General features: G+C 71.5%; 35 protein-coding genes and 1 pseudogene (1 of these 36 only partly in view). 16 read left to right on the forward strand and 20 right to left on the reverse strand.

Annotated features, from left to right (window positions below):
- Window positions 1-37 precede the first annotated feature (37 nt).
- Window positions 38-784 carry a serine protease gene (locus NWFMUON74_RS17655; RefSeq protein WP_187682985.1) on the forward strand — a complete coding sequence of 249 codons (747 nt, stop codon included), beginning with the start codon at window positions 38-40 and terminating at the stop codon, window positions 782-784.
- A gap of 223 nt (window positions 785-1,007) precedes the next feature.
- Entirely contained in the window at window positions 1,008-1,862 is an 855-nt protein-coding gene (locus NWFMUON74_RS17660; RefSeq protein ID WP_197986857.1) for an alpha/beta fold hydrolase, read from the forward strand.
- A 41-nt stretch (window positions 1,863-1,903) separates the two neighbouring features.
- Here NWFMUON74_RS17660 and NWFMUON74_RS17665 read toward each other — a convergent pair whose 3' ends face one another.
- From NWFMUON74_RS17665 to NWFMUON74_RS17700, 8 genes are all read right to left on the reverse strand, one after another.
- Complete coding sequence (locus NWFMUON74_RS17665; RefSeq protein WP_187682986.1) at window positions 1,904-2,950, reverse strand: ferrochelatase; 1,047 nt, start codon at window positions 2,948-2,950, stop codon at window positions 1,904-1,906.
- Between the two features lie 50 nt (window positions 2,951-3,000).
- Window positions 3,001-3,837 carry an NADH-dependent enoyl-ACP reductase InhA gene (gene inhA, locus NWFMUON74_RS17670; RefSeq protein ID WP_187682987.1) on the reverse strand — a complete coding sequence of 279 codons (837 nt, stop codon included), beginning with the start codon at window positions 3,835-3,837 and terminating at the stop codon, window positions 3,001-3,003.
- A gap of 55 nt (window positions 3,838-3,892) precedes the next feature.
- Entirely contained in the window at window positions 3,893-4,612 is a 720-nt protein-coding gene (fabG1, locus tag NWFMUON74_RS17675) for a 3-oxoacyl-ACP reductase FabG1 (protein ID WP_187682988.1), read from the reverse strand.
- Between the two features lie 134 nt (window positions 4,613-4,746).
- Window positions 4,747-5,748, reverse strand: a complete 1,002-nt coding sequence (locus NWFMUON74_RS17680) for a VWA domain-containing protein (RefSeq protein WP_187682989.1) — start codon at window positions 5,746-5,748, stop codon at window positions 4,747-4,749.
- Complete coding sequence (locus NWFMUON74_RS17685) at window positions 5,745-6,725, reverse strand: DUF58 domain-containing protein (protein WP_187682990.1); 981 nt, start codon at window positions 6,723-6,725, stop codon at window positions 5,745-5,747. Before NWFMUON74_RS17685 ends, NWFMUON74_RS17680 begins: the two co-directional genes overlap by 4 nt.
- Before the next feature lie 26 nt (window positions 6,726-6,751).
- Window positions 6,752-7,924 carry a chaperone MoxR1 gene (moxR1, locus tag NWFMUON74_RS17690; protein WP_187682991.1) on the reverse strand — a complete coding sequence of 391 codons (1,173 nt, stop codon included), beginning with the start codon at window positions 7,922-7,924 and terminating at the stop codon, window positions 6,752-6,754.
- A gap of 249 nt (window positions 7,925-8,173) precedes the next feature.
- Window positions 8,174-9,583, reverse strand: coding sequence for an NlpC/P60 family protein (locus NWFMUON74_RS17695; protein ID WP_342213626.1), 1,410 nt, complete (start codon window positions 9,581-9,583; stop codon window positions 8,174-8,176).
- A gap of 388 nt (window positions 9,584-9,971) precedes the next feature.
- Window positions 9,972-10,544 (reverse strand): Rv1476 family membrane protein, encoded by a 573-nt coding sequence (locus NWFMUON74_RS17700; RefSeq protein WP_187682992.1) that lies wholly within the window; start codon window positions 10,542-10,544, stop codon window positions 9,972-9,974.
- Window positions 10,545-10,913: 369 nt separating this feature from the next.
- Between NWFMUON74_RS17700 and NWFMUON74_RS17705 the strand changes: the two genes are divergently transcribed.
- From NWFMUON74_RS17705 to NWFMUON74_RS17725, 5 genes are all read left to right on the forward strand, one after another.
- Window positions 10,914-13,730, forward strand: a complete 2,817-nt coding sequence (locus NWFMUON74_RS17705) for an aconitate hydratase (protein ID WP_187682993.1) — start codon at window positions 10,914-10,916, stop codon at window positions 13,728-13,730.
- Between the two features lie 98 nt (window positions 13,731-13,828).
- On the forward strand, window positions 13,829-14,395 hold the full coding sequence (locus NWFMUON74_RS17710) for a TetR/AcrR family transcriptional regulator (protein WP_187682994.1): 567 nt from the start codon (window positions 13,829-13,831) through the stop codon (window positions 14,393-14,395).
- A gap of 95 nt (window positions 14,396-14,490) precedes the next feature.
- The gene (locus tag NWFMUON74_RS17715) at window positions 14,491-14,934 is read left to right on the forward strand and encodes an acyl-CoA thioesterase (protein WP_187682995.1); all 444 of its coding nucleotides are present in this window, start codon (window positions 14,491-14,493) and stop codon (window positions 14,932-14,934) included.
- A gap of 168 nt (window positions 14,935-15,102) precedes the next feature.
- Entirely contained in the window at window positions 15,103-15,579 is a 477-nt protein-coding gene (locus NWFMUON74_RS17720) for a hypothetical protein (RefSeq protein WP_187682996.1), read from the forward strand.
- A gap of 9 nt (window positions 15,580-15,588) precedes the next feature.
- A complete protein-coding gene (locus NWFMUON74_RS17725; protein WP_187682997.1) occupies window positions 15,589-16,551 on the forward strand; it encodes an MvdC/MvdD family ATP grasp protein in 963 nt (320 codons plus the stop codon).
- 5 nt (window positions 16,552-16,556) lie between these two features.
- On the opposite strand, the gene NWFMUON74_RS17730 is transcribed toward NWFMUON74_RS17725, so the two are convergent.
- Window positions 16,557-17,060: a MarR family winged helix-turn-helix transcriptional regulator gene (locus NWFMUON74_RS17730; RefSeq protein ID WP_187682998.1), complete on the reverse strand. Its 504-nt coding sequence runs from the start codon at window positions 17,058-17,060 to the stop codon at window positions 16,557-16,559.
- Window positions 17,061-17,132: 72 nt separating this feature from the next.
- Between NWFMUON74_RS17730 and NWFMUON74_RS17735 the strand changes: the two genes are divergently transcribed.
- A complete protein-coding gene (locus NWFMUON74_RS17735) occupies window positions 17,133-17,636 on the forward strand; it encodes a cupin domain-containing protein (RefSeq protein WP_187682999.1) in 504 nt (167 codons plus the stop codon).
- Window positions 17,637-17,648: 12 nt separating this feature from the next.
- Here the strand turns inward: NWFMUON74_RS17735 and NWFMUON74_RS17740 are convergent, their stop codons facing one another.
- The gene (locus tag NWFMUON74_RS17740) at window positions 17,649-18,068 is read right to left on the reverse strand and encodes a DUF4440 domain-containing protein (protein WP_197986858.1); all 420 of its coding nucleotides are present in this window, start codon (window positions 18,066-18,068) and stop codon (window positions 17,649-17,651) included.
- Between the two features lie 33 nt (window positions 18,069-18,101).
- The gene (locus NWFMUON74_RS17745) at window positions 18,102-18,341 is read right to left on the reverse strand and encodes a helix-turn-helix domain-containing protein (protein WP_187683000.1); all 240 of its coding nucleotides are present in this window, start codon (window positions 18,339-18,341) and stop codon (window positions 18,102-18,104) included.
- A 182-nt stretch (window positions 18,342-18,523) separates the two neighbouring features.
- On the opposite strand from NWFMUON74_RS17745, the gene NWFMUON74_RS17750 reads away from it, so the two are divergent.
- Window positions 18,524-19,132: a dihydrofolate reductase family protein gene (locus tag NWFMUON74_RS17750; RefSeq protein ID WP_187683001.1), complete on the forward strand. Its 609-nt coding sequence runs from the start codon at window positions 18,524-18,526 to the stop codon at window positions 19,130-19,132.
- A 275-nt stretch (window positions 19,133-19,407) separates the two neighbouring features.
- On the opposite strand, the gene NWFMUON74_RS17755 is transcribed toward NWFMUON74_RS17750, so the two are convergent.
- Window positions 19,408-21,039, reverse strand: coding sequence for an ABC-F family ATP-binding cassette domain-containing protein (locus NWFMUON74_RS17755; protein WP_187689245.1), 1,632 nt, complete (start codon window positions 21,037-21,039; stop codon window positions 19,408-19,410).
- A gap of 145 nt (window positions 21,040-21,184) precedes the next feature.
- On the opposite strand from NWFMUON74_RS17755, the gene NWFMUON74_RS17760 reads away from it, so the two are divergent.
- Window positions 21,185-21,946, forward strand: coding sequence for an SDR family oxidoreductase (locus NWFMUON74_RS17760; protein ID WP_187683002.1), 762 nt, complete (start codon window positions 21,185-21,187; stop codon window positions 21,944-21,946).
- 76 nt (window positions 21,947-22,022) lie between these two features.
- Entirely contained in the window at window positions 22,023-23,105 is a 1,083-nt protein-coding gene (locus NWFMUON74_RS17765; protein WP_232110417.1) for a lycopene cyclase family protein, read from the forward strand.
- A 27-nt stretch (window positions 23,106-23,132) separates the two neighbouring features.
- On the opposite strand, the gene NWFMUON74_RS17770 is transcribed toward NWFMUON74_RS17765, so the two are convergent.
- Window positions 23,133-23,870, reverse strand: coding sequence for a PP2C family protein-serine/threonine phosphatase (locus tag NWFMUON74_RS17770; RefSeq protein ID WP_187683003.1), 738 nt, complete (start codon window positions 23,868-23,870; stop codon window positions 23,133-23,135).
- Between the two features lie 416 nt (window positions 23,871-24,286).
- Between NWFMUON74_RS17770 and sigK the strand changes: the two genes are divergently transcribed.
- Together sigK and NWFMUON74_RS17780 are read left to right on the forward strand one after the other, a co-directional pair.
- On the forward strand, window positions 24,287-24,892 hold the full coding sequence (sigK, locus tag NWFMUON74_RS17775) for an ECF RNA polymerase sigma factor SigK (RefSeq protein ID WP_187683004.1): 606 nt from the start codon (window positions 24,287-24,289) through the stop codon (window positions 24,890-24,892).
- A gap of 14 nt (window positions 24,893-24,906) precedes the next feature.
- Window positions 24,907-25,191: an RskA family anti-sigma factor gene (locus NWFMUON74_RS17780; RefSeq protein ID WP_187683005.1), complete on the forward strand. Its 285-nt coding sequence runs from the start codon at window positions 24,907-24,909 to the stop codon at window positions 25,189-25,191.
- Here the strand turns inward: NWFMUON74_RS17780 and NWFMUON74_RS17785 are convergent.
- The 6 genes from NWFMUON74_RS17785 to NWFMUON74_RS17815 form a co-directional block, all read right to left on the reverse strand.
- Complete coding sequence (locus NWFMUON74_RS17785; RefSeq protein ID WP_187683006.1) at window positions 25,140-25,361, reverse strand: zf-HC2 domain-containing protein; 222 nt, start codon at window positions 25,359-25,361, stop codon at window positions 25,140-25,142. The genes NWFMUON74_RS17780 and NWFMUON74_RS17785 overlap by 52 nt on opposite strands.
- A gap of 137 nt (window positions 25,362-25,498) precedes the next feature.
- On the reverse strand, window positions 25,499-48,730 hold the full coding sequence (locus NWFMUON74_RS17790) for a non-ribosomal peptide synthetase (RefSeq protein ID WP_187683007.1): 23,232 nt from the start codon (window positions 48,728-48,730) through the stop codon (window positions 25,499-25,501).
- Window positions 48,731-49,362: 632 nt separating this feature from the next.
- The gene (locus tag NWFMUON74_RS17795) at window positions 49,363-49,806 is read right to left on the reverse strand and encodes an SRPBCC family protein (RefSeq protein ID WP_187683008.1); all 444 of its coding nucleotides are present in this window, start codon (window positions 49,804-49,806) and stop codon (window positions 49,363-49,365) included.
- Window positions 49,807-49,931: 125 nt separating this feature from the next.
- Window positions 49,932-51,308 carry an NAD-dependent epimerase/dehydratase family protein gene (locus NWFMUON74_RS17800; protein ID WP_232110418.1) on the reverse strand — a complete coding sequence of 459 codons (1,377 nt, stop codon included), beginning with the start codon at window positions 51,306-51,308 and terminating at the stop codon, window positions 49,932-49,934.
- A gap of 28 nt (window positions 51,309-51,336) precedes the next feature.
- Entirely contained in the window at window positions 51,337-52,680 is a 1,344-nt protein-coding gene (locus tag NWFMUON74_RS17810; protein WP_187683009.1) for an aldehyde dehydrogenase family protein, read from the reverse strand.
- Between the two features lie 49 nt (window positions 52,681-52,729).
- Window positions 52,730-53,749 carry a DNA topoisomerase IB gene (locus NWFMUON74_RS17815; protein WP_187683010.1) on the reverse strand — a complete coding sequence of 340 codons (1,020 nt, stop codon included), beginning with the start codon at window positions 53,747-53,749 and terminating at the stop codon, window positions 52,730-52,732.
- 104 nt (window positions 53,750-53,853) lie between these two features.
- On the opposite strand from NWFMUON74_RS17815, the pseudogene NWFMUON74_RS36730 reads away from it, so the two are divergent.
- A pseudogene (locus NWFMUON74_RS36730) lies at window positions 53,854-54,494 on the forward strand (TIGR03085 family metal-binding protein).
- Here the strand turns inward: NWFMUON74_RS36730 and NWFMUON74_RS17825 are convergent.
- A complete protein-coding gene (locus tag NWFMUON74_RS17825) occupies window positions 54,401-55,990 on the reverse strand; it encodes an SDR family oxidoreductase (RefSeq protein WP_187683011.1) in 1,590 nt (529 codons plus the stop codon). The pseudogene NWFMUON74_RS36730 and the gene NWFMUON74_RS17825 sit on opposite strands and share 94 nt — an antisense overlap.
- 261 nt (window positions 55,991-56,251) lie before the next feature.
- Between NWFMUON74_RS17825 and NWFMUON74_RS17830 the strand changes: the two genes are divergently transcribed.
- Window positions 56,252-57,274, forward strand: a complete 1,023-nt coding sequence (locus tag NWFMUON74_RS17830; RefSeq protein ID WP_232111181.1) for a polyprenyl synthetase family protein — start codon at window positions 56,252-56,254, stop codon at window positions 57,272-57,274.
- A 15-nt stretch (window positions 57,275-57,289) separates the two neighbouring features.
- A protein-coding gene (gene crtI / locus NWFMUON74_RS17835) for a phytoene desaturase family protein (protein ID WP_187683012.1) crosses the window boundary here: on the forward strand, window positions 57,290-57,671 show its 5' portion. 1,115 nt of this gene lie beyond the right edge of the window; 382 of the gene's 1,497 nt are visible here — the first part of the coding sequence; its start codon is at window positions 57,290-57,292; the stop codon falls past the right edge of the window.

Genomic DNA, 57,671 nt, shown 5'->3' on the forward strand with positions numbered 1-57,671 from the left:
CTGGATCCGGGCGGGCCGCATGCGGCAGACTCGGCGCATGCAGATCTCGCGCGGCGGCGCCGCGGCCCTCACCGCGGCGTTCCTGGCGCTCGGCCTGTCCGCGGCGCCCCCGGCAGGCGCTGTGGTGGGCGGCACCGCGGCCGAGGCGTCGGCGTACCCCTGGCTCGCCGCCCTCGGCACGCCGATCTACGCGACCCGCGCGGGTGGCCAGTTCTGCGCGGGCGCGCTCGTCGCGCCCGATCGGGTGGTCACGGCCGGGCACTGCGGCGCCGTCGCGAAGATCCTGCCCGGCACGACGGTGACGTTCGGGCGCACCAATATGGCCGGTCCGGGCGGACTCACCGTGGCTATCAAGGAGGTTCGGCTGCATCCGGACTTCCGAGTGTCGGTGTTCGGCGACGATCTCGCCTTCCACAACGACATCGCGATGCTGACCCTGGCCGAGCCGGTAGCGCTGCCGACCCTGGCGGTCGGGCCCGCGCACGGCGATTCCGCCGAGGTGGTCGGCTGGGGCGTCACCGCCGACGACGATATGTCGAACAGCCGTCTGCACAGCGCACGCATCCCGTTGCTCGCGGACGACGCCTGCGCCGCCTACGGTGCCGAGTTCGACCCCCGTGAGGCCGTGTGCGCGGGTTCCACTCTCGCCGACAGCGCCCAATTCGACAGCGGCGGACCGCTTCTCGTCGACGGCGCCCTGGCCGGTATCGTCTCCTGGGGCAAGGGCAGCGCCGAGCCCGGTTATCCCGGCGTCTACGCGCGCGTCCCCACCCTCGACTTCTGAACCGAGCGGTATGAATCCGCTTGGGTGACTTGGTCACCGGCGACCGAACGCGATCCTATCCACATTTGCTGCCGGAATGCCGACACCCGATGCCGCGCCGACGCACCGGATGTGCGAAGTGTCGCCGAACCCGCCCGGACCGTCCCGTTCCGGACGTACCCTGACCACATCCACTCCGGCCGCGAAGACGCGGGATGTGCGCGGCCGCGGGGAGCATCGATCAGTGACGAGGAAGCTGATGACCGCGCCGGACCCGAACCTGCCGTACTCGACTGTCGTCTCCGCCGATGGCACCACCATCGCCTACCTCACCGTCGGCGACGGACCCGCGGTGATCGTCGTCCCCGGCGTATTGTCGGTTGCCAGCGGGTATCTGGCCTTCGCCCGGGCACTGGGCGCGCACTACACCGTGCATGTCATGCAGCGCCGCGGACGCGACGGGAGCGGACCGCAGGGCGCCGATTACAGCATCGGCAAGGAATGCGCGGACCTGCTCGCCCTGCGCGCCGAGACGGGGGCCGAACTGCTTGTCGGCCACAGTTACGGCGGTTTGGTGGCCCTGGAGTCCGCGCGCGGGTGTCCCGGCATCCGCAAGGTCGCGGTGTACGAACCGGGGCTGTCCATCGACGGTTCGATGCCCAGCGACTGGATGCTGGTGTACGAACGGAAACTCGCACAGCACAAGCCGTTCGACGCGTTCGTGGAATTCGTGCGGGCGCTGGGCCCGGAGTCGGTTCGCCGCACCCCGCGCTGGGTGATGCGCCGGATGATGCCGCTGGTCATGGCGGCGCCGGAGCGCGAACTGGTCACCGGGCTGCTGGCGGAGAATCTGCGCGAGCACCGCGAGATCGTGCGGCTGGACAACACCTACCCCTGCTACCGCGAGATCGAGGCCGAGGTGCTCTTCCTGCAGGGCGGCAAGGACCACGCGCCGCAGGCCGATATCGACCGGGCCACACTGGAATACGTCATACCCCGCTGCACGGGGCATCTGTTTCCGGATCTGGATCACTTCGGGCTGGACAAACACGCCCCGGAGCGGGTGGCCGGAGTCATCGGGACCTTCTTCTCCGGCTGACCCACCGGCGCGCGGAAAGGCCGAGTTCTCTTCGCCCCGGGTCAGGCCCGGCGGCGGACCGGTTCGCAGCAACCGGGGGCACAGGGCGCGCCGTTGGTGGTGCAGCCGTAGCCCGGTACTTCGCCGAGGCGACGGGGCGCGAGCCCCGCGAGGTGTTCGCGCACGAGTTCGGTGACCAGCTCGGCGAATCGGGGGTCGGGCCCCGGCGTGCCCGCGCGGGCGAAGGCCATGTCCAGCTCGGCGGCCTTCGCCCGCGCCTCGTTGTCCAGGTCCCAGATCACCTCGAGGTGGTCGGAGACGAACCCGACCGGGCACACCACGACGGCGTCGATTCCCTTGGCCGACAAAGCTTCCAGATGATCGACGATGTCGGGTTCCAGCCACGGCACCTGCGGCGGGCCGGAACGGGACTGCCACACCACGTCGAAATCCTCGAAACCGGTTGCGGCGGCGCACAATCGGGCCGCGTCGACCACCTGGCGGCTGTAGAGGTGGCCGCCGTCCGCGGGCGGCCCCGCGGCCACGTCGGCCGACACCGGGATCGAATGCGCCGTGAAGACCAGGCGCGCCCGGTCCCGGCGGTCGCCGGGCAGGTCGCGCACCGCCGCGCGGATGGCGTCGGCGAACGCCTCGACCAGCAGCGGATGGTCGAAGTACTGGCGCAGCTTCACCAACTCCGGCGCCCGCTCCCCGGCCGCGGCGCGCGCCCGCGCGATGTCCTCGTCGTACTGCCGGCACCCCGAGTAGCCGCCCCACGCGGAGGTGGGAAACACCAGGGCCGAACCGATTCCGTCGTCGCGCATCCGGGTGACGGTGTCCTCCACCATCGGATGCCAGTTGCGGTTGCCGAAATAGATCGGCAATTCGATACCGGCACGGGCGAATTCGGCCTCGACCGCCGCGATGATGTCGCGGTTGAGCGCGTTGATCGGCGAGACGCCACCGAAATGCAGGTAGTGCTCGGCGACCTCGGCGAGCCGCTCCGGCGGCACGCCACGCCCACGGGTGACGTTCTCCAGGAACGGCAGCACGTCCTCCGGCCGTTCCGGACCGCCGAAGGACAGGACGAGCAGTGCGTCGTATTCCATGCCCACCTCAGTTCACGTCGATGTCGCGACGGTCCGGAAGCCGGAAACGCTCAGTTTGCCGACCAGTTCTCCGGGAACCAGGTGTTGTGACTGGCCCCGCCGTCCACGTAGATGATCGAACCCGTGGTGCCGGGCAGCCAATCCGACAGCAGGGTGACGATCGACTTCGCCACCACGGTCGGGTCGTCGACGTCCCAGCCGATCGGGGAGGCGCCGTCCCAGTAGGTGTTCAGCATGGTCAGCTGCTTGGCGTCGTCGGTGGCGGTGCCCGCGATGGCCTTGGCGGCGAGGGTCTTGATCGGGCCGGCGGCGATGAGGTTGGAGCGAATGCGCTTGGCCTCGCCCACTTCTCGCGCCACGTACCGGTTCACCGACTCCAGCGCGGCCTTGGCCACACCCATCCAGTTGTAGTAGGGCAGCGCGGTGCGCGGATCGAAATCCATGCCGACGATCGAGCCGCCCTCGTTCATCACCGGCAGCACGGCCCGCGCCAGCGAAGCGTAGCTCCACGCGGAGATCTCGAAGGACTTGGCGGCATCCGGGCCGGGACCCTCCAGGAACGGCTTGGCGTCGGGGCCCATCAGGGTGCGCGGCGCGAAGGCGATCGAGTGCAGCACGCCGTCGACACCCTCGGGGGCGAGTTCGCGCACCTTGTCCGGCAGCGCGGCCAGGTCGTCCTCGCTGGTGACGTCGAGGCCGATGGCCGGGGCGATCTCCTGCGGCAGCCGCTTGGCGATCCGGTCGATCAGCCGCAGCCGCTCCGGGATGCCGGTGATGATCACCTTGCCGCCCTGTTCCTGCGCCACCTTCGCGGCGTGGAAGGCGATCGAGGAATCGGTGATGATGCCGGTGATGAGGACGGTCTTGCCTGCGAGCAATCCGCTCATGAGTCGTCGGGTCTCCTGTTCGAGGTCTGCGGGGCCGGGAACGAGATCGAAATGCTCAGTGGCCCATGCCCAGGCCGCCGTCGACCGGGATGATCGCGCCGCTGATGTACTGGGCCTGGTCGGAGGCGAGGAAGCTGATGGCGGCCGCGACGTCCTCGGCCTGGCCCATGCGGCCCGCCGGGATCGCCTTGAGCGCGACCTCGCGCATCTCCTCGGTCATCTCCTCGCGGGTCATGTCGGTGTCGATGAAGCCGGGCGCGACCACGTTGGCCGTGATGTTGCGCGAACCGATCTCGCGGGTGATGGCCCGCGCCATGCCGATCAGACCGGCCTTGGCGGCGGCGTAGTTCACCTGTCCGGGCACGCCCATCGTGCCGACGACCGAGCCGAGGAAGATCATCCGGCCGAAGCGGGCCCGCAGCATCGCGCGGTTGGCCCGCTTGGCGCAGCGCCACGCGCCGGTGAGGTTGGCGTCGATGACGCGGGTGAACTGCTCCTCGCTCATCCGCATCAGCAGTGTGTTGTCCACGATGCCGGCATTGGCCACCAGCACCTCGACCGGACCCTGCGCGGCCTCCACCTCGGAGAACGCCTCGTCGATCGAATCATTGTCGGTCACATCGCATTTCACGCCGAACAACCCGTCCGGCACCCCCGAACCCCGATGCGTGACAGCGACCTTGTGTCCGTCGGCGGCGAGCCGCTGGGCGACCGCGAGACCGATGCCGCGGTTGCCGCCCGTCACCAGCACCGACCGGGATGTGAAGTTCGACATGGGGGTAAACCTACCCTCTCGCGGCAGCGGCAATCGACCGGGGCACTCCGTCCTGGGATATCGCACAACGGTGATCGCCGACCGCGACTCCGAATATCCCGGCAGTGGTCGAGTTCGCCGCGCACCTGTCCGGATTACGGGAGTCGTTGCCGGTATGCCAGGCCGGCTACGGCGCCTGCGGCGGTCAGCAGGAGGCCCAGGAGCAGCCAGGGGCGGCTCGCGTCACCCATTTCGGTTTCGTAGCCGATCTGGCCTTGCAGGGTGTCGTAGACGTCCGTCAGCTGCTGCAAGGTGGACGCGCGGTAGAACTGCCCGCCGGAGATCTTGGCGATCTCCTGCATCGCCTCGTCGTCGACATCCACGCGCACTTGCTCTTTCGTCCCGTCCGAGCGGGGGATTTCCACGTACGAGCCCTTGGTGCCGAACGAGATGGTGGAGACCGGGACGTTCTTCTCCTTGGCCACCCGGGCCGCCACGTATTCGTGGCGAGGGTTGTCGTAGTCCTCGAAGGAGGGGACGGTCTGCTTGCCGTCGGACATCAGCACGATGCGGGCCGGGGGCGGTGATTCGACGCCGCCGAGGACCGAGCCGAGTGTCTCGATCGCTTGCAGCGCCGAGAAGATGCCCTCGCCGGTGGCGGTGCGTTCGGACAGCTTCAGGTTGTCGATGGCGGCCTTGGCCGCTTCGTGATTCGCGGTGGGCGACACCAGAACCGACGCGGTGCCCGCGAAGGCCACCAGACCGAGATTGATGCCGCTGGGCAGTTCGTCGACGAAATCCTTGCCCGCCTTCTGGGCGACCTGCAGCCGGGTGGGCGGTACGTCGGTCGCCTCCATCGACAGCGACACATCGATCACCAGCATGACGGTGGCGCGGTTGCGCGGCACCTTCTTCGCTGCCTGCGGGCCCGCCGCGGCGATCGTCAGCAGCACCAGGCCGACCAGGATCAGCGCCACCGGCACGTGCCGCCAGCCGCTGGGCCGCTTCGGGGCGACCTGCTCGAGGGTCTCCATGTTGGCGAACCGCAGCAGATGACGCTGACGACGCCGCTGCACCACCACGTACAGCAGCGCGATGGCGGCGACGACCAGCAGGAAGGCCAGCCAGACGGCGGCCGTGAAATGCGAAATGCTCACTGTCGGGGGACCTGTCCGGTCGGGGCGCCGAACGTGTGGCGCCGGGTGGACACGAACCGGACGACGTCGGCGATCCAATCCCGATCGGTGCGCAGGGTCAGCACCGGGGCGCCGCAGCCGCGCAGCGCCTGCTCGACCTGGCCGCGGTGCCGCTGCGCCGCGCGCGCGAAATCGCCGCGCAGCGTGGGCGTTACGGAGAACTCGCGGGTGCGGCCGGTCTCGGGATCGTGCAGCACCACGTCGCCCACGTCGGGCAGTTCCAGATCCAGCGGATCCAGCACCTCCACCCCGAGCAGATCGTGGCGGCCGGAGATGGCGCGCAGCGACCGTTGCCAGTCGATGTCGCCGAGGAAGTCCGAAATCACCACGGCCAGACCGCGTTTGCGCTGCGGCCGGCGCAGCGACTCGATCGCGCCGCGCAGGTCGCCGCGCACGCCGTCGGCCGCGTGCGGGGTGGTGGCGATGCTGCGCAGCATCGCCTGGGCGTGCACGCGCCCGGCCCGCGCGGGGATGCGGAACAGCCGCTCGCCGTTGGCGACGACCGCGCCGATCCGGTTGCCGCCGCCGCTGGTCAGGTGGGTGACCGCGGCCGCGGCGGCGACCACCAGATCGCGCTTCTGGCACAGCGCGGTGCCGAAGTCGAGGCTGGCGGACAGGTCGACCACGAGCCAGGTCTCGAGCTCGCGGTCGGCGATCATCTGCCGCACGTGCGGGTGCGTGGTGCGCGCGGTGACCGACCAATCCATCTGCCGCACATCGTCACCGGGCTGATACTCGCGCGCGTCGCCGGGTTCGGAGCCCGGGCCCGGGATGAGGCCCAGGTGATCGCCGTGCAGCACGCCGTCGAGGCGGCGCCGCACGGTCAGCTCGAGCGTCTTCAGCGCCGCCGACAGCCGCGGATCGTTCAACTGGCCGGAACGGAACGAAGGGGGTGCGGCACTTCCTCGGGTGGGTGGGGTCTTCGCTGGATTCGTCACTGGGGCAACCGGATCCGATGCTCCGTTCACGGACGCTGCGGCTGCTGCTGACCGACGGCCTGCTGACCGTTCGGGACGGGCGGCTGCGGCACGCCCTGCTGCGGGCCCACCGCGGGCGCGGGCATCGGCGCGACCGGCTGCTGGTTCGGCGCGGGCGCGTTCGCCTGCGGCGCCACCTGCGGCAGGCCGACGGTCTGCAGCACGCGGCGGATCACGTCGTCGGGGCTGACCTCGTCGGCCAGCGCGTCGTAGGACAGCACCAGGCGGTGGCGCAGCACATCGGGCACCACCTCGACCACGTCCTGCGGGACCACGTAGTCGCGGCCGCGGATGAGCGCGACGGCGCGGGCGGCGGCGATGATGCCGAGGCTGGCGCGCGGCGAGGCGCCGTAGGCGATCCAGCCCGCGACGTCCTCGAGGCCGAACTCGGCCGGGTTGCGGGTCGCGGAGATCACCCGCACCACATAGTCGACCAGGGCGTGGTGGACGAAGGTGTTCGACGCCAGGCGCTGCAGCCGGATCAGCTCACCGGGCTCGAGGATCTGCTTGGGTTCCGGCGGGGTGACCCCCATCCGGTAGATGATCTCGCGCTCCTCCTCGATGGAGGGGTAGTCGACGACGACCTTGAACAGGAAGCGGTCGCGCTGCGCCTCGGGCAGCGGGTACACGCCCTCGCTCTCGATCGGGTTCTGGGTGGCCATCACCAGGAACGGGTCGGGCATCGGGAAGGTCTTGCCGCCGATCGACACGTGCCGCTCGGCCATCACCTCGAGCAGTGCCGACTGCACCTTGGCCGGCGCGCGGTTGATCTCGTCGGCGAGCACGAAGTTGGCCACCACCGGGCCCAGCTCGGTGTCGAACTCCTCGCGGCCCTGCCGGTAGATGCGGGTACCGACGAGGTCGGTCGGCACCAGGTCGGGGGTGAACTGCACGCGGGAGAAGGTGCCGCCGACGACCCGTGCGAAGGTCTCGACCGCGAGCGTCTTGGCGATGCCCGGCACGCCCTCGAGCAGCACGTGGCCGCGCGCGAGCACACCGACGAGCAACCGCTCGACCAGACGATCCTGGCCGACGATGACCCGCTTGACTTCGTAGATCGCCTTCTCCAGGGTCTGGACATCGCGCTCGAGGGTGGCGGGCGCCGGCGCGTCTTTCGCCGAATTCACCGTGCTCACACCATCAGTCGAAGTCACAAACATCCCCGCTTTCGCCTAGTCCGGCCCCGTGAGGCTCGCCGCTGCATCTGTGGTTCACCAGCCGGTGCGTCGTGTCGGCCGCGGCGGCCGTCCGACGTCACCCGGCGTGTTCCCCACCACTATTCCAGGTTCGACATCCTCCCCCAACGCAGCCAGGGGATTCCGACACGCCAACTCGCCGCGCGCCACGCGCGGCATTGTGAACCCTAACGCAAATCCCGCCGCGCGCGCCTGAGAGGACACTGGGAGTCCTCAGGTGAGCAGTCGCACCGCGTACGGCATGATGCCCCCCTCGCGGACCGGCGAAACCTTCACCACGTCGCCGGATTCGGGCGCTTCGACCATTTTGCCGTCGCCGAGGTACAGCGCCACGTGCTCGCTGCCGTTGGCGCCCCAGAACAGCATGTCGCCGCGTTCGCGTTCGGCGACCGGCACCCGGGTGCCCATCGTGTACTGGTAGCCGCTGTAGTGCGGCAGGGCGATCCCGACTCCGGCGAAGGCGTAGATCATCAGGCCCGAACAGTCGAAACCGACCTTGTCGTAGTCGCCGTAGCTGTCGGCGACGCCGCCGTCGCGGATGCCGAGCGTGGGGCCGTTCTCGTCGCCGCCGCCCCAGGAATAGGTGACGCCCAATTGCGACATCGCGCGGTCGACCACGGTTTCGATCAGCTCCGACCGGCTGCCGGAGGGACGCGCCGGACGGTCGGGCAGCGAGGCATGCGGCGGGGGTGCGTTGTCGAGCTGGGTGTGCGGCCGCTTGCCCGTGCCCACCTGCGCGGCGCGGTCGTGGGCGGCCCGGTCGGCGGCCGCGCGGGTGGCGGCAGCGGCCGCGGCGGCCTGGGCGGCGGCCGCCTCGGCCTGGCGCTGGCGGTCCCAGGCCAGGAACGCCTCGCGCTGCCCCTGGAGCCCGGCCACTCGCTCGCGTGCCGCGTCGAGCCGCTGCTGGGCCGAATCTCGTTGGCCCAGTAGCGCGGTGCGTTGCGCGGCCTGTTGCTGCTGGGCGGCCTGGGCGGCGACGACGGCCTGCTGGGCGTCCAGTTTCTTCTGTTCGGCCGCGGCCGCGGCGGCGTCGGCGGTCTGCTTCGCCCGGCGCGCCGCCGAGTCCCGGTTGGCCTGCTCCAGCTGGGCCCGGCGCAGCAGCTGCAGGGCGTCCTGCCTGCTCTTGGAGGCCACACCGAGTAGTTGCGCCCGGTCGAGGGCTTCGGCCGGATCCGCGCCCGCGAGCACGTTCACCATCGATCCGGTCGCCGGTTGCGTGTAGGCCTCGATGGCGAACCGATCGAATTCGGTACGGGCCCTTGCCACTTGGGCACCGGCGGCGGCGAGGTCGCGGCTGCTGGCCTCGGCCGCCGCGTTCGCGGCATCGGCCGCCGCCCGTGCGGCCTGCAGGTCGACCAGGGCCTTGTTCACCGCCTCGCGGCGCAGCGCGACCTCGGTGTCGAGGCGGCGCAATTGCTGCTCGGCGGCGGCGACCTCGTTGATCAGCCCGCTGACCTCGGCCACGCCGGCATCCACCTGCCCGCCCGCGTCGGCGATGTCGCCGTCGCTCGGATTGGGCGGCGGCGCGGGCACCGCACCGGCCGCGCCGACCGACACCGACAACGCGACCGCGCACACCAGCAACCCCAGCGCGACTCTGATCGAGGCCCCGTGCCGCCCCACTCGCACACCTCCCTGGATCCCGCTCCGGTTCCCGGGGAACGAGGTTCACCGGGACTGCGCTGGGCGACCAGTTACCGGCATCGCCTCATGAGCCCCGACCGCACCGGACACCCCGGATACCCCAACGGTTGCTGTGGGCTCATATGACACTCTTTCCACTTCCGTGCCAATCGAAACCGTACGACACTTCTTGCACGGAGAAAACATCTGTCACAGAATGACAGGCTTGTAGTTCGACGGTAGCCGTGCAATAGCTGTTCTTGCGCGCGGATTTATGCGCGCAAAACGGACCGCACGTTCGGTAAAGCGCCCTGAAGAGACGCGAATGCCCCCGGTGACTCCTGGGAGTCGCCGGGGGCACATGCAGAGCAATCCGCCTCGGGTCTCGCTATTCAGCGCCTTTCCCGGCCGCCGCGCTGCCGGCGGCGGACTCGGGTCCGGGAGTGGTGTTCGCGCTGCGGCGCAGCTTCACGCGGTAGAGGACCACGACGACCACGGCGATGGCGGCGATGAAGATGCTCGCGGCGACCGTGGACGAGACCGTCTCGGGGGCTTCCAGGCTGCCGACGAAAGCCTGGGCGGCCTCCGCGCTGTGACCGCCGTGCCGGTTCTTGGCCACGTCTTCCGCGCGCTCCAGGCGATAGCGGCTGATGGATTCGCTGTAGGTGCCGGCCCAGTCGTCGCTGAGCACCACGACGGTGCCGTGCTCGGTCTTGCCCACCTTGGTGGCCAGGTCACGCAGACTCGAGTCCGGCGCCGGGTTGCCCTCGACCACGACGATGCTCAACGGGATGCCGTTGTCGCGGGCGTCCTGGACGATCGCCGCCAGCTCACCCTGCTTCTGCCCCTTCGGAGTGGCGACGTGGTTGTCCGCGAGATCGGCCAGGACCGCGTTCAAATCCGTGTCGTGCGGTAGCTCCGCGGTCTTGGGGGTGAGAACCGAGGTGTCAAAGACGGTCATCTTCCATCCGGTTTGTCGAGTCGCGGGCGCGACGGGCATCCAACACTCTGCAGGCGATCAGCATGCTGACGGTGGTCGCCGGAACCGACTACCTCCGGCGGACTCGTGAGCACAGTACGCGACAGGAGGATGATGGTTGCTGGCACGGCGCGCGTGACGCGCCCCCCGCGTTTCACAGGACAAGCGTACTGTTAGGGTTGTCCGTACGAGGCGCACAGCCCAGACTGCGCCCTCGACCCGGGTCGCCGGCACAGCCCCGCCGGCGGCCGACCCCCGTGGGGGCCTGCGGGCAGGACCCGGCGGAGGAAGCTTGCATAACCACGTAGGGCCCCCGCGGCCCCATCAGACACGACGAGTGGAGCTGAACGTATGACGAGCATCGATACATTCGGCGCCAAGGGCACCCTCGAGGTAGGAGATCAGTCGTATGAGATCTTCCGCCTCTCGGCCGTGCCCGGCACCGAGAAGCTGCCCTACGCCCTGAAGGTGCTGGCGGAGAATTTGCTGCGCACCGAGGACGGCGCCAACATCACCGCCGACCACATCCGTGCCATCGCGCAGTGGGATCCCTCCGCCGAGCCGAACACCGAAATCCAGTTCACCCCCGCGCGTGTCATCATGCAGGACTTCACCGGCGTGCCCTGCATCGTCGACCTGGCCACCATGCGCGAGGCCGTCGCCACCCTCGGCGGCGACCCGGACAAGGTGAACCCCCTCGCTCCCGCCGAGATGGTCATCGACCACTCCGTCATCATCGACGTGTTCGGCCGCGAGGACGCCTTCGAGCGCAACGTCGACATCGAGTACCAGCGCAACGGCGAGCGCTACCAGTTCCTGCGCTGGGGCCAGACCGCCTTCGACGACTTCAAGGTCGTGCCGCCGAGTACCGGCATCGTGCACCAGGTCAACATCGAGCACCTGGCCCGCGTCGTCATGGTCCGCAACGGGCAGGCCTATCCCGACACCTGCGTCGGCACCGACTCGCACACCACCATGGTCAACGGCCTGGGTGTGCTGGGCTGGGGCGTGGGCGGCATCGAGGCCGAGGCGGCCATGCTGGGCCAGCCCGTGTCGATGCTGATCCCGCGCGTGGTGGGCTTCAAGCTGACCGGTGAGATCAACCCCGGCGTCACCGCCACCGACGTGGTGCTGACCGTCACCGACATGCTGCGCAAGCACGGCGTGGTCGGCAAGTTCGTCGAGTTCTACGGCAAGGGCGTCGCCGAGGTGCCCCTGGCCAACCGGGCCACCCTGGGCAACATGAGCCCCGAATTCGGTTCCACCGCGGCGATTTTCCCGATCGACGACGTCACCATCGAGTACCTGAAGCTGACCGGCCGCACCGACGAGCAGGTCGCCCTGGTCGAGGCCTACGCCAAGGAGCAGGGCCTGTGGCACGACGCCGACAAGGAGCCGGCCTACTCGGAGTACCTGGAGCTGGACCTGAGCACCGTGGTGCCCTCCATCGCCGGACCGAAGCGCCCGCAGGACCGAATCCTGTTGTCGGAGAGCAAGACCGCGTTCCGCAAGGACATCCACAACTACACCTCCGACGCCGAGTCGGGCCCGGCCGCGCGCACCCCGCACAGCAAGCTGGACGAGGCCGTCGAGGAGTCCTTCCCCGCCAGCGACCCGGCGGTGCTGTCGTTCGCCGACGACGGCTCGGTGCCGCTGCACTCGGCCGCCAACGGCGCCGAGGGCCGGCCGTCCAAGCCGGTCAAGGTCTCCACCGAGGAGTACGGCGACTTCGTGCTCGACCACGGCGCGGTGGTGGTCGCCTCGATCACCTCCTGCACCAACACCTCCAACCCGTCGGTCATGATCGGCGCGGCGCTGCTGGCGCGTAACGCCGTGGACAAGGGCCTGTCCCGCAAGCCGTGGGTGAAGACCTCGATGGCGCCGGGTTCCCAGGTCGTCAACGGGTACTACGAGAAGTCGGGTCTGTGGCCGTACCTGGAGAAGCTGGGCTTCAACCTGGTCGCGTTCGGTTGCGCCACCTGCATCGGCAACACCGGCCCGCTGCCGGAGGAGATCTCCAAGGCGGTCAACGACAACGACCTGACCGTCACCGCGGTGCTGTCGGGCAACCGCAACTTCGAGGGCCGCATCTCCCCCGACGTGAAGATGAACTACCTGGCCTCGCCGCCGCTGGTCATCGCCTACGCGCTCGCGGGCACGATGGACTTCGACTTCGAGCACGACGCGCTGGGGCAGGACTCCGACGGCAACGACGTGTTCCTGAAGGACATCTGGCCTTCGCCGAAGGAAATCCAGGACACCATCGACGCGGTCATCTCCCGCGACATGTTCCTCGAGGACTACAAGGACGTCTTCAAGGGCGACGAGCGGTGGCGTTCGCTGCCCACCCCGGAGGGCAAGACCTTCGAGTGGGCCGAGGACTCGACCTACGTCCGCAAGCCCCCGTACTTCGAGGGCATGCCGCAGACCCCGGAGCCGGTGCAGGACATCAAGGGCGCGCGAGTGCTTGCGCTGCTCGGTGATTCGGTCACCACCGACCACATCTCCCCCGCGGGCAACATCAAGCCGGGCACTCCGGCCGCGCAGTACCTGGAGTCGCACGGCGTCGAGCGCAAGGACTACAACTCCTACGGCTCGCGGCGCGGCAACCACGAGGTGATGATCCGCGGCACCTTCGCCAACATCCGGCTGCGCAACCAGCTGCTCGACGACGTCTCGGGCGGCTACACCCGCGACTTCACCCAGGCGGGCGGCCCCCAGGCCTTCATCTACGACGCCTCGCAGAACTACCAGGCCGCGGGCATCCCGCTGGTGGTGCTGGGCGGCAAGGAGTACGGCTCGGGGTCCTCGCGCGACTGGGCGGCCAAGGGCACCAGCCTGCTGGGCGTCAAGGCGGTCATCACCGAGTCGTTCGAGCGCATCCACCGTTCCAACCTCATCGGTATGGGCGTCATCCCGCTGCAGTTCCCCGAGGGCGAGTCGGCGGCGTCGCTGAAGCTGGACGGCACCGAGACCTTCGACATTGAGGGCATCACCCAGCTGAACGAGGGGGTGACTCCGAAGACCCTGAAGGTGACCGCCACCAAGGAGAACGGAGACAAGATCACCTTCGACGCCAAGGTCCGCATCGACACCCCCGGTGAGGCCGACTACTACCGCAACGGCGGCATCCTGCAGTACGTGCTGCGCAATATGATCGGCAGCTGATCTGCGGTTTCGTCCACCGAGCGGGTTCGCTCGTACTGTGAGTACCCCCGCGTCGACGCGTTCGGCGCGGGGGTCCGTGCATCCCGATGGAGGAGTCCATGCCCAAGGTCAGTGACGACCATCTCGCCGCGCGGCGCAGTCAGATCCTGGACGGGGCGCGGAGCTGTTTCGCCGAATTCGGCTACGAGGGCGCCACGGTGCGCCGGCTCGAGGACGCCATCGGACTGTCGCGGGGAGCGATCTTCCACCACTTCCGCGACAAGGACGCGCTGTTCCTGGCGCTCGCGCACGAGGACGCCGCCCGCATGGCGGAGGTCGCGGCCACCCAGGGCCTGGTGCAGGTCATGCGCGACATGCTCGCGCGCCCCGAGGATTTCGACTGGCTGGGCACCCGGCTGGAGATCGCGCGGCGGCTGCGCACCGACCCCGAGTTCCGCGCGAACTGGGAGCAGCGCTCGGAGGAGCTGACCGCCGCGACCATCGCGCGCCTGGAGCGCCGCAAGGCGGCCGGGGCGCTGCGCGACGACGTGCCCACCGATGTCCTGCTCGGCTATCTCGATCTGGTGCTGGACGGGCTCATCGCCCGCATCGCGTCGGGCCACGCCAACGACAACCTCTCGGCCGTGCTGGACCTGGTGGAGGCGTCGGTCCGCCGCAAGCAGTGAGCGGAAAACCCCGCGCCGCAACGATTTCCGCCGTCGTGACACAAACCACGCCCGATCCGGAAATAACCGGGCAGACGCCAGGAGTTCGCCGAGGTATGACCTTTTCCGTGCCCGTCACCGTCCGCGGCTACGAACTCGATGTGAACGGCCACTTGAATCAGGCCGTCTACCACCAGTACGCCGAGCACGCGCGCTGGGAGGTGATGCGCGCCGCCGGGCTCGTCCCGGACAAGATCCGGCTGTCGGGGCTGGGGCCGGTGGTGCTGGAATCGACGGTCAAGCACCTGCGCGAACTGCATCTGGGCGACGAGGTGACCGTGACCTGCGAGACCGAGTGGGGCGAGGGCAAGGTCTTCCGGATGCGGCAGCGGATCATCAAGCTGGACGGCACCGTCTCGGCCGAATTCGATGTGGTGCTCGGGCTGATGGACCTCACCGCGCGCAAACTCGTGCCGAATCCGACCGAGCGCTTCCTGGAACTCGTCGACTCCGGCGAGGTGCTCGGTCTCCGGCGCGGCGGGCACGCGGCGGGTCGTTGAGCGGTCAACTGAAAATCTTTCGGCGATAGGCGTTTACATTCCGGTGCCCCGTTGCGCGGCCGCACCTGAAATCTTCCGTTGTGAACCGAACGGCCCGACGGTAGAGCTATGATCCAGATCACGCTCGGCTTCCGTGGCAAACCGCGAGCAGATCGGAGACCAGCCCTGATGCCTGAAACTCTGCACCCGTTCACCCCTGCCGCCGGATCGGCGCCCGAGCAGCGGGAGATCGTTCCCCCGCTGTCGGGCTACCTGGTGGCAGAGTCGGAGCACACCCTCAGCGTTCGCGTCGGCGAGGGCACGTGGACCTTCGACCGGGCGGATGTCCTGAGTATCGACGAGTCCGTCGGCGGGCGGAGCCGTTCCGAAGTGCCGGGCCGCCCCGTGCGGCTACGGATCCGGCCGGGCGCCATGGCGGACTTCACGCAGCGGCGGCGCATCGAGCTGACCGACCGCCCGATGACGTTGGCGCGGCGGCATTCTCCCGCGCTCGGTGACGAGGCGCTGCGCCGCCTGACCGAGGACTGGGCCCGCGCCCTGCGGCTACCCGCCACCCCCGGCGTCGGCGGCGCCACCTTCACCTTCTGCCAGACCCGCACCTCCGCGCGCAGCGACGACGGCACCGCCTGCGACAGTCTCGACTGAGGCATCTCGATGGCCGCACGCCCGGCAGGTTCGGTCCTCATCGTCACCGAGACCGACGATCTGCACGCCGACGCCATGACGGCCACGCTGCGAAAACACCACCAGCACACGCCGATCCGTCTCGACATGCGCGAATTCCCCAGGGTCGGCGGTAGTTTCCGGCTCGACCGGGCCGGTACCGCGCGTTCGCTGTCGCATGTGGTCGGCTTGGACGACGTGACCGCGGTGTGGTGGCGACGGCCGCATCGGTGCGTCGTCCCCGGCGGTGTGCGCGACGCCGACGACGACTTCCGGCAGGCCGAATGCGACGGCTTCCTGCAGGGGCTGCTGTGGTCGATTCCGGCGGTATGGGTCAACGATCCGGGCGCCGACCGCACCGCCACCCGCAAGATCGTGCAGTTGGAGACCGCGCGGCGGAGCGGTTTCGCCATCCCCGAGACGCTGATCACCAACGACCCGGACGAGGCGCGCAGCTTCGTCGACTCCCGGCCGGGGCCGGTGGTGTACAAGCGCACCGGCACCGGCCGCACCGAGTTCGCCGAGACCCGCCTGGTGGCACCGGCGGATCTGGATCTGCTCGGCGGCATCCGCTCCGCGCCGACGACCTTCCAGGACTACATCGATGCCGACTGCGATCTGCGGGTGGTATGGATCGACGGCATCGAGTGGGCGGTGCGGATCGACTCGCAATCCGGTGTGGGACGGGTGGATTCGCGCCTGGACACCTCGGTGGACTTCGCCCCCGCCCGGCTGCCCGCGTCGGTGAGCAAGTCCCTCGCCACGCTGATGGGCGCGCTCGGACTGGCGTTCGGCGTGCTCGACATCCGGCTCGGCGTCGACGGCGAGTACTACTTCCTGGAGGTGAATCCGCAGGGGCAGTTCGCCTATCTGGAGATCAAGACCGGGCTGCCCATCTTCGAGAGCCTCGCCAACTACCTGGTGCACGGTGACGCGGCGGTGGCCGACTACTGACGCGCCTACCGGGCTTCCTCCTCGAGGCTGCCCAGCAGCACGCGCAGGATGCGGTCCAGATCGCGGCGGTCCTTCGCCGAAAGTACCGACAGCAAACGGGTTTCGTTCTCGCTGTGCGCGGTGACGACCTCGTCGACCAGTGCGCGGCCCGCCGCCGTCAGCGCGACCCGCACCGCGCGGCGGTCCCCGGCGTCGGCGACGCGGCGCACCAGGCCCGCCGACTCCAGCCGGTCCAGCCGGCCGGTCATGCCCGCGCGGGACAGCATCATGGTGTCGGCGAGCACCGAGGGGTTCAATTCGAACGGCTCGCCCGAACGACGCAGGGCCGCAAGCACATCGAACTCGCCGCGCTGCAGGCCGTGCTCGGTGAACACCGCCTCGATCGCCCGCTGGGCGACCAGCTGCAGGCGGCCCAGCCGGCCCACGATCGCCATCGCCTCCACCTCGAGGTCGGGCCGTTCCCGCCGCCACTGCGCCACGATCTCGTCGACCGCGTCTCGCTGCACCATGGACAGCATTCTATTCGCTGGGATATAGTTCGTCAGCGAACTATTAATCACCGAACGATATGGACGTCGGCCATGCGCATCACCACGCCCCGGATCCCCGCCGCGATCCGCCACCCGCAGGACGCGGAGGTACACCGCACGGACGCGGTCACCATGCGGCTGCTCATCGACGCGGACGAGACCGGTGGCAGCCTGAGCAGTCTCGAGGTCACGCTGGCGACCGGCGCCGACGGGGCCGGGCCGCACTATCACACGCGCTCCGAGGAGCTGTTCTACGTGGCCGACGGGGAGCTGCAGGTACTCGCGGGCGAGGAGATCGTCACCGTCGGGGCGGGCGGCTCGCTCGTCGTGCCCCGGTTCATGCCGCACGCGTTCGGCGCCGCCCCCGGCGGCACCGCGCGGATCCTGATCGCACTCACCCCGGGCGTGCAGCGCTTCGAGTACTTCCGGATGCTCGAGCGGGTCGCCCACGGCGCGGCCACCCTCACCGACCTGGCGGCGGTGCAGGACGAGTACGACAACCACTTCGTCGACGCGCCGCGGTGGTGGGCCGAGCGCACCGCGAACCGGGCCTGACCAGTTCCGCGGTTACGACGCGCCGGTCACCCCTCCGCAGGCGGTCTCGTGCACCGCACGCCATCGCAAACCGTTGCGGGCGTGCGGGTCTCGGTGCAGCATCGCCGTGGTGATGCGGTCGTCGGCATCGCCACCGCTGCGGTGCCGTTCCCGGAATCTGGTCAGCACGTAATCGTCGGTGATGACGAGTAGTTCGATGTCGGTCACCTCGATCACCAAGCCCGGCGCGGTGTTTCGCGCCGCCGCGAGTCCTTCGAGCAGAGCCGCGCGCGCGATCACCGTGCCGGACACGGTCACCACAGACAGGTCGGGGTGCTGTTGGGCAGCGAAGCGGTCGAAGACCTCCGACGCCGCCTCGCTACCCAGCCAGCGACTCAGGTCCCCGTGCAACGCCTCGATCTCGCGCGCTACCGTCTCGTGCAGCGTGTCCACGAGACGACAAGCTACCCAACGAGTTCGGGGCGGTTACTTGCCGACCGTCTTACGCCGGTTCGCCCCACCCCGGCTGCGGAGTTGCACATGCGACTCCACCAGGACGTTGTGGATGAACCCGTACGAGCGGCCGGTCTCCCGGGCCAGTGAACGGATGCTCGCACCCGCCTCGTATTGCTTCTTGAGCTGGGTTTGCAGGCGGTCTCGCGACTTTCCGGTGACGCGCGTGCCCTTACCCAGCGTGGACTTCCCTTGTGCGGGCCTGTCACTCATGGCTTCCTCCGGTCGCCCTGCAGCCTCACTCCAGGCTAGACATTCGGCAGTCGGTGATCAACGCCTCTTTGTGATTTAGCTCACCGATTTCGGTGGGAGTCCGGTCCGAGCGACGATTTTCCACCGCCGACGCCGTCCTCAGGTTCGACAACGAGTGCAGTACGAGCATCCAGGAGCACCCCATGCGCAAGATCACGGCCGGTCTGTTCATCGCCCTCGACGGCGTCATCGAGGATCCGCAGGACTGGCATTTCCCCTACTACAACGACGAGATGGGCACTGCCGTCGACGCCCAGCTCGGCAACGCCGATACGCTGCTGCTGGGCCGCAAGACCTACGACAGCTTCGCCGGTGCCTGGCCGGAGCGGGAGGCCGGCGGTGCGGAGGACGCCGAATTCGCCCGCAAGCTCGGCGACGCCCGCAAGATCGTGGTGACCAGCCAGGACCTCACCTTCACCTGGCGCAATTCCGAGGTGCTGAAAGGCGATCTGATCGAGGCGGTCACGGCCCTGAAGCAGGAGTCCGGCGGCGACATCGGCATGAGCGGCTCGGTCTCGGTCGTCCGTCAACTGCTGAGCGCCGGATTGATCGACGAACTGCATCTCCTGGTCCACCCGATCGCCGTCCGTAAGGGCATGCGCCTGTTCGAGGAAGCCGACACCACCCTCCCCCTCACCCTGCTGAGTTCCACCCCGTTCAAAACCGGTGTGGTACATCAGGTCTACGGTCCGGGCGAGCAGCTGGAGGGCGGCTACGAAGAGGCCAAACAGCATCTGCCCCAGGACAATTGAGGGATGCGGTCAGCCTGAACCGCCCGCCAGGGCGGACGGTTCAGGCAATGGGGGAACCGCGGGCGGTCCAGGTAATAGGACTGCCACCAGCGTCCGTCCACCGCCCCTCTCACCGCCTGAACCGCCCGCCAGAGCGGACGGTCCAGGCAATGGGGGAACCGCGCGCGGTCCACGAAATGGGGAAACCGCGCGCGGTCCACGAAATGGGGCACCGCGGGCTGTCCAGGCAATGGGGGGCCGCGGGCGGTTCAGGCAATGGGGGCGCCGCGGGCGGTTCAGGCCAGTTGGATGAGTTCCAGATAGTCCTGGGACCAATGGTCTTCGGTGCCGTCGGGGAGCATGATCACTCGTTCGGGGTTGAGGGCCTCGGCGGCGCCTGGGTCGTGGGTGACCAGGACTACCGCGCCGGCGTAGCTGCGGAGGGCGTCGAGGACCTGTTCGCGGGAGATGGGGTCCAGGTTGTTGGTGGGCTCGTCGAGGAGCAGGACGTTGGCTGCCGAGGAGACCAGGCCCGCCAGGGCGAGGCGGGTCTTCTCGCCGCCGGACAGGGTGCCCGCGGGCTGTTCCAGTTGCGGGCCGGTGAACATGAAGGCGCCCAGCAGCCCGCGCAGGTCCTGTTCGCCCGCGTCGGGGGCGGCGTGGCGGATGTTCTCCCACACCGAGGCGCGGTCGTCGAGGGTGTCGTGTTCCTGCGCGAAGTAGCCGATCTTCAGGCCGTGGCCGGGCACCAGGCCGCCCGCGCTGGGCTGCTCCACCCCGGCGAGCAGGCGCAGCAGCGTCGTCTTGCCCGCGCCGTTGAGGCCCAGCACCACCACCCGGCTGCCGCGGTCGATGGCCAGGTCGACGCCGGTGAAGATCTCCAGCGAGCCGTACATCTTGGTCAGGTTCTCCGCCATCAGCGGCGTCTTGCCGCAGGCGGCGGGCTCGGGGAACTTGATGCGTGCCACCTTGTCGGCCACCCGCACCTCGTCCGCCTCGGCCAGCATCCGCTCGGCCCGCTTCACCATGTTCTGTGCCGCAACGGCTTTGGTGGCCTTGGCGCCGAGTTTGGCGGCCTGGGCCTTGAGCGCGGACGCCTTCTTCTCCGCGTTGGCGCGCTCGCGGCGGCGGCGCTGCTCGTCGGTGGCGCGGGCGTCGAGGTACTTCTTCCAGCCCATGTTGTAGATGTCGGCCTCGCCGCGCACGGCGTCGAGGAACCACACCTTGTTCACGACCGCCTCGAGCAGTTCCACGTCGTGGCTGATGACGACGAGGCCGCCGTCGTGGCTCTGCAGGAAACCGCGCAGCCAGGTGATGGAGTCGGCGTCGAGGTGGTTGGTCGGCTCGTCGAGCAGCAGCGTGGTGTCGGACTTGCCGCCGCTGCCGTCGGACGCCGAGAACAGGATGCGCGCCAGCTCGATGCGGCGGCGCTGACCGCCCGACAGCGTGCGCAGGGACTGGCCGAGCACCCGCTCGGGCAGGCCGAGGCTGTTGCAGATGCGGGCGGCCTCGCTCTCGGCGACGTAGCCGCCCAGCGCCGAGAACCGCTCCTCCAGGCGGCCGTACTTGCGCACCGCCTGCTCGCGGGCGGCGTCGTCGGCGACCTCCGCCATCAGCGCCTGCTGCTTCTCCATCTGACGGATCAGGGCGTCGAGCCCGCGGGCCGACAGCACCCGGTCGCGGGCGAGCACGTCCAGATCGCCCTCGCGCGGATCCTGCGGCAGGTAGCCGATCTCGCCGGAGCGGATCACCTTGCCCGCGTACGGTTCGGCCTCGCCGGCCAGGATGCGCAAGGTGGTGGTCTTCCCCGCACCGTTGCGCCCGACCAGCCCGATCCGGTCGCCGGACTGCACCCGCAGCGCCGAGCCCGACGCGGTCAGAAGGGTGCGGATTCCGGCCCGGACCTCCAGGTCGGTCGCGGTGATCACAGATTTCTCCTCGGCGGGTTCGGCGGGTTTCGCGGGCAACGGCTCGAGTGTGCATGCGGACGGCACACAAGAACCACCGATTTTACCCATGCGAAGGATCGGTTGCCGTAACGTGCACCACCCCCCACCGGGTAACGTGCGGTCCATGAGCGATCTGAAGGGCAAGGGGGCGCTGGTCACGGGGGCGAGCCGGGGCATCGGCAAGGCGGTCGCCGCCGAGCTGCTGGCTCGTGGCGCGAACGTGCTGATCACCGCGCGCAAGGCCGAACCGCTGGCCGAGACCGCCGCCGATCTGCGGGCACTGGGACATCCGGGCACGGTGGTGGCGCTGGCGGGCAATTCCGGTGACGCCGCGGCGCGCGCCCAGGCGGTGGCCGGTGTGGTGGCCGAGTTCGGATCGCTGGACATCCTGATCAACAACACCGGCATCAACCCGGTGTTCGGGTCGCTGATGGACGCCGACCTCGACGCGGTGCGCAAGATCTTCGACGTGAATGTCGTTGCGGCGCTGGGCTATGTGCAGGAGGCCTACCGAGCCTGGATGCGGGACAACGGCGGCGCGGTGGTCAACGTCGCCAGCGTCGCCGGGCTGCGGTCCAGCGGCGTCATCGCCGCGTACGGGGCGTCGAAGGCGGCGCTGATCCGCCTCACCGAGGAGCTGGCCTGGCAGCTCGGGCCGGGCATCCGGGTGAACGCGGTGGCGCCCGGCGTGGTGAAGACGAAGTTCGCCGACGCGCTGTACTCGGCGGACGAGGAAGCGGCCGCGCGGCCTTATCCGATGAAGCGGCTCGGCACCCCCGAGGACGTGGCCGCGCTGATCGGATTCCTGGTGTCCGATCAGGCGAGCTGGATCACCGGCGAGGTCGTGCGGGTGGACGGCGGCCTGCTGGCGACCGGCGGGCTCTGATCGGCTCGGACGGGCCGGTGCGCGGGATGCGCGGCGAATCGGCGCGTCGCGGCGGGTTCGGGGGCGTGCCGGAGTCGTGACCACGGACCTGATCGTCTGCGGGCTCGGGCCCGGCGGGCGGGCACTGGCGCATCGCGCCGTGGCGCGGGGGATGTCGGTGACGGTGGTGGATCCCCGCCCGGAGCGGCGGTGGACGGCCACCTACGCGGCGTGGGCCGACGACATTCCGCAGTGGGTTCCCGCGCACACGATCGCGGCCACCGTGGCCCGGCCGGTGGCGTGGGGCACCCGGCGATTCGAGATCGACCGGCCGTACGCGGTGTTCGACGTCGCGGCACTGCAGGATTCGCTGGCACTCGGCGACGCCCGGGTGGTGGCGGACCGGGCCGCCGAGATCGTGCGGCCGCGCCGCGGGGCCGGGCGGGAGGCGGTGCGGCTGGCGTCGGGAGAGGTGCTGACCGCGTGGCGGATCATCGATGCCCGGGGGGTCGGCCGCTCCCCGGCCTGGGCCGAGCAGACCGCCTACGGCGTCGTGGTCGCCCGCGAGCGGTGGGCCGAACCGCTGTTCATGGATTGGCGTCCCGATCACGGGGCGGGTATGGGCGAGCCGCCCTCGTTCCTCTACGCGATCCCCCTCGGTCCCGGCACCTGCCTGCTCGAGGAGACCTGCCTGGCCGGACGCCCCGCACTGAGCGGGGCCGAACTGCGCGAGCGGCTGCGCACCCGATTGCGCTGTCGCGGTATCGAACTCGACGGCAGTGAGCCGGTCGAGCACGTGCGCTTCCCGGTCCAGGGCGGGCGGCCCGGCCACCGCCGGTTCGGCGCCGCGGGTGCGCTGCTGCACCCCGCCACCGGATACAGCGTGGCGGCGTCGCTCGCGGCGGCGGACGCCGTGGCCGCGAGCGCCTCGATCTGGCCGCCCACCGCCCGCGCGGTCCATCGTCTGCGCACGGCCGGGCTGCGGGCCCTGCTCGCGCTGCCCCCGTCCGACGTGCCGCGCTTCTTCGACGCCTTCTTCGACCTGTCGCCCCGATGGCAGCGCGCCTATCTGTCCGGCCGCGCCGACCTCCCGGGCACCGCCGCCGCCATGGCCGCGCTGTTCGGCAAGCTGCCCTGGCGGCTGCGCCGCACCCTCGTCGCGGCCACCGTGGGACGTTGAGAAGGCTTGGCGCCCAAGGTTTCCCGATCAGTGGCTGTCGATCACCAGGGCGGTGGTGTTGTCCGTGCCGCCCGCGCGCAGGGCGGTGTCCACCAGGGTTTCCGCGGCGGTGTCCGGGGTGGGGTGGGCGGCGAGGATCTCCTTGACCTGCGCGATGGTCAGCATCTTGTGCACGCCGTCGGTGCTCAGCAGCAGGCGGCCGGTGCTGGTGCCCGTGACGGCGCAGCCGATGTCGGTGGCCCGGACGGTGCGGACGGTCGTGTAGACCATGTGGTCGGCCCGGGCCGCGGGCTCGACTCCGCGGGTGCGCAGATACTCGGCGACGGTGTGGTCGGTGGTGACCTGGTGCAGCACCCGGCCGTTCCACCGGTAGGCGCGGCAGTCGCCCACCCAGGCGATCTCGCAGCTGCCCGACGACCGGTCGTCGGGCAGCACCGCGACCACCAGCACGGCGTCGGCGCTCGGTTCGGGGAACTCGCGGAGCAGTTCCCGCTGCGCGGCAAGGATGCCCGACTGCGGGCCGTGCGCGGCCGCCTCGCGGGCCACCGTCGTCGCGGCCGTGCGGGCGGCGCGGGCCGCCAGCAGATGATCACCCACGCCGTCGGCGACCACGAAGGCGGTGTGGCCCGTCGCCGGGTCCGTGTGACCGGCCACCGCGTCCGCGTTGATCGAACGCCCGCCACGCCGGCTCACCGATTGTCCTGTGATACCCGTGAGCCGGATCAGCTCGCGGCGAGTAATGGCGGTGGTGGGTGCGTTGTCCACGGCCTGGCCTCCTCGGACTGGCCCGCGTGCGCTGTCGATCAGCACAACTCGAGTAAACGCCGGCAATCCAAGAGTCAACCGTGCGCTCCCTGTGAAAGGGGGCACGAGTTGATCACGATTCGATAGCACCCGCGCCGACCAATCCGGTGCGGCGGCCGCTCCGACTCCCCTGTGTCAGCCCCTGGCGAAAGGATCGCGCACCCTACCCCGACCGTCATGACCAGTACCTTCCGCACCGGCCCCGGCCCGACCGCCGATCCTTCCCGGCCGCGGTGACACGGCGACGCACCCGCCGCGGGGCGTCCCTCGCTTCCCGGCGAAAAATTCTCGTCCGGGACCAATCCGGCGATGCTTCGGCGACGACTCCCTCTCTGTGAGGTCGTACGCATTGGCCGTCGGTCTGGAAGGACATTGAATTGGTCATCCGCGCCCGAGGTTCGGCGGGTACCGTCTCGGCCGGCGAGGGCGCCGGCGCGGACGCGCCACTGCAAGCGCTGATCGAACGCGTTGCCGTGGGTGACGAGCAGGCCTTCGCCGATCTCTACGACATCGTCTCCGGTCCCGTGCTGGGGATCGTCACCAGAATCCTGCGCGACCGCTCCCGGTCCGAGGAGGTGATGCAGGAGGTCCTGCTGGAGATCTGGCTCAAGGCGCCCAAGTTCTGCGAACAGCAGGGCAACGTGATGGCGTGGGCGGTGACGATGGCGCACCGGCGGGCCATCGATCGGGTTCGGCACGAACAGGCCTGTTCCGACCGCGAGGGTCGCATCGAACAGCTCGACGTGCGCCGCCCGGTCGACGAGGTCGTCGAGACGGCGCTGGCCCGCCTCGACGAGCAGCAGGTGCGCACCGCGCTGGACAAGCTGACCGAGCTGCAGCGGCAGTCCATCGTGCTCGCCTACTATGGCGGCTATACCTACCGCGAGGTCTCCCAGGTCCTCGGCACACCGGTGGGAACGATCAAGACCAGGATGCGTGACGGTCTGATCCGGTTGCGTGAATATTTGGGAGCTCAACAGTGACTTGTCCGGCCGGGATGCACGATCTCACGGCACCCTATGTGCTCGATGCGCTACCGGACGAGGAACGCACCGCCTTCGAAGCGCATCTGCGCGAATGCCCGTGCTGCCGCCGGGAGATCGGCGAGCTGGGCGGCACCGTCGCCCGGCTCGCGGCCGCGTGGGCACAACCCCCGTCGGAGGAGCTGCGGGCGCGGGTGCTGCGGCGCATCGAGGCCACACCCCAGCAGCCGGTCGCCCGCCGGCCCGCTCACTCCGCGAGCCCGGTCAGCACCCGCGCCCGCAGGGCCGGATCGGGCTGACACGCCAGGCATTCCGCCAGCCGCACCAGCACTGCACGGAATTCGGCGACCTCGAGCAGGCACGCCGGGCACCATTCCAGGTGCCGTTCGAACTCCGCCCGCTCGCCGTCGGCCAGCGCGTCCAGCACGTACGCGCCGCTGAGCGCGCCCCAGTCCGGACATGCGTTCACGATGCGGCGACCGTCCGGTCGATCACGACCGCGGTGACTGTGTAGAGCACTGCGCTACCTCCCGATAGAAGCGTCTCCTGTCCGTGACCACCCGGGTTCGGGCCGGACCGGCGCGCGGCCGGTCCGGCCCGAACCCGCTATTCGGATCTCTCGAGACGAGCCCGTAGCACCGCGCCGATGTCGGCCAGTGCCGCGGGCGAGGTCATCTCGCCGTGCGAACAGTCCACCAGATGCTCGTGCACCTGGCCGGCGACGAGCGGACGCCATTGCGCCGCACCGGGATTCGGGCCGGTCCCGGCGGGGCCGTCGTCCTCGGCGGTCGCGGTGAACAGCACCACGTCGCCGTCGTAGCGGCCCGGCCGGTACCGCGACCCCATCCGGCTGCCCGCCAGATATCCGGCGTAGAGCCGTTCCACGTGACCCGGGGTCAGCGCGCCGAACGGACCGGACCGCTCGCGCAGCAGCGCCGCGGCCTGCTCGGCGGTCACCTCGACGCGTTTCAGGTCGTCGTCGCCGAGCAGCGCGCCGAGCAGTTCGCCGGTGGTCGGCTCGGCGGCCTCCGGTTCGCCCGTCAGGATGCGGCTGTCCAGCAGGGCCAGCAGCGCGACCCGGTCCCCGGCCGCGGTCAGCTGGATCGCCATCTCGTAGGCGATCAGTCCGCCGAGCGACCAGCCCAGCAGGTGGTACGGGCCGTGTGGCTGCCGCTGCCGCAGCTCGTCGACGTAGCGCGCGGCCAGCGCCTGCACCGTGTCCGGTCCCGCGCCGCCCTCGGTCAGGTGCGGGATCTGCAAGCCGTACACCGGCCGCCCGGGGTCGAGGTGTGGCAGCAGACCGGCGTAGCTCCAGGACACGCCGCTCACCGAATGCACGCAGAACAGCGGCGGTTCGGTGCCGTCCGCGCGAATCGGGAGCACCGTGTCGAAGGCGGCGTCGGCGAGCGCCGGCTCGTTCGCCGCCGTGTCGATGCGGGCGGCGATGCCCGCCGGTGTCTGGTCCAGGAACACCGCCTGCACCGGAACCTCGAGCCCGTGCGATTCGCGCAGCACCGCCGCCATCCGGGTCGCCAGCAGCGAGTTGCCGCCGAGTTCGAAGAAGCTGTGGTCGGCGCCGACCGGGGCCACGCCGAGGACCTCCGCGAAAGCCGCGCACAGCGCCGACTCGACGGCCGTGGCCGGTGGCCGGTAGGCGGTGGTCTCGGTAAGGACCGGCGCGGGTAGCGCCGCGCGGTCCAGCTTGCCCGAGACCGTCACCGGCAGCGCGTCGAGGATCGTGATCGACTGGGGCACTTGATAATTAGGCACCCGGTCCACCAGGTGGGCGCGCAGATCCGCCGCGGTGCACCGGGCGCCGGGCGCCAGCTGCACGTAGCAGGCCAGAGCCGGTGCGCCGGTGGGCAGTTCGAACGCCGTGGTGACCGCCCGGTCGACCTCGCGATGGCGTACCAGGGCCGCGTCGATCTCGCCGAGTTCGATGCGGAAACCACGGATCTTCACCTGATCGTCGGCGCGGCCGAGGTATTCGAGCTCGCGGTCGGCGGTGTGCGGCGCCCAGCGGACCAGGTCGCCGGTGCGGTACATGCGTTCGCCGGGCGCACCGTACGGGTTGGCGACGAACCGCTCACCGGTCAGCCCGTGGCGGCCGTGATAGCCGCGGGCCAGGCCGACTCCCGACAGGTACAGCTCACCCGGCACCCCGACCGGTACCGGCCGCAGCCGGGAGTCCAGCACCAGCAAGGCGAATCCGCGGATGGGACCGCCCACCGTGACCGCGGCGTCGGTCCGCATCGGCATGCTCAGCGTCGCGGCGACGGTGGCCTCGGAGGGACCGTAGGCGTTGTACATCCGGCGCGGTTCGGCGTCGGCGCCGCGCGGGACCGCCCAGCGCTCCACCAGTTCCGGTCCGGTCCGGTCGCCGCCGACCATCACGACCTCGAGGTCGTCGAGTCCGCGCGGGTCGACGGTCGCCAGCGCGGCCGGGGTCACGAAGGCGTGCGTAATGCGCTGTCCGCGTAGCAGATTCCGCAATTCCGTCCCACCGTAGACCCCCGCCGGGGCGATGACCAGCGTGGCCGCGCCGCCGAGGGCGAACAGCAGCTCCAGCACCGCGGCGTCGAAACTCGGTGACGCGAAGTGCAGCACCCGCGCACCCGGATGCACCGCGCAGCGCTCGGCCAGTTCCCGGGTGAAGTTGGCGAGGCCGCCGTGGGTGACGGTGACGCCCTTGGGGATTCCGGTGGAACCGGAGGTGTAGATGAGGTACGCCGGGTTGGCCGGGCGTGGTCCGGCCCCGCGCTCGGCGTCCGTCAGCGGCGCGTCCGCGACCGCGGCCAGCCGGTCGGCGCACCGCGGATCGTCGAGGACCAGCCAGTCCGGGCCGTCGGGCAGGTCGGCACGGCAGGCCGCGACCGTGATACCCAGCCGCGTGCCCGAATCGGTGAGCATGTGCTGCTTGCGCTGCGGCGGATAGGCGGGGTCGACCGGCAGGAACGCCGCGCCGGTCTTCGCCACCGCGAGCACCGCCACGACCGACTCGATCGAACGCGGGATGCCCACCGCGACATACCTTTCCGGCCCGGCGCCCGTCTCGCGCAGCACCCGGGCCAGGCGGTTGGTGAGGCGGTCCAGTTGCTCGTAGGTGAGTTCCTCGGCGCCGTAGCGCAACGCGACGGTCCGCGGGTCGACCGCCACCGCCGCCGCGAACAGGCCCGCGAAGGTGCTCGCCGCGCAGGATCCGATGCCGCGCACCGGGGTGAGCGCCCGCAGTTCCGGCGGGTCCAGCAGTTCGAGGTCGCCGACGGCGCGGCCGGGTGTGGTGACCGCGTCGCCGAGTACCCGGGCGAACCGCTCGGCGATCCGGCTCGCCGTCCGCGCCTCGAACAGGTCGGTGGCGTAGGTCAGGCTCAGCTCGATGCCCGCCGGTGCGCCGTCCGGGCCGAACGATTCCGCCAGCGTGAACTGCAGATCGAATTTCGCGGTCTCGATCTCGACGGGCTCGGCCGTCACCGCGACGCCGGGCAGCTCCAGCGCCACCGGGGCGGAGCTGTGCACCGACAGCATCACCTGGAACAGCGGGTGGTAGGCGGTGGAGCGCACCGGATCGAGCGCCTCGACCAGTCGTTCGAACGGCACGTCGGCGTGCGCGAAGGCGTCCAGGTCGGCGTCGCGCACGGCCGCGAGCAGATCGGCGAACGCGCGGTCGGGCTCGATCCTGGTGCGCAGCACCAGGGTTCCGACGAACATGCCGATCAGTCCGTCGAGACCGATGTCCTCGCGGCCCGCGACGGGCGTGCCGATCGCGAGGTCGCCGGTGCCGGCGAGCCGCGACAGCACCACCGCCAGCGCCGCGTGCAGCACCATGAACGCCGAGGCGTCGTGACGGCGGGCCAGGTCGTGCACGGCCCGGTGCACCGCCGCGTCGATGGGCGTGACCACGGTGGCGCCGCGGTGGCTGGGCAGCGGCGGGCGGGGCCGGTCGGTCGGCAGCTGCACGCATTCGGGCAGGTCCGCCAAGGTGTGCCGCCAGTAGTCCAGCTGGGCGGCCGCCGGGCTGTCCGGATCGTCGTCGCGGCCGAGCAACTCGCGCTGCCACAGCGTGAAGTCGGCGTATTGCACCGGCAGCGGTTCCCAGCCGGGTGCGCGGCCCTCGACGCGGGCCGCGTAGGCCGTGCGAAGATCGGCGGCCAGCGGCGGCACCGAACCACCGTCGGCCGCGATGTGGTGGATGACGACCGCGAGCACGTGGTCGTGCTCGCTCAGCCGCAGCAGCAGCATCCGCACCGGGGTCTCGGTGGCGAGATCGAATCCCTGTGCCGCCGCGCGCCGTACGCGCTCGGCCGCGCCGTCGGCGTCGGTGTCGGCGGTGACCGGGTGCACCCGCGCGGCGGTGATCACCTGGCTGGGGCCGTGCACCGAATCCGGGAACACGGTGCGCAGGCTCTCGTGCCGCTCCACCACATCGTGCAGCGCGGCCCACAGCGCCGCGGTGTCCAGAGCGCCGCGCAGGCGCAGCACCACCGGGATGTTGTACGCGCCGGAGGACACGTCGGCCCGGTTCAGGAACCACAGGCGCTGCTGGGCGGGTGACAGCGGGATGCGGTCCGGCCGCTCGCGCCGGGCGAGCGCCGGGCGTGCGGTGGCCGGGCCCGCGACGTCGAGCAGGGCCGCCAGGCCGGCGGGCGTGGGATGGTCGAAGACCGCGCGCACGCCCAGCCGCTGCCCGCTCGCGGCGGCGATCCGCGCGACCAGCTGGGTCGCCGACAGCGAGTTGCCGCCCAGCTCGAAGAAGTTGTGGTCGGCGCCCACCTCGGCCCGCCCGACCGTCTCGGCCATCGCCGCGGCGACCAGCCGCTCCGCCGCCGTGGCCGGGGCGCGCCCGCGGCCGGTGATACCGAACTCCGGTTCCGGCAACGCTTTCCGATCCAGCTTCCCGGTCGGCGTCATGGGCGGCGCGGGCAGCGGGACGATCGCCTCGGGCACCATGTGGCCGGGCAGGCGGCGCGCCGCGTGCTCGCGCACCGCGCGCACCGCGGTCTCGTCGCACACCACGTAGGCGACGATGCGGGAGGCGCCGGCGGCGTCGGCGCGCACCTCGGTGTGCGCGAACCGCACGCCCGGACAGGCGGAGACGACCGCGGTGATCTCCCCGAGTTCGATGCGCAGGCCGCGGACCTTCACCTGGTCGTCGGCGCGTCCGGCGAAGACCAGCTCCCCGGCCCGCGTCCAGCGCACCAGGTCGCCGGTGCGATAGACCCGTTCCCCCGTGCCGCCGAACGGGTTCGCGACGAACCGGGTGGCGGTCTGCTGCCGCCGGTCGTGGTATCCGAGGCCGACGCCGACGCCGCCGACATACAGTTCGCCGACGGTGCCCGGGGGCACCGGCCGCAGCCGGTCGTCCAGCACCACCGCCGTCACGCCGCGCAGTGGGCGACCGAGCACGGCCGGGCGGCCCGGCCGCATCGGCGGCGAGAGCGTGGTCGCGATCGTCGCCTCGGTCGGCCCGTAACCGTTGATCACGGTCCGGCCGGGCAGCCACGGCGCGACCAGGTCGGCGTCGAACGCCTCGCCGCCGAGCACCAGCGTGCGGACCCGCGGCAGCGGCCAGCGCACCGGATCGATGGTGGTCAGCACCGCCGGAGTGGTTACCGTGTGAGTCACCGCTTCGCGCTCCAGCAGCGCCGCGAGTTCGTCGCCGCCGTAGACATCCGCCGGGGCGACCACGATGGTCGCGCCGCAACTCCACGCCATCAGCAGTTCCAGCACCGACACGTCGAAGCTCGGCGATGCCAGATGCAGTGTGCGCGAATCGGCGTCGATGTGGAAGCGGCGGCGCAGTTCCGCGGCGCAGTTGCGCAGCCCGCGGTGGCTGATCGCGACGCCCTTGGGCTGCCCGGTGGATCCGGAGGTGTAGATCAGGTACGCGGTGTCGTCGGCTCGCAGCCGCCGGGTGCGCACCGTATCGAGCACCGCGTGCGATACCGCGTCCGGCGTCTCGAGGTCGGCCGGGGTCACCCAGTCGATGTCGCCGGGCAGCTCGGGCCGGTCCTCCGGTCGCGTGAGTCCCACCCGCACACCGGAATCCGACAGCATGTGCCGGATCCGGTCGGCGGGGTGGCGCACGTCGACGGGCAGGAACGCCGCGCCGGTCTTGGCGATGGCCAGCGTACCGAGCACCGATTCCACCGATCGGGCCATGCCCAGCGCGACGACGTCGCCGAGGCCGAGGCCGCGCGCGATCAGCGCCCGGGCCAGCCGGTTCGCCCGCCGGTCCAGGTCCCGGTAGGTCAGCCGCACCGGACCGCACCGCAGCGCGACGCGATTCGCGTCGGCGGCCGACGAGGCGAAGACGGCGGGCAGGGTCAGCGGGTCGGCCGGGGCGCCGTCGGCGGCGGGGACCAGCGCCTCGTGCTCGGCCGGGGTGAGCAGATCGATGTCGCCCACCGCGACCCGCGGCCGCGCCGCCACCTCGGTCAGGATCCGGATCAGCCGCTGCGCCAAGGCTTCCGCGGTCTCGGCGTCGAACAGGTCGGTGGCGTAGGTGAGGCACACCTCGACGTCGCCGGGACGGTGGCCGTCCAGCCACGACTGGGTCACGGTGAACTGGAGGTCCATCTTCGCGGTGCCGGTGTCGACGTCCTCGCTGGTGATCTCCAGGCCGGGCAGGCGCAGCTGGGCGGGGGCCAGGTTGTTCAGCGACAGGCCGACCTGGAACAGCGGGTGATGCGCGGCGGAACGCTCCGGGTTGAGCACCTCGACCAGCCGCTCGAAGGGAACGTCGGCGTGCGCGAAGGCGTCGAGGTCGTCGTCGCGCACGCGTTCGAGCAGGTCGGTGAAGGCGTGCCCGGGTTCCACCGCGGTCCGCAGCACCAGCGTGCCGACGAACATGCCGATCAGCCGGTCCAGTCGCGGGTCGGTGCGTCCGGCCACCACGGTGCCGACGGCCACGTCACGGCTCGCGCCGACGCGGGCCAGCAGCACGGCCAGCGCCGCGTGCAGCACCATGAAGACGCTGGCGTCGTGCCGCTGCGCCAGCTCGATCAGGCCCGCGTGTACGGAGGCGTCGAGCCGGGTCAGGACCGAGGCGCCGCGATGCGACGCCACCGCGGGACGCGGTCGGTCACAGGGCAATTCGGCGCATTCGGGCAGTCCGGCCAGGCGTTCGGTCCAGTAGCGGAGCTGCCGCGACAACACGCTGTCCGGGTCGTCCTCGTCGCCGAGTACCGCGCGTTGCCACAGGCTGAAGTCGGCGTACTGCACCGGCAGCGGCGCCCAGTCCGGAGCGTCCCCGGATCGCCGCGCCCGGTAGGCCTGGGCCACGTCGGCGGCCAGCGGCGCCAGCGACCAGCCGTCGGCCGCGATGTGGTGCACCACCAGCACCAGCACGTGTTCTGCCGGAGCGACGCGGAACAGGGCCGCGCGCAGCGGCGGTTCCGTCGCGAGATCGAAACCGGCGGAGGCGCATTCGCCGATGGCTGCGGCCAGGTCCGCGGGCGCGCGGTCGGTGACCGGCAGCGCCGGCCGGTGGGCGGGCAGCACCACCTGTGCGGGACCGTCGGCGCCCTCGGGGTAGACGGTGCGCAGCACCTCGTGCCGGGCGGTGACGTCGGCGAGCGCCGTGGCGAGCGCGTCGGCGTCGAGTTCGCCGCGCATCCGCAGGACGGCCGGGATGTTGTAGGCGCCGGAGGTGGTGTCGAAGCGGTTGAGGAACCACAGTCGTTGCTGCGCGGGCGACAGCGGGATCCGCTCCGGCCGTTCGCGCGCTGTCAGTTCCGGTCGCGACGCGGTGTGCTCGGTCGCGTCCAGCACCGCCGCGAGGCCCTCCGGTGTCGGCTGTTCGAACACCGTGCGCACGGCGAGCCGACGACCCGTGGCGGCGGCGATCCGCGCCACCAATTGCGTTGCCATGAGCGAGTTTCCGCCGAGTTCGAAGAAGCTGTGGTCGGCGCAGACCGTTTCGCGGCCGACCACCTCCGCCATCGCCGCCGCCACGAGTTCCTCGGTCTGCGTGGCCGGTGCGCGACCCGTGGCGGGCTCGCGGGCGAACTCCGGTGCGGGCAGCGCCTTGCGATCCAGTTTGCCGGTCTGGGTGAGCGGCACGTCGGTGAGCACCACGATCGCCGACGGCACCATGTGCGACGGCAGCCGGCGGGCAGCGCGGGCCCGCAGCGCCTCGGGGTCGAGCGCGGCGGATCCGGTCGGCACCACGTAGGTCACGATGCGCCGCTCGCCCGCCTCGTCCGCGCGAACCTCGGTGTGCGCCAGCTGGATTCCGGGCTCGGCCGCCACGACGGAGGTGATCTCGCCGAGCTCGATCCGGAACCCCCGCACCTTCACCTGATCATCCGACCGCCCCACGAACACCAAACCACCCGCAGACCACCGCACCACATCACCCGTCCGATACATCCGCTCCCCCACACCACCGAACGGACACGCCACAAAACGCGACGCCGACAAACCCACCCGACCCACATACCCCCGACCCACACCACAACCCAACACATACAACTCCCCCACCACACCCACCGGCACCGGACGCAACCGACCATCCAACACCACCACGCCCACACCACCGATCGGACCACCGAGCGCCAGTGGATCGCCGGGCCGCAGCGGCTGCGACATCAGCATGACGATGGTGGTCTCGGTGGGGCCGTAGACGTTCCGGAACATCCTGCCGGGGGCCCAGCGTTCCATCAGCTCCGGGCCGTACGCCTCGCCGCCGACGGCCAGGCACCGCAGCGCGGGCAGCGGCCAGCGGTGCGCGTCGATGCTGGCCAGCGCGGCGGGGGTGATGAAGGCGTGCGTGACCCGCTCCCGGTCCAGCAGTCGCGCGAGTTCGTCGCCGCCGTACACGTCGGCCGGGGCGATCACCATGGTCGCGCCCGCGCACCATGCCAGCAGCATTTCCAGCACCGCGGCGTCGAAGATCGGTGCGGCGAAATGCAGTGTGCGCGAGCCTGGTTCGATGCGGTAGCGCTCCCGCTGGGCGGCGGCGAAGTTGGCGAGACCGCGATGGGTGATCGCCACGCCCTTCGGCACGCCGGTCGAGCCGGACGTGTAGATCACATACGCCACCTCGTCCACCGACAGCGGCCGCACCCGGTCGCGATCGGTCACCGGCGACGGGTCGCCGCCCGCCAGTTCGGCCGTGGTCGTCCACCGCACGCCGTCCGGCAGGGCCGCCGGGTCGGCCGCGAACCCCATCCGGACGCCGGAGTCGGTGAGCATGTGCCCGATCCGCTCGGCCGGATGGCGCGGGTCGATCGGCAGGAACGCCGCGCCGGTCTTGGTGACGGCGAGCGCGGTGAGCACCGACTCGGCCGAACGCGGCAGCGCCAGCGCCACCACGTCGCCCGGGCCGACACCGTGCCGGATGAGCCCGCGCGCCAAGCGGTTCGCGCGTTCGTCGAGCTCCCGGTAGGTCCACTCCACCGCCTCGCCGCGCAGCGCGGCCCGGTCGGGGCCGAGCGCCAGTGCCGCCGCGAAACAGTCGGCCAGCGGCCGCGCCGCGACGGCGGGGCCGCCGTGCGCGGGCACCAGCACGGACTCCGCGGCGGTCAGCAGATCGATGTCGCCGACCGCGGTGTGCGGCCGAGTCACCACGGCGGCGAGCACCCGGACGAACCGTTCCGCGAGCAGTTCGGCGGTCCCGGCGCCGAACAGGTCGGTCGCGTAGGTGAGGTGCAGCTCGATGCCGCCCGGCGCGCGGTCGGCGGTCCACGACTGGGTGAGGGTGAACTGGAGATCGAATTTCGCCGAGCCGGAGTCGATCGGCTCCCCCGCCACCTCGAGGCCGGGCAGGCGCATCACCTCGGGCTGGTCGTCGTGCACCGACAGCATCACCTGGAACAGCGGGTGATGGGCGGTGGAGCGGACGGGATCGAGCGCCTCCACGACACGTTCGAACGGCACGTCGGCGTTGGCGAACGCGTCCAGATCGCCCTCGCGCACCGACTCGAGCAGGTCGGCGAAGCTCCGCCCGGCGTCGACCCGCGCCCGCAGCACCACGGTCGCGACGAACATGCCGATCAGCCGGTCCAGCTGTTCCTCGGACCGTCCGGCCACCGCGGTGCCGATCGCGACGTCGTCGGTGTTGCCGAGCCGGGCGAGCAGCGTCGCCACCGCCGCGTGCAGCACCATGAACACGCTGGCGTCGTGGCGGCGGGCCAGCTCGACCAGGCCCGCGTGCACCTCGGCGTCCACCCGTGTCACCACCGCCGCGCCGCGATGCGACGCCACCTGCGGACGCGGCCGATCACACGGCAGTTCCAGGCATTGCGGCAGTCCGGCCAGGGTCCGCCGCCAGTAGTCGAGCTGCGCGGCCGCCAGGCTCTCCGGATCGTCGTCGTCGCCGAGCAGTTCGTCCTGCCACAGGCTGAAATCGGCGTACTGCACCGCCAGCGGCTCCCACCGCGGCGCGGCGCCCGCGCGGCGCGCCTCGTAGGCCGCCACCACGTCCGCGCCCAGCGGTCCCAGCGACCACCCGTCGGCCGCGATGTGATGGACCACCAGCACCAGCACGTGTTCGTCGGCCCCGGCCCGGGACAGGCCCGCCCGCAGCGGCGGCTGTTCGGTGAGATCGAAACCGGCGGTGGCGAATTCGGCGATCGCGGCGGCGTCGGGGCCGAGTTCGCCCAGCGGCGTCCCCTGCGGCCACAGCGCGTCGATCTCGCGGACGGACTGGTAGGGGCCGTCACCGGCGTCCGGGAAGACGGTGCGCAGCACCTCGTGCCGTTCCACGACGTCGCGCAGCGCGGTCTGCAGCGCCTCCACATCGAGCGCGCCGCGCAGCCGCAGCGCCAGCGGGATGTTGTAGAGGCCGGAGCCGGCGTCGAAGCGGTTGAGGAACCACAGCCGGCGTTGCGCGGAGGACAGCGGGATGCGGCCGGGGCGTTCGCGCGGCGTCAAGGCGGGCCGGGCGCCGTCCGCGTCCGTGGGACGCTCGTCGAGCAGCACCGCGAGGTCGGCCGGTGTCGGATGCTCGAATACCGACCGGACCGGGAACCGGTGCCCGGTCCGGGCCGCCAGGCGCGCCACCAGGCGGGTGGCCAGCAGCGAGTTGCCGCCGATATCGAAGAAGCTGTGGTCGGCGCAGACCGTCTCCCGGCCGACCACCTCGGCCATGGCGGCGGCCACGAGTTCCTCGCCGGGTGTGGCCGGGGCGCGGCCGCCGGGCGCGTCGAATTCGGGTTCCGGGAGCGCGGCGCAGTCCAGTTTGCCCGCGGGGGTGCGCGGAACCGCGGCCAGCACGACGACCGCGGACGGCACCATGTGCGAGGGCAGCCGCCCGCCGACGTGGCGCCGGATCGCTGCGGGGTCGGCCGCGCCGGTGTCGTCCGCCGTCACGTACGACACGATCCGCGGCTGCCCGATCGCATCGTCACGCACCTCGGTGTGCGCGAAACCCACACCGGCGCAGTCGGATACAGCGGCGGTGATCTCGCCGAGCTCGATCCGGAACCCCCGCACCTTCACCTGATCATCCGACCGCCCCACGAACACCAAACCACCCGCAGACCACCGCACCACATCACCCGTCCGATACATCCGCTCCCCCACACCACCGAACGGACACGCCACAAAACGCGACGCCGACAAACCCACCCGACCCACATACCCCCGACCCACACCACAACCCAACACATACAACTCCCCCACCACACCCACCGGCACCGGACGCAACCGACCATCCAACACCACCACACCCACACCACCGATCGGACCACCCAGCACGACCGGTTCGCCCGGTCGCAGGGCGTCCGAGAGCACCGGCGCCACAGTCGCTTCCGAGGGGCCGTAGGCGTTGTACAGTCGACGTCCGGACGCCCAGCGCCGCACGAGATCCGCGCCGACCGCCTCGCCGCCGACCACCAGCGACCGCAGGTGCGGCAGTTCCCAGCGCGCGTCGATGCTCGCCAGCGCGGCCGGGGTGACGAAGGCATGCGACACCCGCTCGCGCTCCAGCAGTTCGGCCAGTTCGTCACCGCCGTACACGTCGGCGGGGGCGATCACCATCGTGGCGCCCGCGCCCCACGCCAGCAGCAACTCCAGCACCGCGGCGTCGAAGCTCGGCGACGCGAAATGCAAGGTGCGCGAGGAGGTTTCGACTCCGTACCGGTCGCGCATGGCCGCCGCGAAATTCGCCAGGCCACGATGGGTGACCGCGACGCCCTTCGGCACGCCCGTGGAACCGGAGGTGTAGATCACGTAGGCGACGTCGTCCACCGACAGCGGGCGCAGCCGGTCGGCGGCGGTCACCGGGCGGGGATCGCCGGAGTCGGTGATCCTCACCCAGTCCACCGTGTCCGGCAGGTGTGCGCGGTCGGTGGTGGTGGTGACGCCGAGGCGAGCGCCGGAATCGGCGAGCATGTGCCGGACGCGGTCGGCCGGATACCGCACGTCCACGGGCAGATACGCCGCGCCCGTCTTGGCGGCCGCGAGCACGGCCACGACCGATTCCACCGATCGTGGCAGCGCCAGCGCCACCGTGCCGCCGGGTCCCGCGCCGCGGCCGATCAGGGTCCGCGCCAGGTGGTTCGCCCGCTCGTCGAGTTCGCGGTACGTCACCGACAGCGAATCGCAGCGCAGCGCGATGTGTTCGGGCGCCGCCGCCGCGCGGGCGAACAGTTCGTCCAGAGTCGCCGCGGGCAGCGCGGGCCCGCCGCGAGCCGGAACCAGCGCCGACCGCTCCCACTCGTCGAGTACCTCGAGATCGCCGACCACGGCGGCGGGGTCGGCCGCGACCGCGTCGAGAATGGCGATGTAGCGGCGCAGCAGGCGTTCGGCCGTACCGGATTCGAACAGGTCCGTGGCGTAGTCCAGGCGCAGGTCCACCCCCGCGGGCGCGTGGTCGCCGCTGTGTGACTCGGTCAGCGTGAACTGCAGGTCGAAGCGGGCGACCGCGGCGTCGATACGCTCGCCGTGAATGTCGAGCTCCGGCAGGGTCATTCGCACCGGCTGCGCGTCCTGCAGGGACAGCATGACCTGGAACAGCGGGTGGCAGGCGGTGGAGCGGGCCGGGTTCAGCAGGTCCACCAGCCGCTCGAAGGGCACGTCGGCGTGCGCGAACGCGTCCAGGTCCCCCTCGCGCACCGCTGTCAGCAGGTCGGTGAACGAGCGGCCGCCGTCCACGTCGGTGCGCAGGACCAGCGTGCCCACGAACATGCCGATCAGCCGGTCCAGCTGTGCCTCGGTGCGGCCCGCGATCGGCGTGCCGATCGCGATGTCGCGGGTGCCCGACAGTCTGGCCAGCAGCACCGCGAGCGCCGTGTGCACCACCATGAACAGGCTCGCGCCGCGAGTGCGGGCGAGTTCGGTCAGCCGGGCGTGCAGCGCCGCGCTCAGCTGCGCCGACACCACGCCGCCGCGCTGGGAGGCGACGGCCGGGCGCGGGTGGTCGAGGGGCAGTTCCAGGCATTCGGGCAGTCCGGCGAGCCGGTCGGTCCAGTAGCCGATCTGCCGGGACAGCACGCTGTCCGGATCGTCCTCGTCGCCGAGCGCCGCGCGCTGCCACACGCTGAAGTCCGCGTACTGCACCTGCAGCGGCGCCCACTCGGGCGCGCCGCCGGACCGCCGCGCCTCGTAGGCGGCGGTCACATCGGCGGCCAGCGGCTCGAGCGACCAGCCGTCCGCGGCGATGTGATGAATCACCAAGGCCAGCAGGTGTTCCCGGTCGCCGGTGCGGATCAGCTCGGCCCGCAGCGGGACCTCCGCGACCAGATCGAAGCCACGCGCCGCCAGTTCGCGAGCGCGTGCGCGGGCCTGCTCGGGGGTGCCCTCGGTGCGCGGCAGCTCCGGATGCGCCTCCGCGCCGGGCAGCACGACCTGGCTGGGCCCTTCCTCGGAGTCGGGGAAGATGGTGCGCAGGCTCTCGTGCCGCTCCACCACGTCACCGAGGGCCTGCCGCAGCGCCGCCGCGTCCAGCGGGCCGCGCAGCCACAGCCCGATCGCGATGTTGTAGGCGCTCGAGGCGGTGTCGAACCGGTTGAGGAACCACAGCCGCTGCTGCGCGGTCGACAGCGGGATCCGCCGCGGCCGCGGCCCGGCAGTCAGCGCGGGCCGCGCGGTGCGGCCATTCCGGTCGGCGGCGTCGAGCAGCGCCGCCAGCCCGGCCGCGGTCGGATGCTCGAACACCGATCGCACGCCCAGCCGATGCCCCGACCGGTCCGCGATCCGGGCCACCAGCCGCGTCGCCGACAGTGAGTTGCCGCCCAGATCGAAGAAGGCGTGGTCGGCCGACACCGTGGCCGCGCCGACCACCTCGGCCATCGCCTCCGCGACCAGAATCTCGTTGGGCGTCACCGGTTCCCGGCCCGCACCGGCGAGCGCGCCGAAATCCGGCTCGGGCAGGGCACGGCGGTCCAGCTTCCCGGTCGGCGTGCGCGGGATCGACGACAGCGCGACGAATATCGCCGGGACCATGTGCGCGGGCAGCCGGGCGGCCACCCGGTCCCGGATCGCGCCGGTGTCGGGTTCGGCCGCCCCCGCGCCCACCAGGTACGAGACGATGTGCGGGGTGCCGGAGAGATCCCGCCGCACCTCGGTGTGGGCGAACCGGACCTCCGGGCACGCCGCCACCGCCGCGGTGATCTCGCCCGGCTCGATCCGGAACCCGCGGACCTTCACCTGATCGTCGGCGCGCCCGACGAGGGCCAGTGCGCCGGTCGGGGTCCAGCGCGCCAGATCGCCGGTGCGGTACATGCGCTCGCCCGGCGCGCCGAACGGGTTTGCCACGAACCGGGCCGAGGTCAGCACCGGCCCGCGGTGGTAGCCGCGCGCCAAACCCGCACCGGCCACACACAATTCGCCCACCACGCCGGGCGGCACCGGGCGCAGCCGCCCGTCCAGCACCGCCGCCGTGACGCCGCGGATCGGGCGGCCCAGTTCGATCGGCGCTTCGGGCTCGAGCGGGGCGACGGTGACCGCGACGGTCGATTCGGTGGGACCGTACGCGTTGAACATCCGGCGGCCCGGGGCCCAGCGCCGCACGAGTTCCGCGTCGCAGGCGTCGCCGCCGACGATCAGGCACGCCAGTTCCGGCAGCGGGTGGCGATCCGGTTCGACCGTCGCCAGCGCCGCGGGCGTGACGAACGCATGGGTGACCCGTTCCCGGCCGAGCAACTCGCCCAGTTCATCGCCCCCGTAGACATCGGTCGGGGCGAGCACCAGCGCCGCACCGGAGCCGAACGCCAGCAACAGTTCCAGAATCGACGCATCGAAGCTCGGCGAGGCGAAATGCAGTACCCGGGAACGTTTTTCGACGCCGTACCGCTCGCGCTGCTCGGCCGCGAGCCCGGCCAGCCCACGATGGGTCACCGCGACCCCCTTCGGGGTACCGGTGGAGCCGGAGGTGTAGATCAGATAGGCGACATCGTCGATGTGCGGTACGCGGACCGGCGTGCCGGCGCTGTCGAATGCGGCAGCAGTCCCCGGCACTGCAGCCTTGCCCAGCGCGTCAGCGGCGGCCTGTACGGCAGCGGCGCCCTGCCTGGTGGCAGCAGCCTGCGTCGTCGCGGCAGCCTGCGACATTGCGGCAGCCTGCGTCGTAGCGGCAGCCTGCGACATTGCAGCAGCCTGCGTCGTAGCGGCAGCCTGCGTCATTGCAGCAGCCTGCGTGGTTGCGGCGGTGGGCGTTGGGGCGGTGAGGTCGGTGGGTGTGGTGGTGATCGTGCCGGGCGTGGCACCGTCCAGGGGTAGCCAGCGGACGTGGGGTGGCAGGTGTGGTGCGGTGGGTGTGGGGGCCAGGCCGATTGCGACCTGGGCGTCGGAGAGCATGTGGCGGATTCGGGCTTCGGGGTGGGACGGGTCTATGGGGAGAAAGGCGGCGCCGGTGCGGGCGATCGCGAGGGCGCCCAGGACCGATTCCACCGAGCGCGGGCAGGCCAGGGCGACCACGTCGCCGGGGCCGATGCCGTGCTGGATCAGCGTGCGCGCCAGCCGGTTCGAGCGCTCGGCCAGGTCGCCGTAGGTCAGCCGGGCCGAGCCCGCGCGCAATGCCTCGGCGGCCGGGTCGGCGAGTGCGGCACGGTCGAACAGCTCCACGAGGGTCAGCGGGTCGGGTGCTGCCGGGCCGCGGGCGGGGGCCAGCGCGACGCGCTCCGGCGGGGCGAGCAGGTCGACGTCGCCGATGGCGGTGGCCGGGTCGGCCGCGACGGCCGACAGCAGACCGATGTAGCGTTCGGCGATGCGCGCCGCCGAGGCCGCGTCGAAAAGGTCGGTGGCGTAGGTGAGCCGCAATTCGATGCCGTCGGGCGTGCGGTCGGCGGTGTAGCGCTCGGTGAGGGTGAACTGCAGGTCCCACATGGCGACGCCGGTCTCGACCTGGTCGGCCAGCACCTCGAGGCCGGGCAGCCGCACCGTCTCCGGCGCCGAGTCGTGCACCGAGAGCACCACCTGGAATAGCGGGTGGTGCGAGGTGGAGCGCGCCGGATTGAGCACCTCCACGACCCGTTCGAACGGAATGTCGTTGTGCGCGAACGCGTCCAGGTCCGTCTCGCGGACCGCGGCGAGCAGGTCGGTGAAACGCGCGGCCCCGTCCACCCGGGTGCGCAGCGCCAGGGTGCCGGCGAACATTCCGACCAGCGGATCCAGCTGGGCGTCGGTGCGCCCGGCGATCGGGGTGCCGACGCACACGTCGTCGGTCGCGCCCAACCGGCCCAGCAGCGCCGCGAGCGCGGCATGGGTCACCATGAACACGCTGGTCTCGGAGCGGCGGGCCAGGCCGGCCACGGCGGCGTGCAGCGCGGCGTCCATCGGCACCACCAGCGACGCGCCGCGATGCGACGCCACCGCCGGGCGCGGCCGGTCGACCGGCAACTCCAGGCAGTCCGGCAGACCGGCGAGGCGGTGCACCCAGTAACCGACCTGGGCCGCGGCGAGACTCGTGGGGTCGTCCTCGTCGCCGAGCACCCGGCGCTGCCAGATGCTGTAGTCCGCGTACTGCACCGGCAGCGGCTCCCAGCGCGGTGCCTGTCCCGCACAGCGGGCCGAGTAGGCGGCGGCCAGGTCACCGGCCAGCGGCGTCAGCGACCGGCCGTCCGCGGCGATGTGGTGCAGCACCAGACCGAGGACGTGCTCGTCGGGTGCGGTGCGCAGCAGTTGCGCGCGCAGCGGGGTCTCGGTGGTCACGTCGAAGCCGGTGGCGGCCAGCGCGCGCAGGCGGGCCTCGACGTCGGCCGGGCGCACCGGCGCCGTCGAAAGCGCCGGAGTCGCCGCGGATTCGGTGACGATCACCTGGCACGGGCCGTCCGGGCCGTCCGGGTAGATGGTGCGCAGTGCTTCGTGCCGTCCCACCACGTCGCCGAGCGCCGCGCCCAGCGCGTCCACGTCGAGTTCGCCGCGCAGGCGCAGCGCGAGGGCGATGTTGTACGCGCCGGAGTGCGGGTCGAACCGGTTCAGGAACCACAGCCGCTGCTGCGCCGGGGACAGCGGAATCCGCTGCGGGCGCGGCGCGGCCACCAGCTCCGGGCGCTCTCCCACGCCGGACTGCGTGCTCACCAGCGCCGCCAGCGCCTCGACCGTGGGCGCCTCGAAGATCAGCCGCACCCCGATCGGCTGGCGCACCGCGGCGCTCAGCCGGGCCGCCACCCGGGTGGCGGCCAGCGAATTGCCGCCCAGGCCGAAGAAGTCGTCGTCCAGGCCGACGCGGGACAGCCCGAGCACCTCCGCGTACGCGCCCGCGGCGAGCCGCTCGATCGGCCCCACCGGCGGCCGGAATTCGGCGACCTCGAACACCGGCTCGGGCAGCGCCTTGCGGTCGAGCTTGCCGTTGGCGGTCAGCGGCAGCGCGTCGAGCACGACGAACGCCGACGGGACCATGTAGGACGGGAGCACGTCGGCGAGCCGGGCCGTCACCACGGCCGTGTCGATCGTCGCGTCGGCCGCGGGCACGACATAGGCGACGAGACGGTCGCCCGCGCGCTCACCGTGCGCGACCACGGCGGCCGCGGCGACCATGTCGAGTCGCAGCAGCGCGGCCTCGACCTCGCCCAGTTCGATCCGGAATCCGCGCACCTTCACCTGGAAGTCGGTGCGGCCCAGGTATTGCAGTTCACCCGCGGAGTTCCAGGAGACCAGATCGCCGGTGCGGTACAGGCGTTCGCCGGGACGCTGCGAGAGCGGATGCGCGACGAAGCGTTCCGCGGTCAGCACCGGTGCGCGGTGGTAGCCGTGGGCCAGCTGTGCTCCGGCGAGGTAGAGCTCGCCCGCCACGCCCGGCGGCACCGGACGCAGGTAGGCGTCGAGCACGTACACCTGGCTGTTCCACTCCGGGACGCCGATCGGCACGGTGCCCGCATGCTCGTCGTCCACGCGCCGTGCCGTGACCGAGACGGCGGCTTCGGTGGGGCCGTACAGGTTCCACAGCTCGACGCCGGGGTTGCCCTCCCGGAACCGCCGCGCGGTCTGCCCGGGCAGGGCCTCGCCGATGACCAGCGCCACCCGCAGCGAGGACGGCAGGGACGCGCCGGTGGTCAGCAGCGCGTCGACGGTCGAGGGCACCGCGTGCAGGACCGAAACGCGATGTGCCTCCATGGCTTTGGCGAGGTACACCGGATCGCGGTGCCCGTCCGGGGCGGCCACCACCGTGCGGCCGCCGCAGACCGTGCCCGACCAGAATTCCCACACCGACAGGTCGAAGGTGGCGGCGGTCTTCACCAGCACCGTGTCCTCGGCGTTCATCGCGAAGGTCGCGCGCTTCCACGCCAGCTGGTTGGCGATGGCGCGGTGCGGCACGGCGACGCCCTTGGGGCGGCCGGTGGAGCCGGAGGTGAAGATGAGGTAGGCGGTGTGTTCCGGGCGCAGCGGGGCGAGCCGGTCGGCGTCGGTCACCGGCGCGGCCGATGCGGCGGACAGCGCGACCGTGTCCACCTCGAGCACCGGGGCTTTCGTCGTGAACGTCGCGCGATCGCGGCGGGTGGTCAGCACGCACAGCGGCGCGGCGGTGTCGAGCACGTAGCCCAGCCGGTCCGCCGGCTGGGCGGGATCCAGCGGCACGTAGACCCCGCCCGCGACCGAGACGGCGTACATGGCGACGATCAGGTCCACCGACCGCCGCATGCCCAGCGCCACCCGGGTCTCCGGCCCGACGCCCCGCGAGATCAATTGCCGCGCCAGGCGATTGACGCGTTCGGCGAGCTGACCGTAGGTCAGCGACCAGGCCGGTTCGCTGCCGTAGCCGTCGGCGACGATCGCCACCGCGTGCGGCGTGCGAGCCGCCTGCGCCGCGAACAGCGACGCGAGCGTGTCCGAGGTCGGGACCGGATGCCGGGTGTCGTTCCATTCGCGCAGCATCCGCTGGCGCTCGCTCGCATCGAGCACGTCGATGTCGCCGACGGGGCGGCGGGGCGCGGCGACGACATCGCTCACGATGCGGCGGAAGCGCGCGGCGATGGCGGCGGCGGTCGACTCGTCGAACAGGTCCGACGCGTAGGCCAGGTGGCCGGTGATGCCGGCGGGCGCGCCGCTGTCGTCGTAGGTGTCGGTGACGACCAACTGCAGGTCGAATTGCGCTATGCCCGTGTCGATCTCGGCAGCCGAGACGGCGAGCCCGGGCATGTCCAGCCGCACCGGGTCCAGGTTCTGGAACGAGAAGCCGACCTGCACCAGCGGGTGGCGCGCGGTGGAGCGCACCGGGTTGAGTTCCTCCACCAGCCGCTCGAACGGCACCTCCGCGTGGGCGAACGCGCCGAGGTCCACCTCGCGCTGCCGAGCCAGCAGCACCGCGAACGATTCGCCGGGCACGACCCGGGCGCGGAACACCAGCGTGTTCACGAACATCCCGATGACGCCGTCCAATTCGCGCTCACCGCGCCCCGCGACGGGCGTGCCGACCGCGATGTCGGACATGCCCGAGAGCCGGGCGAGCAGCACCGCGAAGGCCGCGTGCGCGGCCATGAACAGCGTGGCGTTACCCGCGCGGGCCAGCTCCGCCAGGCCCGCGTGCAACTCGGCGTCGAGCGCCACCGGCACCCGCCCGCCCTCGAACGACTGAGTGGCGCCGCGCGGGCGGTCGTAGGGCAGGGTCAGCTCGTCGGGCAGGTCGGCCAGCTGCTCGGTCCAGTAGGCCAGCTGCACCGCCGCGCGGGTGCCCGGGACCGACTCGTCGCCGAGCGAATCACGCTGCCACACACTGTAGTCCGCGTACTGGACGGGCAGCGGCGCCCAGCCGGGAGCCCGTCCGGCCAGGCGCGCCCGGTAGGCCGCGGACAGGTCGTCGGACAGCGGGCTCAGCGACCAGCCGTCGGCGACGACGTGGTGGATCACCAGCGCGAGCACATGTTCGCGGGGGCCGGTGCGGAACAGCCCCGCCCGCAGCGACGTCTCGGTCGTCAGATCGAAACCGCCGCGGGCGAATTCGCGGACACGGTCGGTCACCTCCCCCGGTTCGACATCGACAACCGGCAGCGGCAGCGGGGCGGCGGGCAGCACCACCTGGCACGGGCCGTCCGGACCGTCGGGGAAGATCGTGCGCAGCGTCTCGTGGCGCTCGACCAGGTCGCCGAGCGCGGCGCGCAGCGCGGGCACGTCCAGTTCGCCGCGCAGGCGCAGCGTGAACGGGATGTTGTAGGTGCTCGAGCTGGGATCGAACCGGTTGATGAACCACAGCCGCTGCTGCGCGGGTGACAGCGGAATGCGGTCCGGCCGGGGTCGCGGAGTGAGCGGCGCGCTGCCGCCGCTGCCGACGTGCCGCTCGACCTGCGCCGCGAGTTCGGCGACGGTCGCCTCCTCGAGGAACAGGCGGACCGGCAGCCGGGCCCCGATCTGCTCGCCGAGGCGCGCGGCGGCCTGGGTCGCCGACAGCGAGTTGCCGCCGAGCGCGAAGAACCCGTCGTCCAGGCCCACCCGGTCGACACCGAGTACGTCGCCGAGGGTGCGGGCGGTCGCGTACTCGATCGGCGTGCGGGGCGCGCGGTAGTCGCGGACCTCGGCGACCGGCGCGGGCAGCGCCCGGCGGTCCAGTTTCCCGTTGGCGGTCAAGGGAATCGCGTCGAGCACCACGAAGGCCGCGGGCACCATGTATTCCGGCAGCACGGCCGCGACCGCCGCGCTCACCGCCCGGGTGTCCGGCGGCGTCCCCGGTCGTCCGGTGAGGTAGGCGACGACGCGCTTGTCGCCGGGAACGTCTTCGCGCACGACGACGGCCGCGGTCCGCACCCCGTCCTGAGCCAGCACGGCCGCCTCGATCTCGCCGAGTTCGATGCGGAAGCCGCGGATCTTCACCTGGTCGTCGGCGCGGCCCAGGTAGTCCAGGGCGCCGTCGGCGATGCGCTTGCCGAGGTCGCCGGAGCGGTACAGCCGCGAACCCGGCGCGCCGAACGGGTTCGCCACGAAACGCGCCGCGGTCAGGCCCGGCCGCCCGAGGTAGCCGCGGGCCAATTGCCCGCCCGCGACGTAGATCTCGCCCGGCACGCCCACCGGGACCGGACGTAGCCGGTTGTCCAGCAGGAAGGTGCGCAGGCTCGGAATCGCCGCGCCGATACCACCGGCGCTCGGCCGGGTCACGTCGGTCCGGTCCAGGGCGCGATGGGTCACGTGCACCGTGGTCTCGGTGATGCCGTACATGTTCACCAGCGCCGGTGCCCGGTCGCCGTGCCGATCGAACCAGTCTGCCAGGCGGCGTAATTCGAGCGCCTCGCCACCGAAGACGATGTGCCGCAAGGCCAGTGGCGGCATGTCGGCCGGTCCCTGTTGCCGCGCGGCGGCTTCGGCGGCGTCGAGCTGATAGAACGCCGAGGGGGTCTGGTTGAGCACCGTGACCCGCTCGCGCCGCAGCAGCTCCAGCAGTTGCTCGGGCGAGCGGGAGGTGAGGTAGTCGACCACCACCAGCGTCCCGCCGTGCAGCAGCGGACCCCACAGCTCCCATACCGAGAAGTCGAAGGCGTGCGAGTGGAACATCGTCCACACGTCGGTGTGGTCGAAGCCGAACCGGGCGCGGGTACTCGCGAACAGCGTGGTGACATTGCGGTGCGGGATCTGCACGCCCTTCGGGCGGCCCGTGGAACCGGACGTGTAGATCACGTAGGCGATGTGGTCGGGCCGCAGCGGCGCGCGCCGGTCGGCGTCGGTGACCGGCGATCCGTCGCCGTCGTCCGGGGACAGCGCGCCCGGGTCGAGTTCCGGTGTTCCCGGTGGCAGCGCGGCACGGACGTCGCGGGTGGTCACGACGCACACCGGCCGGGCGTCGGTGAGCATGTACTCGATGCGGTCGGCCGGGTAGGCCGGGTCGATCGGCAGGTATCCGGCGCCGGACTTGAGCACCGCCAGCAGCGCGACGATCAGGTCCGCCGAGCGCGGCAGCGCGACCGCGACCAGTGTCTCCGGCCCGGCCCCGGCTCGGATCAGCTTGCGCGCCAACAGGTTCGCGCGCCGGTCCAATTCACCGTAGTCGAGGCTGTCCGCGCCGCAGCGCACCGCCACGGCCGTCGCGTGCGCGCGCGCCGCCGCATCGAACAGTTCGGTCAGGGTGCGCTCGTCGGACACGATCGGGACGCGCGCCGCGGCCTGCGCGGTCAACCGTTCGTGTTCGTCCGGGCTCAGCAGCGGCAGGTCCGCGACCACCGCCTGCGGGCCGGCCGCCAGGAAGCGGCCGAGGTAGGCGAGGAAACGCCGGTGGTGCGCGCGCAGCTCGGCGCTGTCGTACCGGTCCGGGTTGCCGACGAAGTCCACATGCAGTCCGGCGTCACCGGCGCCGTTGTAGATGTTGATCGACAGGTCCTCCACCGGTCCGGTGGACACCACGTGGACCGTCGCGTCCGCGTCGCCGAAACGCATCCGGTTGTGGTACAGCATCAGATTGACGACCGGGCCGAAGAAGCCGCGGCGGTTGTTGGCGCTGCCGAGATCGCGGCGCAGGTCCTCGTGGCGGTAGCACTGATGCCGCAGTGCCTCCTCCAACCGGTCCGCGGCCGTGCGGACCAAGTGGTCCACGGTCGCGCCCGCGTCGACGGGCAGATGCAGCGGCACGACGTTCGAGACGTATCCCGCCGAGGCCCGCAGCAGCGGCGTGGTGCGCGCGGTGACCGGCAGGCTCAGCACCACGTCCGGGCTGCCGGTGACCGCCGAGAAATATCCGGCCAGCGCCGCGGCGAACAGCGCGGGCCGCGAGACACCGAAACGCTCACGCGCTGAACCGAACAGCGCCGTCGCCGCGGTGTCGACGGCGCCGGTCTCGGTGCGCCGCCCCGCCCCGGCCGGTGCCGGGCGATCGCTCAGCTCGAAGCACTCCGGCACGCCCGCCAGGCGGTCGAGCCAGTACCGGCGGTCCTCCACGAAACTCGCCGAGTCCCGGTATTCCAGTTCCGCGGTGTAGACCTCGTACAGCGTGCCGGCGCTGGCCGGACCGGGCGCGGTCCCCGCGGCGGCCGCGTTGTACCGCTCCACGATGCGGGCCGCAAGCAGCATCGCGCCGTAGCCGTCGATCGCGATGTGGTGCATCTTGGCGTACCACAGGTATTCGTTGTCGGCGACCAGCAGCACCGCGGACCGGAACAGCGGGCCCGACAACGGCATCGGCGCACTGGCGTCGCGCTCCATCCAGCGCCGGGCGGCGGCGCGCGGGTCCGGCTCCGCGCGCACGTCCACCACCTCGGACCCCAGTGGCACGCCGGAGTCCACCAGCTGCCACGGCGTGCCCTCTACCTCCACCACGCGCAGCCACAGGCTCTGCAGGTCCGCCGCCGCGCCCGCGATCGCGCGGTCGAGCGCGGCGATGTCGAGGCGGCCCCGGATCTCGACATACTGCGCGACCGTCAGCGGCACGTCCGGCGTCATGTGCTGGGCATTCCAGATCCCGGTCTGCGCGGCCGAGAGAGGGAACCGGCCCTCGGCTTCCGACTCGGTGTAGCCTGCGGACTCGGGGGCCAACGAGGTCATGCACACGCTCCGTTCGACGGTCGAGACAACGGGTCACGCAACAATCGGGGCAAGCGTTCAGCAACATCGGCCCCACCGGCAGTCGTTGCCGTCGCGGGTACGGATTGGTCGGTTTGCTCGCGTCCTGGTACAGGATTCGAAAATCGGTCACACAGAAGGACGTCGGGATGTGCGAGCGACGCCGGGTGCGGTCGGCGCCGACGCCAAGGAGCGGCGTTTCGCTTGCGGGACAGGCGGACCGCTCGGCCGGACCCTCGGATGTCTGCGAAACCCAGCAGCTGGAAGGCATTTCGACGACATCGCACGAATGGTGGTCGCAGTCGGCTGGGCTTCTCGATCCATCGGAGCGGGCGTGCCGCTCACGTCGGACCAGAGCAGGGCACCCGGAGCCGACGCCACACATCCACCGAAACCTCGGATGCTGAAGCGTAGCCGCCTATCGGGCGTGGTGACATGCCCGGCCGAGCCCCACCGCGGAGCCGAACCGATACGCCCTACTTTCTACTAACACAGCTATCAACTGGTTCACGTCGGTCGCGCAGTCGCGCCGAGTGACATGGACGCACCGGCCGGTGACTCGGCCCGGTGCGTCGGGGCAGCAGGAATTCCGGGCCGGTGCGGGCCGTCCGCGCTCAGCCCCGGTGCTTGCCGAGGACGAGATGGGCGAGGCGGTCCAGTGATTCGTTGTTGCGCGGCCGCAGCAGCAGCGCCTGCGCCGGGTCGGGGGCGAACCGGCCCAGACCCGCCGTGGCGCGCTCGGCCATCCGGACCTCGGTGACGCCGTCCTCGACCTCGGTCAGCTCCAGGTGAATGGTCGCCGCGCCGAACGGCCACAGCCGCGCCTCCAGATCTAGGGTGTGCGGCGGGTCGGCGGCCAGGACGACGGTGGTGTCGCTGACCAGCAGCGGCCACGGCCCGACGCTGTGGTGGATGCGCGCGCCCGGCGCGGGCCATTCGCGGTCCACATCGCGAATGTGGGACGCGCCCACGACCCAGTTGGTGTAGGACCAGCCGTCGGCGAGCACTTCGAACACCGCACTCGGCGGTACCGGTATCCGGGTTTCGACTTCGGTCATCTGCACGTCGCTTTCGTCCTCGATGCCGCCATTGCACTGTCCTGGCTCGGCCGGTGGCCTAGGGTCCGACTACCGCGGACGACCCCGGTCAAACCCGTCTCGGCCGAGATGGTCATCGCGTGGGGTTACGGCGGCGGGTCCTGGGACTGATGCGTGGGCCGGCCGAGGCGCACGCCCAGGCGCGCGGGGTCGAGGGCGGCGGAATGCCCGCGCCGATCGGCCCGCATCGCGGCGGCGAGTTCGGCGCAGACGGCCGCGGCGTCGTATCGCGGCGACCAGCCCAGGTCCCGGCGGGCCCGCGTCGCGTCGACCAGGCGGGCCCGGTCGGCCAGAACCAGCCAGCCCGGATGCAGCGGCTGCAGGCCCAGCCGCCAGCTCGCCCGCGCCACCGCCAGGGCCGCCCGGCGTGGACAAGGCAGGCGGAATCCGCCGTACGAGTCGGCCAGCGCCGCGGCCGGCAGCACGGGTTCGGCGGCCAGATTGAACGCTCCCGACGCTCCCCGGCGGAGGATGAGGGCCACCCCCGCCGCGACGTCGTCGGCATGAACGAGCTGCAACCGCAGGTCTTTCCACAGCGGGACGGGCAGCCATCGGCGGCCGATGAGCGCGCGCGGCAGCCACGGCGGCAGCAACCAGCCGGCCAGCTCACCGGCGGCCTCGGCCTGCCCGATCCCGCACGGCCGGATGCGAGCGACCCGGATCGACGGCTCCCGCCGCTCGAACTCGTCCAGCTGCGCCTCGAGGTACACCTTGCCCAGGCTGTAGGCACTGCCGGGCACCCCACCCAGCGCCGCTCCCTCATCGACGGTCTGCCAACGCGGACCCGGCCGATAGGCCGCAGCCGACGAGGCACACACCACCTGCCGCACCCCCGCCGCGGCCGCGGCCCGCAACACCCGCGCACTGCCCCCGGCATTGGTCCGAGCCATCGGCGGATCGTCACGACGCGGATGCACAGCCCACGCCAGATGCACCACCGCGTCCGCCCCCGCACAGGCGGCGGCGAGTACGGGCGCCGACGCCGGATCACCGATATCGCAGGAGACCCAGCGCACATGCGTCTCCGGCTCCCGATCCACGGGCGGACCGCAGGCAAGCTCGCGAGTGGAGGCCCGACCACCAGGGGCTCGGGGCACGTGCGCATCCGAATCGCGATCGGGAGGCGGGCGGCGGCCGAACTCGGGCATGGACGCCCGATCACCACGGGCCCACCGCACGTGCGTGTCCGGATCGCGATCGGCGGGCGGGCAGCGGGCCGGGTCGGACGCCGGATCGCCACTACTGCCGCGGACTCGGTACCGGTCGGGATCAACGGGTGCGACGGGGGCCGGATCAGGCGTGGACGCCGGATCGCTGTCGCCTCGGTACCGGGGCGCGTGCGCTTCCCGATCCGACGGTGGGCAGCGACGGGCGATACCGACGAGTTCGTCGCCTGTTCCGGCCAGCGCGCGGATCAAGGCGGTGCCGACATTTCCGGTCGCGCCGGTGATCACGATTTTCATGCGTCCGCAGGTTCGGATCCGCCGCCCGTCACTGCCGGGGTGGGAGGGGCTCGAGGTGGACCACCTTCGTGGTGGTCATCTCGTCGAGAAGTTCCGGACCGTAGCCGTAGCCGGAGCCGGAGGCGCGCCGTGGGTGCGCCGCGCCGCCGGGTGCGCCGCCGAAGACGGCGTTGATCTTCACCGTGCCGACCGGCAGCGACCGCCACGCCCGCTGCGCGTGCTCCAGGGAGCCGGTGAGAACCGTTGCCGCCAAACCATATTCACCGTCGCACGCCTCACGCAGGCCGGTGTCGAAGTCGGGCACCACCCGCACGGGCGCGACGGGACCGAAGGTCTCCTCGCACAGCGCCCGCATCGCGGGCGTGCAGCCGGTGAGCACCGTCGCCGGGTAGACGCTGCCGGGGCCCTCCGGGATCTCCCCGCCCACAAGGACTTTCGCACCGTCGGCGACCGCCTCGCGGACCTGCGCGTGCACCTCGGCGCGCAGCCGCTCGTCGACCAGTGGCTGCGGGTCGAGGTTCCAGCGCTCGGCCCGGTCGCAGAGGGCGGCGAGAAATTCCTCCGCCACGTCGCGGTGGACGTAGAGCCGCTCGACCGAGACACAGATCTGCCCGGCATTGGCGAACGCCCCGAGCGCCGCCTGCTCAGCGGCCCACACCGGATCCACGTCGGCGTCGACCAGCAGCGGGTCGTTGCCGCCGTTCTCCAGGAGCGCCTTGGCCCCGGTGCGCGCGGCGGCCGCGGCGATACTGCTGCCGGTGCGGCTGCCGCCCACGTGCGCGATCACGTCCACCTCCGGCGATTCGGCCAGGGCCGCGCCCACCCGGCCGTCCCCGGGCACGGTCTGCACCACGCCGTGCGGGAAGTGCTCGGCGAGCAACCTGCCGAACAGCTCGCCCGTGCGCGGGCACCGTTCGCTGGGCTTGTGCACCACCGTGTTGCCGGTCACGAGAGCGGCGCCCAGCAGTCCCGAGGCGATGGCGACGGGATCGTTCCACGGCGTCAGCGCCAGCACCACGCCGCGCGGTTGCGGGATCATGAAATCCGTTGCGTCCCATTGGCCTTGCAGAGTCTTCCCGCGATGCACGGGCCCCAGCTCGGCGTACTGGTCGAGGGTGCCCGCACCGGCCAGCACGCCCTCGCGACCCGAGGCGGCGGGGCGGCAGGTCTCGCTCTCGAGGGTGGCGGCGAGTTCGCCCGCGTGTTCGCGCAGCGCGGCCGCCGCGGCGTGCAGCGCCCCGGCCCGGGCGGCCGGGGGTGTGCTCGCCCAGGCCGGCTGCACGGCGCGGGCGGTGCTCAGGACGGTTACCAGGTCGGCGTCGCCCGTCACCGAATCACGCTCGATGCGGGTCGCGTTGTCGATCTCGGTCATAGGCCCCGAGTACCCGCGTCTTCCCTGGTAAACATCCGCGCTCCGGGCGTCAGTGGGCGCGAGCCGCGGCGCGGAGCAGCCGCAGCACGGCCCGTTCGACGGCGGCCTGCCGGTCGTCGTCGGTGCGGGCGCGGCGAGATCGGCGCAGGGCCGCCGCGACCGTCTCGCCACGCTCCCACGCCTCGATCACGCGGGGATCGACATAGGAGTTGCGGGCCACGGTGGGGGTGTTGCCGAGCGCCTCGGCGACCTCGGTCATGACCTCGCGCACGGCGCTGGTGCGGCGGCGCCGGGAGCTCGGCAGTTCGGTCGCGGCGAGCGCGGCGGCGGCCAGCACGGTCGCCTGCCAGGTGCGGAAGTCCTTGGCGCTGTGCTCGTTTCCCACCAGTTCCTTGAACCGGGCATTGATGTCGTCGGAGTGCAGTTCGCGCAGCCGGTCGCCGTCGCGATACACCAGTAGCCGCCCGCTCGGGCAACGATTGCGGCGCAGCGCGCGCACGGCCCGCGCCAGGTCGGGTTCGACGATGCGCACCCGGCGGCGGAGGCCGCCCTTGGCGACATAGTCGAACAGCATCTCCGAACCGGACACCCGCACCTGTTCGCGCAGCAGTGTCGCGACACCGCGGGTGCCGTGCTCCTCCGCGTACTCCTCGCCGCCGACCCGGAACACGCCGCGATCGAGCAGTCCCAGCGCCACGGCCTCCACCCGCGGCCGGACCAGCCCCGTGCGGCGCAGGTCGCTACTCACCTGTTCGCGCAGGCCGGGCAGCTTCGCGGCCATGTCGAGCACGCGGTCGAACTTCTCCTCGTCCCGCTCACGGCGCCACTGCTCGTGGTAGAGGTACTGCCGCCGGCCCGCCGCGTCCACGCCCACGGCCTGGATGTGACCGTTGGGATGCGGGCAGATCCACACCTTCCGCCAGGCGGGCGGAATGGCCAGATCCTCGATGCGCCCGGTGGTTTCGGCGTCGAGGACCGGCGCGCCGTCGTCGTCCACATAGGAGAAGCCCCGGCCGCGCCGCACCCGGCGCACGCCGCGGCCGTACGGTGCACTGCGCCGCAACCGCATCGGACCACTCCTCTCGTCGCCGGTCCGGTGATACCCCGAGAAATCGTGTCCATGCCGGTGGATCCGCGTCCGCCCACCCGGCGGACCCCGCTGTACTCCCGCGCATGGCAGGCCCGTTCTTCGACGCGGCCGAGCGAGAACACCTTGCCGACCTCCTCGACCGGCTCGGTCCCGCTGCGCCGGCTCTCCTCGCTCCGTGGACGACTCGCGATCTCGCCGCGCCTCTCGTACTCCGCGAGCACGATTCCTTCGCCGGACCCGGGCTCGTCCTCCCCGGACCGTGGGCGCGCTTCGCCGAGCGCCGCCGGAAACTGCTGGCGCGCACGGACTTCCGCGAGCTGGTGGCCACATTCCGCACGGAGCCGCCGCGCGGATTCTTCCGGATCGACCGGGTGCGGCGGGTTCCCGCCTCAACGAATTCTTCGTCCACCACGAGGACGTGCGCCGGGCCAACGGGCGCGGCCCCCACACCAATCCGCCCGCGCTGGATGCGGCGTTGTGGCACAACGTATGCGGCACACCGTGGTTCCTCGCGCGCCGCCTGCGCGGCGCGGGCCTGGTGTTGGAGTGGACGGGCACGCCCGAGACCGTCCGGGCCCGCCGCGGCGAGCCCACGGCCCGTATCGCGGGAGCGCCGGGAGAGATCGTGCTCTACCTGTTCGGCCGCCGCCGCGCCGCGCAGGTGGAGGTGACCGGCCCCGCCGACGCGGTCGACGCCGTCCGCCGCACCCACTTCGGCATGTGACGCCTGCCGTCCCGTCGATCGCGCCGGACAACTTCGGCCGAGTGAGCGGCCGCCTCGGCTGTGACGGTGATGTTGCGAGCCATACCGCCGAAGATGGCGGCATGGAAGGGCGCGATGGCCTGCCAGTAGAGATGACCAGCCAGGCCGTGGGGTTGAAAGAGCGCACGTTGACGGTAACGCGCGCCGCCACCCTCCGGCGTGACGGACAGTTCCAGCCACGCTCGGCCGGGCAGGAGCATCTCGGCGCGCAGGCGCAGCAGGCGGGGGCGGTCGACTCGTTCGACCCGCCACCAATCCAGGGCGTCGCCCTCCCGCAGGCGTTCCGGGTCGCGCCGGCCACGCACCAGCCCGACTCCGCCGACGAGGCGGTCGATCCAACCACGCAACGACCACGCCAGCGGGAACGAATACCACCCGTTCGCACCACCGATCGCCTCGATCACGGTCCACACCGTTCCGGGGTCGGCACACGTATCTCGTTCGCGCACATCCTGGTACATGGATCCGCCCGACCACTCCGGATCGGTCGGCAGTGAATCCGACGCCGCATCGGGCAAATTCGCGTCCGACCAGCGAGTCGGCACGTCGAGTTCGCGAATGCGCCGCAACGCCAATTCCACCGCACGGCAGTACGATGTCGGTCCGCGGGGCGGGTCCGGAATGTACTCCGCGATCCGGTGATCCGCGCAGACGACGTCGTTGACGAGCGACTCCATCAGCGGTACCGCGATCGATCGGGGCACCGGCGTCACCAGGTTCACCCACTGCGCGGACAGCCACGGGGTCAGCACCGGAACGGGAACGATCAGCCGACGGGGCAGGCCCGCTACGGCCGCATAGCCACGCATCATCCCCGCGTAGGTCAGCACGTCCGGGCCACCGATGTCGAAGTTCCCCTCGAACCGCCCCGATACCTCGGCGGCACGAGTCAAGTAGTAGAGGACGTCCCGCACGGCGATCGGCTGGATGGCGTTGTGCACCCAACGCGGTGTCACCATCGCCGGCAGGCGCTCGGTGAGGTACCGCAGCATCTCGAAACTCGCCGACCCCGAGCCGATGATCACCGCGGCGCGCAGCACCACGACCGGCACCGGCCCGGCCGCGAGCACACGCCCGACCTCGGCGCGCGAGGCCAGGTGCCGCGACAACCGCTGCCCCGCCGGCACGATCCCGCCCAGATACACGATCCGCCGCACTCCCGCATCCGCTGCCGTCCGTGCCACCAGTTCCGCCGCCTCGCGGTCGACGGTGTCGAAATCCGATCGTGTCAGCGAATGCACCAGGTAATAGACGATCTCCTGCCCGGCCATGGCGCGCCGTACGTCCGCGGCGACCGTGACGTCACCGCGGATGATCTCGACCTGGTCGCGCCACGGCACCTCGTCCAGTTTGCCAGGACTGCGCACGAGAGCCCGGACGGTATGCCCGGCTGCCACCAACTCGGGAACCAGGCGCCCGCCGATATAGCCCGTCGCACCGAAGACAACGCACTCCATGACACACCGCCTTTCGTCGAACCATGCGCTTCGGACAACGTCAACTATCGCAGTCCGCTCGTCTGCGGTCAGCAGGTTGCATCATTTATGCATCGTTTCATGTAACATGGGCGACCTACACCGCGTCAGACCGTTTCCGCGATCCGAGGAGCCCTCGTGAGTGTCGCCGCCTTCCGCCCCGACCGGTCGGCCTGTCTCGCAGGGGATTTCGCGCACCGAGGTTCGGACACCACGGAGTCGACGCGCCAGTGGCGAGCCACCGTGCGGGCCCATGTCCTCGCCGAACTGGAGACGTTCCTGACCCGGAACCACATCGCTCCCGTCCGCGACATCGCCGTGCACGACATCGCGCGGCAGTATGTCGGCCGCGGAAAATGCCTGCGCTCGACTTTCATGTATCTGGGCTGGCTGTGCGGCGCCGACGCCGACGCGGCCGCTCTGCGCGCCGCCGCCGGCCTCGAACTGGTGCACGCGTTCGCACTGATACAGGACGACGTGATGGATGCGGCACGGCTACGACGCGGCGAGCCGGCCGCTCATGTGCGCTTCGCCGCCCGGCATCGGCGCGCGGATCTGCCCGGCGACGCGCACCGATTCGGCGAGTCCGCTGCCACACTGGTAGGCGACATCTGCCTGGTATGGGCGGAGAAGATGCTGCGCGACAGCGGGGTCGACCGCACCGCCCTGGATCGGGTGTGGCCGCAGTACGACGCCATGCGAGTCGAGTTGGCGGTCGGGCAGTTCGCCGACCTGCTCAACGACGCCCGCGCCGAACCGGGCCTCGGCGCGGTGCTCGCCGTAGCGCGGGCGAAATCGGGCAACTACACCGTGCGCCGACCGCTGGAGATGGGCGCCGCGATGGCAGGGTGCGACGAGCGGACACGCACGGCGCTGGGCCGATACGGATGCGTGGTGGGCGAGGCGTTCCAGCTCCGCGACGACATCCTCGGTGCCTTCGGCACCGCCGAGGTGACCGGTAAGCCCGGCGACACAGACCTGGGCCAGCGCAAGGCCACCACGGTGGTCGTCGCCGCCTTGGAGTTGGCCGACGCAGCGGCCCGGCGCGAACTGCGCACTCTGCTGGCCACGCCGGAGCTCGACACGGCCGCGGTCGCACGGCTGCGCACGCTCATCGCCGCGACCGGCGCTCGCGAGCACATCGAGGCAATGATCAGCGACCGCACTGCCGAGGCGCGGCGCATCGTCGCCACCGCCTGCCTGCCCGAGCCGCAGCGGCACCTGCTCGACGGCATGATCCGCATCTGCACCACCCGTGAAATGTGAGGAGAAGGGAGTGCGATGCGCACGACCATCGGCCGATCCGACCACGTCGTCGTAGTCGGAGCCGGATTGGCCGGCCTGTCGACCGCGCTGCATCTGGCCGGCCGGGGCCGGGAGGTCACCGTGATCGAACGGGAGGCCGTGCCGGGCGGCCGGGCCGGACGCGCCGACATCGCGGGCTACCGCCTCGACACCGGGCCAACGGTGTTGACGATGCCGGACCTCATCGAAGATGTATTCGCCGCCGTCGGCGAGCGAATGCGAGATCACCTGACCCTGGAACCGGTCGATCCGGCGTACCGGGCCCACTTCGCCGACGGGCGACAGCTGGCGGTGCATGCCGACCGCGATCGCATGGCCGCCGAGGTCGCCGACTTCGCCGGAAGCGCCGAGGTATCCG

It is taken from the genome of Nocardia wallacei (genome assembly GCF_014466955.1).
In the GTDB taxonomy this organism is placed as follows: Bacteria; Actinomycetota; Actinomycetes; order Mycobacteriales; family Mycobacteriaceae; genus Nocardia; species Nocardia wallacei.

What these genes read in the sequence shown, in the direction of transcription:
- NWFMUON74_RS17655 (WP_187682985.1), top strand. Translation starts at nt 38, where the DNA reads ATGCAGATCTCGCGCGGCGGCGCCGCGGCCCTCACCGCGGCGTTCCTG.
- NWFMUON74_RS17665 (WP_187682986.1), bottom strand. Translation starts at nt 2,950, where the DNA reads ATGGAATACGACGCACTGCTCGTCCTGTCCTTCGGCGGTCCGGAACGG.
- inhA (WP_187682987.1), bottom strand. Translation starts at nt 3,837, where the DNA reads ATGAGCGGATTGCTCGCAGGCAAGACCGTCCTCATCACCGGCATCATC.
- fabG1 (WP_187682988.1), bottom strand. Translation starts at nt 4,612, where the DNA reads ATGTCGAACTTCACATCCCGGTCGGTGCTGGTGACGGGCGGCAACCGC.
- moxR1 (WP_187682991.1), bottom strand. Translation starts at nt 7,924, where the DNA reads ATGTTTGTGACTTCGACTGATGGTGTGAGCACGGTGAATTCGGCGAAA.
- NWFMUON74_RS17700 (WP_187682992.1), bottom strand. Translation starts at nt 10,544, where the DNA reads ATGACCGTCTTTGACACCTCGGTTCTCACCCCCAAGACCGCGGAGCTA.
- NWFMUON74_RS17705 (WP_187682993.1), top strand. Translation starts at nt 10,914, where the DNA reads ATGACGAGCATCGATACATTCGGCGCCAAGGGCACCCTCGAGGTAGGA.
- NWFMUON74_RS17710 (WP_187682994.1), top strand. Translation starts at nt 13,829, where the DNA reads ATGCCCAAGGTCAGTGACGACCATCTCGCCGCGCGGCGCAGTCAGATC.
- NWFMUON74_RS17715 (WP_187682995.1), top strand. Translation starts at nt 14,491, where the DNA reads ATGACCTTTTCCGTGCCCGTCACCGTCCGCGGCTACGAACTCGATGTG.
- NWFMUON74_RS17720 (WP_187682996.1), top strand. Translation starts at nt 15,103, where the DNA reads ATGCCTGAAACTCTGCACCCGTTCACCCCTGCCGCCGGATCGGCGCCC.
- NWFMUON74_RS17725 (WP_187682997.1), top strand. Translation starts at nt 15,589, where the DNA reads ATGGCCGCACGCCCGGCAGGTTCGGTCCTCATCGTCACCGAGACCGAC.
- NWFMUON74_RS17730 (WP_187682998.1), bottom strand. Translation starts at nt 17,060, where the DNA reads ATGGTGCAGCGAGACGCGGTCGACGAGATCGTGGCGCAGTGGCGGCGG.
- NWFMUON74_RS17735 (WP_187682999.1), top strand. Translation starts at nt 17,133, where the DNA reads ATGCGCATCACCACGCCCCGGATCCCCGCCGCGATCCGCCACCCGCAG.
- NWFMUON74_RS17745 (WP_187683000.1), bottom strand. Translation starts at nt 18,341, where the DNA reads ATGAGTGACAGGCCCGCACAAGGGAAGTCCACGCTGGGTAAGGGCACG.
- NWFMUON74_RS17750 (WP_187683001.1), top strand. Translation starts at nt 18,524, where the DNA reads ATGCGCAAGATCACGGCCGGTCTGTTCATCGCCCTCGACGGCGTCATC.
- NWFMUON74_RS17760 (WP_187683002.1), top strand. Translation starts at nt 21,185, where the DNA reads ATGAGCGATCTGAAGGGCAAGGGGGCGCTGGTCACGGGGGCGAGCCGG.
- NWFMUON74_RS17780 (WP_187683005.1), top strand. Translation starts at nt 24,907, where the DNA reads ATGCACGATCTCACGGCACCCTATGTGCTCGATGCGCTACCGGACGAG.
- NWFMUON74_RS17790 (WP_187683007.1), bottom strand. Translation starts at nt 48,730, where the DNA reads ATGACCTCGTTGGCCCCCGAGTCCGCAGGCTACACCGAGTCGGAAGCC.
- NWFMUON74_RS17795 (WP_187683008.1), bottom strand. Translation starts at nt 49,806, where the DNA reads ATGACCGAAGTCGAAACCCGGATACCGGTACCGCCGAGTGCGGTGTTC.
- NWFMUON74_RS17800 (WP_232110418.1), bottom strand. Translation starts at nt 51,308, where the DNA reads ATGAAAATCGTGATCACCGGCGCGACCGGAAATGTCGGCACCGCCTTG.
- NWFMUON74_RS17810 (WP_187683009.1), bottom strand. Translation starts at nt 52,680, where the DNA reads ATGACCGAGATCGACAACGCGACCCGCATCGAGCGTGATTCGGTGACG.
- NWFMUON74_RS17815 (WP_187683010.1), bottom strand. Translation starts at nt 53,749, where the DNA reads ATGCGGTTGCGGCGCAGTGCACCGTACGGCCGCGGCGTGCGCCGGGTG.
- NWFMUON74_RS17825 (WP_187683011.1), bottom strand. Translation starts at nt 55,990, where the DNA reads ATGGAGTGCGTTGTCTTCGGTGCGACGGGCTATATCGGCGGGCGCCTG.